The organism is Shewanella hanedai (genome assembly GCF_007197645.1).
Classification (GTDB): Bacteria; Pseudomonadota; Gammaproteobacteria; order Enterobacterales; family Shewanellaceae; genus Shewanella; species Shewanella hanedai.
Genome location: NZ_VKGK01000028.1, coordinates 1 through 57,671 on the forward strand (window position 1 = coordinate 1; position 57,671 = coordinate 57,671).

Annotated in this window: 45 protein-coding genes and 1 riboswitch (1 of these 46 running past the window's edge); of the genes, 20 read left to right on the forward strand and 25 right to left on the reverse strand. The window is 41.5% G+C overall.

Features of this window, described 5'->3' with window-relative positions; translation table 11 throughout:
• Positions 1 to 447 precede the first annotated feature (447 nt).
• A riboswitch (purine riboswitch) is annotated at positions 448 to 549 on the forward strand.
• 94 nt (positions 550 to 643) lie between these two features.
• The gene (locus FN961_RS19135) at positions 644 to 1,969 is read left to right on the forward strand and encodes an NCS2 family permease (RefSeq protein ID WP_144041782.1); all 1,326 of its coding nucleotides are present in this window, start codon (positions 644 to 646) and stop codon (positions 1,967 to 1,969) included.
• Between the two features lie 14 nt (positions 1,970 to 1,983).
• Positions 1,984 to 2,547 (forward strand): xanthine phosphoribosyltransferase, encoded by a 564-nt coding sequence (locus FN961_RS19140; protein WP_144041783.1) that lies wholly within the window; start codon positions 1,984 to 1,986, stop codon positions 2,545 to 2,547.
• A 130-nt stretch (positions 2,548 to 2,677) separates the two neighbouring features.
• Here the strand turns inward: FN961_RS19140 and FN961_RS19145 are convergent, their stop codons facing one another.
• The 5 genes from FN961_RS19145 to FN961_RS19165 form a co-directional block, all read right to left on the reverse strand.
• On the reverse strand, positions 2,678 to 6,463 hold the full coding sequence (locus FN961_RS19145) for a sensor histidine kinase (RefSeq protein WP_185972841.1): 3,786 nt from the start codon (positions 6,461 to 6,463) through the stop codon (positions 2,678 to 2,680).
• A gap of 17 nt (positions 6,464 to 6,480) precedes the next feature.
• Entirely contained in the window at positions 6,481 to 8,466 is a 1,986-nt protein-coding gene (locus FN961_RS19150; protein WP_144041785.1) for an EAL domain-containing protein, read from the reverse strand.
• 60 nt (positions 8,467 to 8,526) lie between these two features.
• Positions 8,527 to 8,715, reverse strand: coding sequence for a hypothetical protein (locus tag FN961_RS19155; RefSeq protein ID WP_144041786.1), 189 nt, complete (start codon positions 8,713 to 8,715; stop codon positions 8,527 to 8,529).
• Positions 8,716 to 9,190: 475 nt separating this feature from the next.
• On the reverse strand, positions 9,191 to 10,168 hold the full coding sequence (locus FN961_RS19160) for a DMT family transporter (RefSeq protein ID WP_144041787.1): 978 nt from the start codon (positions 10,166 to 10,168) through the stop codon (positions 9,191 to 9,193).
• A 423-nt stretch (positions 10,169 to 10,591) separates the two neighbouring features.
• The gene (locus FN961_RS19165) at positions 10,592 to 12,175 is read right to left on the reverse strand and encodes an isocitrate lyase (protein WP_144041788.1); all 1,584 of its coding nucleotides are present in this window, start codon (positions 12,173 to 12,175) and stop codon (positions 10,592 to 10,594) included.
• 112 nt (positions 12,176 to 12,287) lie between these two features.
• Between FN961_RS19165 and FN961_RS19170 the strand changes: the two genes are divergently transcribed.
• Both FN961_RS19170 and FN961_RS19175 read left to right on the forward strand, forming a co-directional pair.
• Positions 12,288 to 13,232 carry a LysR family transcriptional regulator gene (locus FN961_RS19170; RefSeq protein ID WP_144041789.1) on the forward strand — a complete coding sequence of 315 codons (945 nt, stop codon included), beginning with the start codon at positions 12,288 to 12,290 and terminating at the stop codon, positions 13,230 to 13,232.
• Between the two features lie 305 nt (positions 13,233 to 13,537).
• A complete protein-coding gene (locus tag FN961_RS19175) occupies positions 13,538 to 15,715 on the forward strand; it encodes a malate synthase G (RefSeq protein ID WP_144041790.1) in 2,178 nt (725 codons plus the stop codon).
• Between the two features lie 162 nt (positions 15,716 to 15,877).
• Here the strand turns inward: FN961_RS19175 and FN961_RS19180 are convergent, their stop codons facing one another.
• On the reverse strand, positions 15,878 to 16,321 hold the full coding sequence (locus tag FN961_RS19180) for a hypothetical protein (protein WP_144041791.1): 444 nt from the start codon (positions 16,319 to 16,321) through the stop codon (positions 15,878 to 15,880).
• A 350-nt stretch (positions 16,322 to 16,671) separates the two neighbouring features.
• Here FN961_RS19180 and FN961_RS19185 point away from each other — a divergent pair, with 350 nt between their 5' ends.
• The 6 genes from FN961_RS19185 to FN961_RS19205 all read left to right on the forward strand — a co-directional run bounded on the left by FN961_RS19185 (position 16,672) and on the right by FN961_RS19205 (position 19,601).
• Positions 16,672 to 16,977 (forward strand): TM2 domain-containing protein, encoded by a 306-nt coding sequence (locus FN961_RS19185; protein ID WP_144041792.1) that lies wholly within the window; start codon positions 16,672 to 16,674, stop codon positions 16,975 to 16,977.
• Positions 16,978 to 16,990: 13 nt separating this feature from the next.
• Positions 16,991 to 17,161: a hypothetical protein gene (locus FN961_RS25870; RefSeq protein WP_185972842.1), complete on the forward strand. Its 171-nt coding sequence runs from the start codon at positions 16,991 to 16,993 to the stop codon at positions 17,159 to 17,161.
• Positions 17,162 to 17,487: 326 nt separating this feature from the next.
• The gene (locus FN961_RS19190) at positions 17,488 to 17,721 is read left to right on the forward strand and encodes a hypothetical protein (protein WP_144041793.1); all 234 of its coding nucleotides are present in this window, start codon (positions 17,488 to 17,490) and stop codon (positions 17,719 to 17,721) included.
• A gap of 132 nt (positions 17,722 to 17,853) precedes the next feature.
• Positions 17,854 to 18,750: a helix-turn-helix domain-containing protein gene (locus FN961_RS19195; protein WP_144041794.1), complete on the forward strand. Its 897-nt coding sequence runs from the start codon at positions 17,854 to 17,856 to the stop codon at positions 18,748 to 18,750.
• Between the two features lie 86 nt (positions 18,751 to 18,836).
• Positions 18,837 to 19,127, forward strand: coding sequence for an antibiotic biosynthesis monooxygenase (locus FN961_RS19200; protein ID WP_144041795.1), 291 nt, complete (start codon positions 18,837 to 18,839; stop codon positions 19,125 to 19,127).
• A gap of 108 nt (positions 19,128 to 19,235) precedes the next feature.
• Positions 19,236 to 19,601: an MmcQ/YjbR family DNA-binding protein gene (locus FN961_RS19205; RefSeq protein WP_144041796.1), complete on the forward strand. Its 366-nt coding sequence runs from the start codon at positions 19,236 to 19,238 to the stop codon at positions 19,599 to 19,601.
• A gap of 95 nt (positions 19,602 to 19,696) precedes the next feature.
• On the opposite strand, the gene adhE is transcribed toward FN961_RS19205, so the two are convergent.
• Entirely contained in the window at positions 19,697 to 22,297 is a 2,601-nt protein-coding gene (gene adhE, locus FN961_RS19210) for a bifunctional acetaldehyde-CoA/alcohol dehydrogenase (protein ID WP_144041797.1), read from the reverse strand.
• 459 nt (positions 22,298 to 22,756) lie between these two features.
• Here adhE and FN961_RS19215 point away from each other — a divergent pair, with 459 nt between their 5' ends.
• The 4 genes from FN961_RS19215 to FN961_RS19230 all read left to right on the forward strand — a co-directional run bounded on the left by FN961_RS19215 (position 22,757) and on the right by FN961_RS19230 (position 27,228).
• Entirely contained in the window at positions 22,757 to 23,389 is a 633-nt protein-coding gene (locus FN961_RS19215; RefSeq protein WP_144041798.1) for a YchE family NAAT transporter, read from the forward strand.
• Between the two features lie 244 nt (positions 23,390 to 23,633).
• Positions 23,634 to 24,989: a DUF3422 family protein gene (locus FN961_RS19220; protein WP_229814745.1), complete on the forward strand. Its 1,356-nt coding sequence runs from the start codon at positions 23,634 to 23,636 to the stop codon at positions 24,987 to 24,989.
• Between the two features lie 238 nt (positions 24,990 to 25,227).
• Positions 25,228 to 26,388 (forward strand): porin, encoded by a 1,161-nt coding sequence (locus FN961_RS19225; RefSeq protein ID WP_185972843.1) that lies wholly within the window; start codon positions 25,228 to 25,230, stop codon positions 26,386 to 26,388.
• Between the two features lie 183 nt (positions 26,389 to 26,571).
• Positions 26,572 to 27,228, forward strand: coding sequence for a response regulator (locus FN961_RS19230; RefSeq protein WP_144041799.1), 657 nt, complete (start codon positions 26,572 to 26,574; stop codon positions 27,226 to 27,228).
• Between the two features lie 39 nt (positions 27,229 to 27,267).
• On the opposite strand, the gene FN961_RS19235 is transcribed toward FN961_RS19230, so the two are convergent.
• The 13 genes from FN961_RS19235 to pedF form a co-directional block, all read right to left on the reverse strand.
• Entirely contained in the window at positions 27,268 to 29,832 is a 2,565-nt protein-coding gene (locus FN961_RS19235; RefSeq protein ID WP_144041800.1) for a PAS domain-containing hybrid sensor histidine kinase/response regulator, read from the reverse strand.
• A complete protein-coding gene (nosP, locus tag FN961_RS19240; RefSeq protein WP_144041801.1) occupies positions 29,825 to 30,973 on the reverse strand; it encodes a nitric oxide-sensing protein NosP in 1,149 nt (382 codons plus the stop codon). Before nosP ends, FN961_RS19235 begins: the two co-directional genes overlap by 8 nt.
• A gap of 78 nt (positions 30,974 to 31,051) precedes the next feature.
• Complete coding sequence (locus FN961_RS19245) at positions 31,052 to 33,223, reverse strand: insulinase family protein (protein ID WP_144041802.1); 2,172 nt, start codon at positions 33,221 to 33,223, stop codon at positions 31,052 to 31,054.
• Entirely contained in the window at positions 33,220 to 34,335 is a 1,116-nt protein-coding gene (pqqE, locus tag FN961_RS19250; RefSeq protein WP_144041803.1) for a pyrroloquinoline quinone biosynthesis protein PqqE, read from the reverse strand. Before pqqE ends, FN961_RS19245 begins: the two co-directional genes overlap by 4 nt.
• Complete coding sequence (pqqD, locus tag FN961_RS19255; protein WP_144041804.1) at positions 34,328 to 34,600, reverse strand: pyrroloquinoline quinone biosynthesis peptide chaperone PqqD; 273 nt, start codon at positions 34,598 to 34,600, stop codon at positions 34,328 to 34,330. Before pqqD ends, pqqE begins: the two co-directional genes overlap by 8 nt.
• The gene (gene pqqC / locus FN961_RS19260) at positions 34,600 to 35,349 is read right to left on the reverse strand and encodes a pyrroloquinoline-quinone synthase PqqC (protein WP_144041805.1); all 750 of its coding nucleotides are present in this window, start codon (positions 35,347 to 35,349) and stop codon (positions 34,600 to 34,602) included. Before pqqC ends, pqqD begins: the two co-directional genes overlap by 1 nt.
• A gap of 8 nt (positions 35,350 to 35,357) precedes the next feature.
• Positions 35,358 to 36,275: a pyrroloquinoline quinone biosynthesis protein PqqB gene (pqqB, locus tag FN961_RS19265; protein ID WP_144041806.1), complete on the reverse strand. Its 918-nt coding sequence runs from the start codon at positions 36,273 to 36,275 to the stop codon at positions 35,358 to 35,360.
• Between the two features lie 83 nt (positions 36,276 to 36,358).
• Positions 36,359 to 36,430: a pyrroloquinoline quinone precursor peptide PqqA gene (gene pqqA / locus FN961_RS19270; RefSeq protein ID WP_082930703.1), complete on the reverse strand. Its 72-nt coding sequence runs from the start codon at positions 36,428 to 36,430 to the stop codon at positions 36,359 to 36,361.
• Positions 36,431 to 36,534: 104 nt separating this feature from the next.
• Positions 36,535 to 38,679: a 4Fe-4S binding protein gene (locus tag FN961_RS19275; RefSeq protein WP_373293446.1), complete on the reverse strand. Its 2,145-nt coding sequence runs from the start codon at positions 38,677 to 38,679 to the stop codon at positions 36,535 to 36,537.
• A 77-nt stretch (positions 38,680 to 38,756) separates the two neighbouring features.
• Positions 38,757 to 40,277 carry an acetaldehyde dehydrogenase ExaC gene (gene exaC, locus FN961_RS19280; protein WP_144041807.1) on the reverse strand — a complete coding sequence of 507 codons (1,521 nt, stop codon included), beginning with the start codon at positions 40,275 to 40,277 and terminating at the stop codon, positions 38,757 to 38,759.
• A gap of 365 nt (positions 40,278 to 40,642) precedes the next feature.
• Positions 40,643 to 42,415, reverse strand: a complete 1,773-nt coding sequence (locus FN961_RS19285) for a PQQ-dependent methanol/ethanol family dehydrogenase (protein ID WP_144041808.1) — start codon at positions 42,413 to 42,415, stop codon at positions 40,643 to 40,645.
• Between the two features lie 236 nt (positions 42,416 to 42,651).
• Positions 42,652 to 43,551: a substrate-binding periplasmic protein gene (locus FN961_RS19290; protein WP_144041809.1), complete on the reverse strand. Its 900-nt coding sequence runs from the start codon at positions 43,549 to 43,551 to the stop codon at positions 42,652 to 42,654.
• Entirely contained in the window at positions 43,538 to 43,981 is a 444-nt protein-coding gene (gene pedF, locus FN961_RS19295; protein WP_144041810.1) for a cytochrome c-550 PedF, read from the reverse strand. The genes FN961_RS19290 and pedF overlap by 14 nt, the downstream gene beginning before the upstream one ends.
• A gap of 277 nt (positions 43,982 to 44,258) precedes the next feature.
• Here pedF and FN961_RS19300 point away from each other — a divergent pair, with 277 nt between their 5' ends.
• The 5 genes from FN961_RS19300 to pip are packed head-to-tail and all read left to right on the forward strand — an operon-like array spanning position 44,259 to position 48,927.
• Positions 44,259 to 45,464, forward strand: coding sequence for an ABC transporter substrate-binding protein (locus FN961_RS19300; protein WP_229814744.1), 1,206 nt, complete (start codon positions 44,259 to 44,261; stop codon positions 45,462 to 45,464).
• Positions 45,461 to 46,444, forward strand: a complete 984-nt coding sequence (locus FN961_RS19305) for a YVTN family beta-propeller repeat protein (protein ID WP_144041812.1) — start codon at positions 45,461 to 45,463, stop codon at positions 46,442 to 46,444. Before FN961_RS19300 ends, FN961_RS19305 begins: the two co-directional genes overlap by 4 nt.
• Entirely contained in the window at positions 46,441 to 47,169 is a 729-nt protein-coding gene (locus tag FN961_RS19310; RefSeq protein WP_144041813.1) for an ABC transporter ATP-binding protein, read from the forward strand. Before FN961_RS19305 ends, FN961_RS19310 begins: the two co-directional genes overlap by 4 nt.
• A gap of 2 nt (positions 47,170 to 47,171) precedes the next feature.
• Positions 47,172 to 47,954 (forward strand): ABC transporter permease, encoded by a 783-nt coding sequence (locus FN961_RS19315; protein ID WP_373293447.1) that lies wholly within the window; start codon positions 47,172 to 47,174, stop codon positions 47,952 to 47,954.
• Between the two features lies 1 nt (position 47,955).
• Positions 47,956 to 48,927: a prolyl aminopeptidase gene (gene pip / locus FN961_RS19320; protein WP_144041815.1), complete on the forward strand. Its 972-nt coding sequence runs from the start codon at positions 47,956 to 47,958 to the stop codon at positions 48,925 to 48,927.
• Between the two features lie 118 nt (positions 48,928 to 49,045).
• On the opposite strand, the gene FN961_RS19325 is transcribed toward pip, so the two are convergent.
• From FN961_RS19325 to yfbR, 3 genes are all read right to left on the reverse strand, one after another.
• On the reverse strand, positions 49,046 to 52,117 hold the full coding sequence (locus FN961_RS19325) for a TonB-dependent receptor domain-containing protein (protein ID WP_144041816.1): 3,072 nt from the start codon (positions 52,115 to 52,117) through the stop codon (positions 49,046 to 49,048).
• Positions 52,118 to 52,621: 504 nt separating this feature from the next.
• On the reverse strand, positions 52,622 to 53,956 hold the full coding sequence (locus tag FN961_RS19330) for an anti-phage deoxyguanosine triphosphatase (RefSeq protein ID WP_144041817.1): 1,335 nt from the start codon (positions 53,954 to 53,956) through the stop codon (positions 52,622 to 52,624).
• Positions 53,957 to 53,988: 32 nt separating this feature from the next.
• Positions 53,989 to 54,576: a 5'-deoxynucleotidase gene (gene yfbR / locus FN961_RS19335; RefSeq protein WP_144041818.1), complete on the reverse strand. Its 588-nt coding sequence runs from the start codon at positions 54,574 to 54,576 to the stop codon at positions 53,989 to 53,991.
• Positions 54,577 to 54,846: 270 nt separating this feature from the next.
• On the opposite strand from yfbR, the gene FN961_RS19340 reads away from it, so the two are divergent.
• The gene (locus FN961_RS19340; RefSeq protein ID WP_144041819.1) at positions 54,847 to 55,554 is read left to right on the forward strand and encodes a flagellar brake protein; all 708 of its coding nucleotides are present in this window, start codon (positions 54,847 to 54,849) and stop codon (positions 55,552 to 55,554) included.
• Positions 55,555 to 55,624: 70 nt separating this feature from the next.
• Here the strand turns inward: FN961_RS19340 and FN961_RS19345 are convergent, their stop codons facing one another.
• Both FN961_RS19345 and efp read right to left on the reverse strand, forming a co-directional pair.
• Complete coding sequence (locus FN961_RS19345; RefSeq protein ID WP_144041820.1) at positions 55,625 to 56,839, reverse strand: pyridoxal phosphate-dependent aminotransferase; 1,215 nt, start codon at positions 56,837 to 56,839, stop codon at positions 55,625 to 55,627.
• 311 nt (positions 56,840 to 57,150) lie between these two features.
• A protein-coding gene (gene efp / locus FN961_RS19350; protein ID WP_144041821.1) for an elongation factor P crosses the window boundary here: on the reverse strand, positions 57,151 to 57,671 show its 3' portion. It continues 40 nt past the right edge of the window; 521 of the gene's 561 nt are visible here — the last part of the coding sequence; its start codon lies off the right edge, out of view; its stop codon occupies positions 57,151 to 57,153.

The following is a 57,671-nucleotide window of genomic DNA, read 5'->3' on the forward strand; positions in this document are numbered from 1 at the left end:
TCTTCACTCGTTGCAAGCCACATGGATGTGGTGAATGTCATTAATGCAGGAGCAATTAATGACCTTGCCTCAGGACCGCTAAACTCTCGCTGAGCGATCAAATCTTTATACTGATTGGTATAATACTAATAAAATGAGGGATACTGTTCTGGTACTCAAAATTAAATTCCTTTTACTGTAGATAACATAATGAGGATTAATTTGGCTCATATTTAGACGAATTTTGTTGAGCAATCTGTTACTGAATTTAGCTTTTGTTCTTAGCTTAGCCAACCACTGTCTTAAGCCTTAATTAGGCACTAAGGTCTTTCTTTGTGACTGACTTGAGTGTAATGCTGTTCTACCATAACATTTCCATCCTATCGATTAACATAGTTACCGTGAAACATCATTTAATTCAATGCTTACTGAAATACAAATTGACAATATCGCCTACATCATTATGATGCCCCGCAAGCAATGTAACCTTGTATAATCTTGGCAATATGGGCCATAAGTTTCTACTTCGAAACCGTAAATTTCGAAACTACAAAGAAGCAGGGTAACAGCACCTTTTTATATCAGGCGTGTGCCCCTTTCCAAGTTTTATACTTCGTCATATTGTCATTTTAAATCAACCATATTAAGTCGTAATGGATATTTAATGGACAAGTATTTTCTCCTTTCTGAACGTGGCGCCACCGTAAAAAACGAAATATACGCAGGTATCATTACCTTTCTTGCCATGAGTTATATCTTGGCGGTGAACCCAGCTATTTTGGGCAGTATTGATGGCATAGATAAAGGGGCTATATTTACTGCAACTGCATTGTCTTCGGCGATCGCAACGTTCATCATGGGCGCGTTTTCTAAATATCCCATCATGCTGGCGCCTGGTATGTCGATGAATGGTTTCTTTAAAGCCATACTACTCGGCGGCGGATTATCCTTGCTGTGGAATGAAGCACTACTGGCCATTTTCCTCTCCGGTTGTATCTATCTTGTTTTGAGCTTAACCCCTGCGCGAAAAGTGATGATAGAAGCGATCCCTGAGGATCTAAAGCTTGGGATAGCAGTGGGGCTAGGGTTGTTCGTCTCCTTCCTTGGTTTTAAAAATGCCGGCATCATTGTCAGCAATCCCATTATTCTTGTCAGCCTAGGGGACGTGTATAACCCGCAAGTCTTTATTGCCTTGTGCAGTATATTTATCGCCATCGCATGTCTGGTCAGAGACATGAAACTGGCAACGGTTATCGCATTTATCTCCTCGATTATTTTAAGCCTATTAAGCGATCATTTTCTCGGTAGTGACTTAATCAGCTTACCAACAGCAATATTCTCAGCGCCGCCAAGCCTAGCCCCCACCTTCGGTGCGATCTTCGACTTGTCGCAGTTCAGCTTACCTAAGTTGAGTGACTTGCTGTTCTTGGTCATCATTTTCTTCATTGTCGATTTCTTCGATGGGTTAAGCACCATTATTGGGGTAGGGCGTGATGCAGGGATTATTGGCAAAGATGGCAAGGTCCCCAATGCAAAGTCGGCGCTGGTGGCCGATGCTGGAGGAACCATGATCGGTGCAGTATTGGGCACAACCTCGATTACGGCTTATTCAGAGTCTGCTGTGGCATCTTCAATCGGCGCAAAGACGGGCTTGAGCGCCATTACGGTTGCAGTGTTATTTCTTATTGCGATGTTCCTGTTCCCTGTTTTCTCTATCTTTACCGTGGCAATCGTGTCTCCGGCACTGGTGATTATCGGGATCTATATGATGAAAAATTTAGCGGGAATACAGTGGCATAAGAAAGAGTCAGCGATTCCTGTATTTTTTATCATGGTCTTTAGCTTATTAACTTTCTCTCCTGCCAATGGTATGGCGATGGGGTTCATCAGTTACTGCTTCGTGATGCTTGTACAGGGTGATGGCAAAAAGGTTCATCCAATTATTTACGCACTAGCACTGCTTTTTATTACTTACTTAGCACTTTCATAACTCTGGGGACTAACATGAACTTATTAGAAAAAACGATTCTTGAGCGCGGAAAATCAGTTAACAATATAGCCCTAGATGCGAGCAGTTTTTTGACGAAACAGATCGATATCCAACTATTAGATTGGTGTGCGACTCAGTTCGCTGACTATTTTAAACGTGCCAACATTGATCGCATTTTAACCATAGAGAGTGGTGGGATTGCCATTTCGACATTAGTGGCGCTTAAACTTAATGTCCCTCTGGTGGTGATGAAGAAGAAGCGCAGTATGCTTGATCCTGAAAATATGCTCACCACACAAGTTCATAGTTTTACCAAGAATGTTACTTATGAGTTGAACTGCAACGCTGATCATATTAATGAAAATGATCGTGTTTTGTTTATTGATGATGTATTAGCACACGGCAATGCTGTTGAGGGCACGCTGGATATTATTACTCAGGTAAACGCTACCCTGGTTGGTGTTGGGATCTTATTTGAAAAGTCGTTCCAAATTGGTGCTGCTATCTTAGCTGAGAAAGGGATCGATACCTTGTCACTGGCAAAAATTAAATCACTTGAAAATGGCATCCATTTCTAGGGTTCTGTTCTGAATTATGTAGCTGTAGGGGGATATCCATCTTCTCCTACGTGCTGTATTTCTTGAAAACCTTCTCTTTTTTTTCACAAGCCTTGTCGGCTTAATCAAACAGACAAGAATTGATATTTACCTATAACTCATCACATTCAATAATAAAACTAACTCCTTCATTAGGCCTGCTTGTGCAGTCAATGGTTCCCTTCAATTTTTGAGTGACTAGGTTATAAACAATATGCATGCCTAACCCGGTTCCTCCTTGTCCGCGTTTTGTCGTGTAAAAAGGCTCAAATACCCTTGTACTGACCTCTTCAGGCATTCCTGCGCCATTATCTGTGTATATGAGTTCAATGTGTTTATTACGCTCTACTTCAATCGTGATCTCAGCTTCTCGACTGATATCAGTAAAAGCATGGGCAATAGAGTTATCGATTAAGTTGGTGACGATTTGAGCCCAGGCTCCTGGGTAAGTTTTAAATTTAAGATTATCAGGGATAATAAGGTTAACGCGTATTTTGGCTTGTTTGATTTTAGGCGAGTTACTACTGATGACCATTTCAATGTAGTCTTTCATGTCGATGTTCGTAACAACTCCATGTGATTGATCAACGGCAACCTGCTTAAAGCTTTTGATCAAAGTTGCCGCTCTATTGGTATTTCGTTGTGCAACAAGTAACTGCTCATCTGATTTGTTCATGTAAACTTCAATATCTTCAGCTGTGAGTTCACCAGTTGAATACTGTTCTTTCAAGTTTTTCAAAGTATCGAGTTGCAAACTTAAAATGGTGACGCATATTCCTAATGGTGTGTTCACTTCATGAGCAAATCCTGCGACTAAATCTCCCAAAGCTGCCATTTTCTCTGACTGAACTAGCTTTTGTTGTGTATCTTTGAGTACATCAATTGATTCCTGTAGCTCTTTTGTTCTCTGTTCGACTTTGTCTTCTAAATTTTGATTAAGTAATTTGAGTTGAGATTGGGTTTCATAGAGTTCGTGTACATTGATTAGCACACCTGCCATTCGCAATGTTTTGCCATTGTTATCACGCGATACTACTCGGCCTTTATTCATTACCCAAATCCATTGCTGGTTAATGTTTTTGAGTCTATATGCGAACTCGAAAATATCAGTTTTTCCATCCACACTGTTTTTTATCAGTGCTAACAGAGCGGCTTGATCATCCTGATGAACATTATCGACGAGTTCATTAATGTTCTCCAAAGTAATGTGCTCAGGAGTGGCGAAACCATCCAGTACATTGATTCTATTAACCTCACCACTGGCAATATTCAAATCCCAAAATTGGTCACCACTCCCCCATAACGCCATAGACAAACGCTCTTCACTTATCTTTATTTTTTCTGCAATTTTCAATTTAAAAAGATAATGCTGGTATCTTCGGTAAAAAAAGATGCCAAGAATGGATCCGATCACAATAATATAAAGTAGAAAAGCCCACCAGGTGAACCAAGGTGCAGGTAATATTTTAATATTGATAACAGATGAACTGTCACTCCAAATATTGTCCTTATTACTGCCTTTTACCCGAAAAATGTAGTCTCCTGAAGGTAAGTTGGTATAAGTGGCATGACGCAGTTTAGCATTAGATTTAATCCAATTATTATCAAACCCTTCTAATTGATACATATATTGATTTTGCATTGGATCGCCAAAATGTATTGCAGCAAAATCAATGGAAAAAACATAATCTAAATGGGTTAATGTTATGTCCTTGGTGGCTTCAATTGTATTGGTTAATGGTGATTGTTTTTCTGCGGTTGATATAGAAACACTTTCATTAAATAGAGAGAAGTCAGTGATGACTATATCGGGTTTTATTTTGTGTTCTAATAACTGATCAGGGAAAAAGGCATTGAAACCATTTATACCACCAAAATAAAGTTCACCATTCTTGGTTTTATGGCTAGAAGACAAGTTGAATTCATTGCTTTGCAGACCATCATCAACATCAAAATTTTCAAATTGATTGCTGGTTACATCTAACCGTGATAACCCTTTGTTTGTACTTACCCAGATATTTTTATCATCATCCAGTAAAATACTATAGATATTGTTATTCGGTAGTCCATTATGAATGTTGTAATGTGAAAACCTCTTTGTTTTAGTATCAAAGTGATCTAAACCTTCAGTCGTGGCTATCCATAAATGATCGTTTGCAGCCGGAATTATTGCTATAACGATATCAGAAGATAAACTATTCATGTCATTGTCATCATGATGATATTGAGTGAATGAACCATCTTTCTTATTGACATGAAAAAAACCTTCATTGTATGTCGAAACCCAAAGGCGTTCCTCACCATCATTTACAATCGAAAATGTATAATTTGCTTTCTCTCCTATAGGGAAGTGATTGAATCTTTTTGTTTCAGTGTTGAACTGCCATAAACCCGTTTCGGTGCCTAACCACAATACGACATCATCAACTTCATTTTTATATTCATGTATGGAGACGACGGTTTTGAAGGTTAAACCATCATTTAATTTTTCATCTGGTCGATAATAATTGAACTGACCGCTTTCTCTATCCATGTGGCTGAGGCCACTGAAGAAACTGCCCATCCATAGTTGGTTATTGGGATCTTCATGAATAGCATAAATTCTTCCTTTTCCCAGACTTGTTTTAATTAGCGGATTGTGTTTGTAATTAATATATTGAGACGTTTCTCGATTTAGCCCTGTTAGTTCACCATCGCCACTAAGCCACAATGTACCTGCATTATCTTCGTAGATAGAGACGGTGTACTTTTGACTAAGATTATTATCATTTCCAACACTTTGGTAGCCTGCAAATGCTTGGGGTACGCGGTCGAATATATTTGCTCCGCCGCCTGCAGTGCCTATCCATAAAAAACCATATTTATCTTCATAAATAGATAAGATAATGTTATTAGACAGTGATTTAACATTGGTTGGATCATGGTAAAAACGTGTAAAAGTATTTGTGTTAGGTTCAAATTTACTTAATCCATGGCCAGTTCCGACCCACAATACGCCAAGTGAATCTTCAAATAGACAATAATTCATATTCGCACTTAAACTCGTTGTATCATTAGGATCATGAATAAAACGTACAAATGAATCATGTTCATCATCATATTTATTTAAGCCATCATTTGTCGCAATCCAAATCTCATGCTGGCTTGTTTCATAAATACTATTGATGTTATTAGCACTGATACCGGCTCGGTTGTCGGACTCATGCTGATAATGGGCCAGTTGTTTTTTATCTGTAGAAAAACGGTATACGCCGTGTTTATTTGTACCAATCCATAATCGCCCTTTGTCATCTTCGATAACTGAGGTGATATAGGCAGACGCTAGTTTTTCAGCTTCTGGAAGAGGATTTTGATACCTATCAAATGTTTTATGGTCTCTATTTTGACGAAAAAGACCTTTGTTCGTTCCAATCCATAAATGATGTTCACTATCCTCATAGATGACTTTTACCATGTGTTCAGATCCATTAAAATTGATTTTTTCAAAGGTTCCGTCTAATGGGTTAAATAAATCCAGACCTTTGTCAGTGCCTAACCAAAGATGACCGCTGGAATCAATATATGAGGATTTTATTCTATTAGATGAGAGTAAGTTTGGTGTCTCTTTTGAATTTGAATACACTTTTGACGTATAGCCATCATAACGATTTAAACCATAATCAGTCGACAGCCAAATAAAACCTTGTTTATCTTGAACAATATCAATCACATCGCTATGTGATAGCCCATCGTTTACCGAGAAGTGCTTAAAGTTCATTATTTTTTCAATTGGAATGTCTTTCGCTATTAATGGTTTCGATTGGATTAAAACTGTGATCAATAACAAGGTTAACAAAGGTAGCAAATCAATGTTTTTACGTCTATTTACCTTCCTAGTTCCATAGTGTGGAATGTCCATATTGGTGTATCCATTTATCATTTTGAAAAAATGCTAACTTGATTCTTAAGCATTAATGCTAGCGCGTCACCCGGAATTGGTTTTTCGTATAAATAGCCTTGTGCTTCATCACAACCTAACTCAATCAATACCTTCTGTTGGAGGTTCGTTTCAACACACTCTGCAATCACCTCTAAATTGAGTTTGTGCCCCATATTGATGATCATTTCTGCAATACAAGCATCCTCTTCACTTGTATCGATATTGCGTATAAAGGAACCGTCTATTTTCAATCGATCGACTGGCAATTTTTGTAAGTAACTAAGCGAGGAGTAACCCGTACCAAAATCATCAATCGCAATCTGAACTCCGGCGTGACGTAACAGTGTTAATTTCTTGATTAATTCATCGGTATTTTTTACAGCTGTTGTTTCTGTGATTTCAAGTTCTAACTCTTTGGGGGTCATTCCCAATTCTTTGATAACACCTATGGCTTTATCAACAAAATCTTCTTCCGACATTTGTCTTGGAGAGACATTGACCGCCATTCTGATGTTATAACCTTCAGATTTCCATTGGAGGCTTTGAGCTATTGCCGTTTTTAATATCCACAAACCAATTGGAACAATTAAACCTGAATCTTCAGCGGCTTCTATAAAATCTAAAGGATAAACCAAAGTACCATCATTTTTCTGCCAGCGCACAAGCGCTTCAACACCAATTACTTGCAGTGTTTTGTAGTCGACTTGAGGTTGGTATAGCAAGAACAGCTCATTCCTATCCAGTGCTGTATGGAGTTCATTAATTGTCTTTAAGCGTGCTGTTAATTGAGCGTTCATCTCTTCACAGAACAAGCAAAAGCGTCCTCTATAACTCTCTTTCGCTCTCTTTAATGCAATACTAGTATTACTAAAAAACAGTTCAGCATCTTTATCTTGCTGGTTGAATACATTGACTCCTCCAGATAGCGATACAAGGATGTTGTTATTATCTATGCTCACTTTTGGTTTTAGTACATGCTGTACTTCAAGTAAGGTTCTACTGATTTGTTGATTATCTTTTAGCCCAAAAATCAAGCCAAATGTTCCTTTACCTAAACAAGCAATATACTTATTTTCGATTTCAATAGAGGACAATAGTGTAGAAATTAAAACAATGACTCTGTCACCTATTGTCGAGCCTAAACCGTCATTGATAACATTGAAGTCATCGATGTCGATAATGACAAGGAAAAAAGGGTTCTCCTTCTCTAACATTCTTTCAGATAAATGTTTCATTAATGAAATACGATTAGGTAAATTTGTGAGTTTGTCGGTGTATGCTAAGTCTTCAATATGTTCAAACATGCTAGCGTTGTTAAAGCCTACCGCGATATTGATACCGAAAACTTTAACTAACTGCTGGTCTAAAGCACTGACAGTATTAGAGCTTTCAATAATCACAATAATTTCATTGCTGGCTGTGGTTGGGATGTAGATAAAACTAAACCCTTGAATGAAAATGCTCTTTTTCTGTAAAATTACATTCTCTATATTCTTTTCAATATGTGGTTTACCTATGGTGGTGATAGGCTGATTGAATAAATGAGAATAATGCCCTGCAGCGGCTAAAATTGTAACTTCTTTACCTAACTCCGTTTCCTTTGAGTTTGCGCAAATAATCCCTTCAGGCTTTATGTGCAATAAAGCGCAAATATGCGTTAATATTCCAATGGAAAACTGTTTAATGCCTCGAATTGTGAGTAAAGCAGAGGAGGCATCAACCACCATCTCAAGTCCTTTTCGACTCGACTCTATCGTTTTGATTTGTTGGTAGGAACGTAATGCAGTGGTTAAACAGCTAAAAATAACATTACTGGTTAAGTCAGACTTCTCTCTATAGTCATTGATATCATATTGTTTTATTACCGACATTTCTGGAGCATAACCAGGTTGACCTGTTCTCAAAATGATCCGTACATTCATGTTATTTAACTCTTCACGAACAAACTGTACAAGTAAAAGGCCAGCATCATGACTTTCCATTACAACATCTAAAAAAATACATCCAATATCTGGGTTTTCCCTTAGTATCTGTTTAGCTGATTAACCGCTATAAGCGTGTAAGAGTTTCAGTGGATTGTCGGAGAAGGTAAAGCTATCAAGTGCCATTTTAGTCATGATATGAATATCTTCTTCATCATCGACAATTAGCACAAGCCAGGGAGTTACAACACTAGTTTCTTTTTTGCTGACGACCTCTTTAAAAACAAACTTGTTTAGTGCTTTATCCATGGAAAACTCCATTTTACTTCAATGATATATCGACAGCTTTAGGTAAAGCAGCATAATTAATCCATTTATTAATAATCCGTAATATATAGAGTATGTGAATGCTTATCAACGTTCTATGCGTTGGTAAATAGCGGCGTTACACATATGATATGAATGAAAAAACCAAGGGGAGTTTAATTTAACCTTTAAATCAAATGGTTGTGCGTGGTAGTGGTTATTGTGCATTCATGTGCCCACCATTTTGCGTGTAATATTAATGCATTTTTTTTGAATAACATATAATAATATATATTAATTAGCGAGCGATACGGAGAATGGTTTTTATAAATATAATCAGTTGATAAAGGCTATAGAATTTTTTGGATTATCAATACCTATTTTCCATGGGAAATAGAACTTATATATTAAATGATGTTTGCTAATTACATTCCCAGTATATGGAAATGTAATTAGTCTTTTAATAGGGATAATTAACTTAGTTGTCTCTGTTCAATAAGCTTTGTTTACGGCTGGTTTTTAAACGGGCTAAATATTTATCCCCAAATTGATAAAGGCTTAAACCGAATAGCACGCAGATAGCCCCTAAAATTAGTGCTGAGGTAATCACTTCATTGTTCAGGGTCGCACCTAACATCATGGCAAAAACAGGTGTGATTAATGTGACTAAAGCGACGGTACTCGCCTTAAGATTTTGCAAAATATAGAAATAGGCGATAAAACCGATGAGTGAACCAAACACACCAAGGTAGAGAATGGCATAGAGAGATCTACTATCCCAGCTATCAATGGGGAGAGTGCCGTCAAATAGTACCCAAGCTAATGCAAAAATGGGGGTGGAGAAGATCAGTGCGCCGACTGTGCTGGCAATTGGATGAATGTTTATCTTCACCGTTTTGATGAGCACACCACTTAAACTAAATAGAGAGACAGCGGTTAATATCAAAATTAGGCCAATCCAGCTATCTGACGTTAACGATACTTTGGATGAGCAAACAATCCCGAGTCCGATAAATGCAACCACAAGAGACAATGACCGCATTGGGCCGAACTTTGGCTCATTAAGGATTTTTTGTGCTAATAGGCCTGATATTAACGGAGAGAGACCGAAGATCAGTGACATGGTCCCTGAAGCCAAGTATCTGGCAGATAAATAGCTCAATAGCATACCGCCAACGATACCAATGGAGGAAACGGCATAGAGCGTTAATGCAGGCTTAGATAGTGGGAGCCGAATTCGGGTGATGAGTAACACCAAACACCCTAATATAAGGGCAATTAGCATGCGCAGTAATACCGCCATCGTTGGATGAACAGATTCGCTGCTCCACACAATTCCCAGTGGCGTAGTCGACCAAATAAGTACCACAGCTAGAAAGGCAATAGGCACCATCTTTGATAAACCAGAATGGTTAACGCTGTTGTCTGCGCTCTGTTTTGGTGCGTTTTCTGCCATGATATTTTGCTCCTCGCTCATCACTTATGATCAATAGATATAAGTGGCGTAATATATTTGAGGGCGATGTGAGAAGTTGATAGACAACCGCATTGCTGACTCATGCGGTTTAAAATGGTGGAGATTACAGTGTTACTTATTCCATTTTATCCGCTGCAGGTTTAGCCATACTAGAGTGACGAGTAATCGTTCCGTATGGTTTTGCAGTAGATAATGTTGTGTAAAAATGGAATTCATTTGTTTGACGTAACCGTTTAATAACTGAACTTCTTATAATCTAGAGATGCACAGCTTGTGTCAATGAATAAATCTCATCTTTGTTTCATTATTCATTAAACCAAAAAAACCAGAATATTGCTATTCTGGTTTTTAAATTTAGTTGCAGTGACTTAGTCTATTACATCGTAAACTAGCGGTTGCAGACTAGCTGAACTGATTCATCGTGTTGTCTTTTCCTGAAGCTTTTAGTGCTTGATCACCAGAGAAATACTCTTTGTGATCATCACCCATGTCAGAACCTGACATGTTTTGATGTTTAACACAGGCGATACCTTGACGGATCTCCTTACGTTGAACACCCGCAACATATCCCAACATACCTTGGTCACCGAAGTACTCTTTAGCCAAGTTATCAGTAGACAATGCAGCTGTGTGGTAAGTCGGCAATGTGATTAAGTGATGGAAAATACCTGCTTCACGTGCTGCATCTGCTTGGAAAGTACGGATCTTCTCATCTGCATCGATAGCAAGCTGAGTTTCATCGTAATCAATGCTCATTAAATCAGCACGGTTGTAAGATGATACATCTTGGCCGGCTTCTTTCATTGCATCGAACATCTGCTGACGGAAGTTAAGCGTCCAGTTAAATGATGGTGAGTTGTTGTATACCAGTTTGGCATTCGGAACCACTTCACGGATAGCGTTAACCATTGCGCCGATTTGTGCCACATGTGGCTTCTCTGTTTCAATCCAAAGTAGATCAGCGCCATTTTGTAAGCTAGTGATACAGTCGAGAACACAACGCTCTTCACCTGTACCTGCTCTGAACTTAAATAGACCGTTAGGTAGGCGTGCAGGCTTAACGAGTTTGTCGCCGCGCTTGAATACTACGTCACCGTTATTCAGGTTACTGGTTGATACTTCCTCAACTTCAAGGAAAGAGTTGTATTGGTCGCCTAAATCACCTGGCTCTGCAGTCACAGCGATTTTTTGAGTTAGACCAGCACCTAAAGAATCGGTACGTGCCACAATGACACCATCATCGATACCTAGCTCCAAGAAGGCGTAACGAACGGCGTTAATTTTGGCAAGAAACTCGATATGAGGCACGGTGACTTTACCATCTTGGTGTCCACACTGTTTAACATCTGACACCTGATTTTCAAGCTGAATACAACATGCGCCAGCTTCAATCATCTGCTTAGCCATTAGGTATGTGGCTTCTTCATTACCAAAACCTGCATCGATATCAGCGATAATAGGCACTACATGTGTTTCAAAGTTATCAATTTTTGCTTGTACTGCATCTTTCTCGGCGCCCTGTGCATTATCAAGTTCACGGAAAAGGCCACCAAGCTCACGGGCATCGGCTTGACGTAAAAAGGTATATAGCTCTTTAATTAAGCTCGCAACTGACGTTTTTTCATGCATTGATTGATCAGGCAGTGGCCCAAATTCGCTACGAAGCGCAGCAACCATCCAACCTGATAGGTAAAGGTAACGACGTTTAGTCGTTAACAAGTGCTTTTTAATGGCTATCATCTTTTGTTGGCCGATAAAACCATGCCAGCAACCTAATGATTGAGTGTACTGTGAACTATCTGCATCGTAATTTGCCATGTCTTCACGCATTATTTTAGCAGTGTACTTAGCTATGTCTAAACCAGTCTGAAATTGGTTCTGAGCACGCATACGAGCCACTGACTCAGGATTAATTGCATTCCATGCGCTACCTTCACTCTCTAGTAGAGTTGTAGCACTGTCGATATCTGCTCTGTAATTTGACATGGTAAGTCCCTTCTTACTAAAAATGATTAACAACGTTTGCTTCCGTTAAAAATAATAGTAATACTGGGCATCATTAGTCTAATTTATAGTTATTATCTTCGGTATTTGTTTTATGAATATATCTAGAGTCGACCTAAACCTGCTGGTGTATTTTGATGTACTGTTAAGAGAGTTGAATGTCACTCGTGCAGCGGATCAACTGGGGATCAGCCAACCGGCCATGAGTAATGGCCTTAAAAGATTACGGGTACTTTTTGATGACCCGCTGTTAATTAGAACCAGTAAAGGCATGACGCCCACCGAGCGAGCAACTGAGCTAAAACCGGTGATCCGCGAATTACTGGTGGGTTTAGAGAAGGCCGTAGAGCCAAAAGCCAAGTTTAATCCTTTTGAGAGTGAGCAAGTGTTTCGCATGATGGCATCAGATTATGCCGAAGCGACACTGATCCCGCTGTTAATCGCGCGATTACGTAATGAAGCCCCCAAAGTTATCTTAGATATCATGACTCCCAGTGATGTGAACTTTCCCGATGTAGAACAGGGGCGAGTCGACATGGTGATTAACCGTTTCGACAGTATTCCACAATCTTTTCACCAAAAAGTGCTCTGGAAAGACACCTTTAGTTGCTTAATTAATCGAAACCATGATGTGTTGAAGCACTTTAATCTTGAAAGCTACCTTGAAGCCCATCATGTGTGGGTCAGTAAAACCGGTATGGGCGTTGGTGTCGGCATGGATCCTGAAGATGTACAGCGGCTGGGTTGGGTGGATGAGGCGTTAGCTAGAATAGGTGCTAAGCGCAGGATCACAGTATTTACACGTCACTACCAAGCGGCAAGCTCATTGGCTGAAAGACAAGATCTTATTGCTACAGTTCCGAGTAAAATGGCGAGATTACAACAAGATAACAACAGGGTATCGATAGTGCCTCCTCCTTTCGATATTCCGTCCATTGAGCTAACCATGGCCTGGAGCCCGCTGCTACAACATAATCCTGCCCACAAATGGATGCGTGAGTTAATCACAGAGACAGCTCGTATTATCGACAGGTTTTAAGTGATGTTGATCGTTATGCTGTTGTAGCACTCTCTATAACAGAAGCCAGCCCACAAATGGATGTGGAATTGATGGGGGAATTACCAGAATTATTGATTTTGTTATCGTTTAGCCCCTTAGGATAAACCATTATAGTTTTCATGAATGATAATCATAAATACGATAAATTATAGAAATAGCAATTTGGTGAGATAGACTCAGATAAGCCTCTTTGTTTTGGGCCTTGTACTGTGAGCTAAATATTAGCTCTGGTTATTCATTCGATAAGGTAAAACAAAGACTATTTCATAGACAGGAGAGCAGTTATGACATCACGAGTTCAGGTTGGCAGTTTACAGGTAGCACAAGTGCTATTTGATCTGGTCAATGACAAGATCCTTCCAGGAACGGAAATCACATCAGCGCGCTTTTGGAGTAAGTTAGAAGCGATAGTGGATGATCTTAGCCCTAAAAACAGGGCGTTACTCGAAAAACGTGATGAACTGCAAGCTAAGATAGATCAATGGCACTTAAGCCAAAACTCAGTTCAAAACAAACATGATCCCATCGCTTATAAGCAATTTTTAACCGAGATAGGTTACCTAGTTGAAGAGGGGCCTGATTTCACAATCGAAACAGAGAATGTCGATAAAGAGATTGCGGAACAAGCTGGTCCTCAATTAGTGGTGCCTGTTAAAAATGCCCGATTTGCACTTAATGCTGCCAATGCGCGTTGGGGGAGTCTGTATGATGCCCTTTATGGCACCGATGCCATTAGTGATGAGGGAGGAGCTGAGAGTGGTTCGGGTTATAACCCAGCCCGAGGTGATAAAGTTATAGCATTTGCTAAGCAACATCTGGATCAATTGGCGCCTTTAGCTGTCGGTAGCCACAGTGAAGTTAGCCATTATCAGGTCGCTGATAATCAATTGTTGATCACGTTACAGGATGGCTGTGATACAGGACTTGCCAGCCCTGAAAAGTTCGTTGGTTTTGTTGGGCCGGCCAATTCACCTACCGCAATTTTGTTGAAAAATAATGGTTTGCATGTAGAGATCCAGATCGATAAAGAGCACTTCATTGGTAAAACAGACAGGGCGAGTGTGAAAGACTTGCTGGTTGAAGCCGCTGTTACAACCATTATGGACTGTGAAGATTCCGTCGCAGCAGTCGATGCCGAAGATAAGTGTGAAGTGTATGAGAACTGGCTTGGATTAATGCAGGGGAATCTCAGCGCTGAGCTGACAAAGGGCGGTAAAACGATTACTCGTGAACTTAATCAAGACAGAGAGTATCAAACCCCAGCTGGTGGTAAGTTAACCCTACCGGGTCGAAGCCTGCTGTTTATTCGTAACGTAGGTCATCTGATGACCAACAATGCCATATTAGATAGAAATGGAGATGAGATCCCTGAGGGGATCCTTGATGGTATGGTCACCGTGCTTGCTGCAATGCATGATCTTCAAGGTGATAACAACGGCCGATCAAACAGCCGCGCAGGTTCAATTAATATTGTGAAACCTAAAATGCACGGTCCTGAAGAGGTGGCTTTTACCTGTGAGCTGTTTACTTGTATCGAAGATGCACTTAAGTTGTCGAGAGACACCATTAAGCTTGGAATTATGGATGAGGAGCGCCGCACAACCGTTAACCTCAAAGAGTGTATCCGTGTTGCCAAAGAGAGAGTGGTTTTTATTAATACAGGCTTTCTTGATAGAACCGGTGATGAAATACACACGTCCATGCTAGCTGGCCCGTTTGTGCCAAAATCTATGATGAAGCAGCAAGCGTGGATTTACGCCTACGAAGATTGGAATGTCGATATTGGCCTAGCTTGTGGCCTCCCTGGCCGTGCTCAAATTGGTAAAGGGATGTGGGCCATGCCTGATGAGATGGCCAAAATGCTTGAGCAGAAGGTCGGTCATCCTAATGCAGGCGCCAATACAGCTTGGGTTCCGTCACCGAATGGCGCAAGTTTACACTCTATTCATTATCACAGAGTTAATGTGCTTGATAGGCAAAAAGAGTTAGCGACAAGGCAGCGTGCGAGTTTAGATGATATTTTAACGATCCCTTTACTTGAAAATCCAGCTGTATTGACCCGTGAAGAAATTGAGCGTGAATTAGATAACAATGTCCAAGGTATTTTAGGTTATGTGGTGCGTTGGATAGATCACGGGGTAGGTTGTTCTAAAGTGCCGGATATCAATGATGTTGGCTTAATGGAAGACAGAGCTACGCTGCGGATATCTTCGCAATATATCGCTAATTGGTTAGAACATAACATTTGTACCAAAGAGCAAGTAATCGCATCACTCAAGCGAATGGCCGTTGTAGTGGATAAACAAAACAGTGGTGATAGCGAGTATCAGAACATGGCACCGAGTTTTGATGGTATTGCGTTTAAAGCAGCCAGCGATCTTATATTTGAAGGAAAGGAGCAGCCATCGGGTTATACCGAACCATTGCTTCATGCTTATCGAATTCGAGCCAAAGCGAGATAATATTTAATTTTATTGCTAAACAGATTGGTTTGATTTCTGACTAACCTATAAAAGGGAGTGGTGTCTAAAAGACACCGCTCTCTTTTTTACATCTAACGGGAAGTTGTTAGCATTAATCACATATAGAAAGGCTAACTGATTTTTCGGGCTTCCTGTGTGTCACTAATAATTATTTGTATTTTGGCGTGCCTCACTTATCGCATTATTAAGCTCTATGCTTAATTGCTGCACGTTGTAAGCCTCCATGATTGTCTTGAGTTTTTGTACGTGTGCTACACGCTCCACATCACTTAAGATTGGAAAAATAGGATCGATATGTAAGCTATACAATTCGTTTGCTAGTCCAATTTCATTCTCATAAATGTAGGTACATCCGGCATGGGCAGCATCAGGGATATAGCCATCACTTCCACTCCATGCGCTAGTTCTGTGCTCATTACATGTTTGTAGTGTACTGAAAGCTCCTTTTAAAAATGTAGTTCCACTTACTGTCCATTTTGCCGAATAAAAATAGCCTTCATCTGAAATAGCAGCATTAGCAGTACTGCAACACGTTAGTATTGAGATAGCTGCGATCGAATTAAATATCTTGCGTGATATCTTCATTATCTTTTATCTCCAGTTATTGACTGACATCTTCTTGTTAACACATTTCAAATTAGATGAGATATTGACTCAATAACAGCAAAAACACGGGTGAAACTAGGACAAAACGGGTAGGAATAGGGTGTTAGTCAGTAATATTATCTGAGCTAAAAGAGTCATGCATGGATGAGAACGGTTAAGTCATTTCGCGCAAAAAGAGGTAGCTATGAGCGAGTTAAGGGAAAATCACACTTATTGTATGGTGTAGAGTTTCGGAAAGGTGATTTATATGGTAAATATTGGTCTTATTGACGTTATGCACTGCCAGTTGTTTGGGGTTGGCAGGTTAGATATTGAATGATGGGAATAATATGGAAGTTAAAAACAAGAGTCGTTTGATCGCTTTATTACTGACTTTTCCACCTTTTGGTTTGTTAGGTCTTGATAGGTTCTATCTTGGCTTTATTGGGTTAGGCATACTTAAGGCTATTACACTTGGTGGACTCGGTATATGGTGGTTTTTTGATGGAGCTATTTTGTTGTTTGATGCCTTTGCCTACAGCTTAGGTAAAGATACAGGGTTTAGAAAGGATGGAAGTGGCAATGAGCTAAAACATGGTCTCTCTATGTTTCGCAGAAAAAACGGCGAATGGGTAAAAGATTGGGGCGCTAAATAAACAGGGAGCCCACATGAAACTAAAATGGACCATTAAAAAGCGGCTAGAGGTGGTTTACACTGGCACGCTCAAGGTGATGAAACCCTTTACAGCTAGAGCAATACTCAAAGAGAGCGATGGCTCGATTTACGGTGAATCAATAACATATCATCATAATGGTGTTCATAGTGATGCCTTGAGTTAGGTCAAATATAGCTATTGATAGTATGAAATAGACCGACGGAAAAATCAGATATAAACATTATTGCTTCTTAAGCTATTAATAACATGAATAAATATATATTCATCATGTGCCGTCTCTATAATTCATTCTAGGGTAAAATTTTATTATCAACTTTTAAATTGCTACCTATTATTTAATTTATTATTAAGCCATTGTTATTCATGTGTATGTTTATGCTGTTGAGTTGCTTTGTAACAATGTGTAAGGGGCATGTTGATTTAAAAAAAGGTCATGTTAATAATAAACTCGGTTAACATTAGCCATAAATTATATAAGGAATTATATTTATGAATAAAATAATAGTAACGATATTGTTCTCACTTAGTTTATACGCTGCTTCGGCATTCGCATTTCCTCCCGTAGCGACTTTACATACATATTATAATGCGAGTGGTACTGAAATTGGTTGGCGATTTCTAGGATGCTCAGGTGGTAGCTCTTCAGGACAAACCAGCGGTTATGCATCAGTTGAAGTGGAAGTTATCGCTACGTGTGGTGGAAGAGGTGGCGCTGGTCGTTAAGTTAGCGATGAAGATGAACTAGACTCAAAAAGGTGGTGAATTGCTAAGCCACCATCTTTTATTAAGCTTGCCTAGGTTTACTTAGTTCGGCATCAAATGCTTTTAATCCTCCCAACAATGTTTAGGTAAAAAATGGAAACGGTTGCTCAATACAGTCAAAACAAGATATTAGTCATTCCCCAGTCCCTTTATGCGATGAGTGATATTAACGTGTTATTTCATCACGGAAACTCTGGTATTTTTTATAAAGACCTAGCACATGATTTAGTTGATGTTGAGTTCTACACCAATATTCCATGTGTTATTTATATTGAAAGCGGGCAAGAAACGATTGTTACCCCGGATAATAAAACTTACGTACTCGTTGAACAAACTGCCATTTTCTTACCTCAAGGTATTAATCTCCATTCTGATTATGTTAAATCGACGGATAACTTAAAAGCCTATTTAGTTTTCTTTGCTGATGACATCATTACTGATTTTGTGAGCTCCGTGAGAATTAAATATATTAATGAAACTGATAAAGATGAACTACTAAAAATAGATTGTGGTAGCTTAATAAAAATGTATTTCAACACAATTCAATTATTAAATAAGCAAGGTAGTCAGTCACCAGAGCTTATTAGAATTAAATTACTTGAACTTCTGCATCTGCTTTATGTATACGACCGAGGTATTTTTCAAGCCGTGCTTCACTCAAAACAAGTTTCTAGTTCACCAAAACGAAACCTTACTCGATTACTCAATAATAGCGATATATTCAAATTGACTGTCGATGAGTTAGCACATTTATCAGGGAGAAGTGTTTCAACATTCACTCGTGACTTCAAAGTCGTGTATGAAACAACACCTAAAAAATGGTTGCAAAACAAAAGATTAACTCGTGCGAATGAATTGTTGAGAGATACTGAATTGACTGTAACCCATGTGGCGGCTGACTTGGGCTATGAAAATACTTCTCATTTTATCAAGTCCTTTAAAGATAAGTATCAAGTGACTCCGAAGCAGTTTAAAAAAACAATTGATTGAAAAACGATACTTTTATGGGGTTATGAGTAGTTTGTTTTTCCTCTAGTGATTAAATATCAAATGTGAACCAATCAATGGAGATAAAAATGAACACAAGAGTTACCCTTAATTGCCAAGTTAAGCCTGATGGGCATGAAGCACTATTGCCTTTTTTAGAAAAGAATTTACCTAATGTTAGAGGTTTTGATGGCTGCATAAGTGTGAATGTATATTTTGATGAAGAGGGGGGAGAAATGCTTCTTGAGGAAGAATGGCTTTGTATTGAACAACATAAAGCCTACATCAATCATATTGAAAATAATGGGGTGTTGGGTGAACTAGCAGTATTTCTTGCCTGTGCGCCCGACATTAAATACTTTCAGAACCAAGGTATTTAGTCGATATACACGCAAAAAAACTGACAGTTGAGTAGTCCTAGTAAACGAGATATGTTGTGGGTAATGAATAGTTAGTATAGAGACAATGATGAGCAAAGGTGAAAGGTCATGAATTACAATGAATTTAATCAGTTTTGTGGTTCATTACCTGCCACGACGTATGTTGTGCAGTGGGGCAATTCACATGTATGGAAAGTCGGTGGTAAAGTGTTTGCCATTGGTGGCTGGGCAGAAGACAAACAGCCCGCGTTTACGTTTAAAACCTCAGAGGTAAATTTTGGTTTTTTAAGTGAGGTAGACGGCTATAAACCTGCTCCTTATTTTGCTAATCGCGGGATGAAATGGATACAGCAATTTAATTCTACTCAAGAAAAAGATGAGGAACTGCGGTATTACCTTACCGAATCATATCGTTTAGTGTCACTTGGCCTAACGAAAGCAAAACAGAAAGCGCTTAATTTGAATCAGGATTGATGTTGTAGACCATTTTTGTAATAGAAATAAAAACCGCCGCTCTGTCATGACAGCGCGGCGGTGTTGTTTAACTAGCTAAGCAGTCGTTTTCCTACCTACTTGTCGCTGTATTTATTGCCGTAGAAACTATCCAGTAGAACCTGTTTTAGTTCTGCTATAAGAGGGTATCTAGGATTGGCTCCAGTACACTGATCGTCAAAGGCATCTTCGGCTAACTCGTCGAGTTTAGCGAGGAAGTCGGCTTCGTTGACGCCAGCTTCTTGGATTGAAGCAGGAATGCCAATCGTCGCCTTGAGTTGTGCGATTGCTTCAAGTAATGATTCGACTTTTTCTTCATCAGTATTTCCTGCCAAGTGTAAATGTTCAGCAATTTTTGCGTAGCGACACAGTGCCTTAGGTCGATCATATTGGCTGAATGCAGCCTGTTTAGTTGGCATGTCTGTGGCATTAAAGCGGATAACATTATCAATTAACAGGGCATTAGCTAGACCGTGTGCTAGATGGAACTCAGCACCCAGTTTGTGCGCCATTGAGTGACAAATACCTAAGAAGGCATTAGCAAAAGCGATACCAGCGATAGTCGCACCGTTGTGGACTTTCTCTCTTGCAACAGGCGCGGCAGCGCCAAAGTTATATGCGTCTGGCAGGTGTTTAAACAGTAAGTCTAACGCTTGGAGTGCTTGACCGTCACTGAACTCATTGGCCATGACACTGACATAGGCTTCTAATGCGTGAGTCACTGCATCAATACCCCCAAAGGCAGTAAGTGACTTCGGCATATCCATGACCAAGTTAGGATCGACAATGGCGATGTTTGGGGTAAGTTGATAATCCGCAATCGGGTACTTCTTACCGGTTTTCTCATCGGTGACGACTGCAAATGGAGTCACTTCTGATCCTGTTCCTGAAGTTGTTGGAATCGCCACCATCTGAGCTTTAATACCCAATTTAGGAAATTTGTAGATACGCTTACGAATATCCATAAAACGCAGTGCCAAATCAGCAAAATCAACATCAGGATGTTCGTAAAGTACCCAAATAATCTTTGCAGCATCCATTGGTGAACCACCACCTAGGGCGATGATCACATCAGGTTGAAAGCTATGTGCCACTTTTGCACCTTGCTGCACAATCGCTAAAGTCGGATCGGCTTCTACTTCATAAAACACTTCAGTTTCTAAGCCCTGAGCTTTAAGGATCTTGAGTGTTTCATCACAATAGCCGTTATTGAACAGGTATTTATCTGTCACAATAAGCGCACGTTTTTTATCACTGAGCTCCTCTAGTGCAATAGGCAAGCTGCCGCGACGGAAATAGATAGATGAAGGAAGTTTGTGCCACAACATGTTTTCAGCCCTCTTAGCGACCATTTTCTTATTAATAAGGTGACTAGGTCCTACGTTTTCTGAGATGGAATTTCCGCCCCATGAACCACAACCTAAGGTCAATGATGGTGCGAGCTTGAAGTTGTACAGATCGCCAATGCCACCTTGTGAAGCTGGGGTATTAATCAGAATTCGTGCTGTCTTCATGCGGAAACCAAAGGCCATGACACGTTCAGTTTGGGTATCTTGATCTGTGTACAAACCTGATGTGTGACCGATACCGCCAAGTGTGACTAAGGCTTCAGCCTTATCAAGGGCATCTTCAAAATCAGTGGCTCGGTACATGGCTAATAGTGGTGACAGTTTTTCATGGGCGAAGGCTTCTGCATCTGAAATATCTTCTGCTTCACCAATCAAGACTTTAGTCCATTTAGGTACAGTGATACCGGCCATCTCTGCAATTTTTACAGCACTCTGTCCAACGATATCTGCGTTTAATCCACCATTTTTTAAGATCACGCCTTGCATGGCTGCAGTTTCATCTTTATTCAAGATATAACCGCCGTGGCTTGCAAAACGCTCTTTAACTGTGTCGTAAATTTCATCAACGACAATAACCGCTTGCTCTGAGGCACAGACTACGCCGTTATCGAATGTCTTTGACATTAGAATAGAGCTGACAGCACGTTTAATATCGGCGGTTTCATCAACAACTATCGGTGTGTTACCAGCACCAACCCCGATAGCAGGTTTACCTGAAGAGTAGGCGGCTTTAACCATGCCAGGGCCACCAGTAGCCAAAATCAGGTTAATTTTTTCGTGAGTCATTAACTGGTTTGATAGTGCAACACTTGGTTGGTCTATCCATCCAATGATGTCTTTAGGGGCGCCAGCTTCAACTGCTGCATCCAATACTATTCTGGCTGCGGTTGTTGTTGATTCTTTGGCTCTTGGATGTGGAGAGAAGATAATGCCGTTACGGGTTTTAAGACTGATAAGTGCTTTAAAGATGGCGGTGGATGTTGGATTGGTGGTGGGGACGATGCCGCAGATGATACCCACTGGCTCAGCGATAGTAATAGTGCCGAAGGTGTGATCTTCGCTTAAAACTCCACAGGTTTTTTCATCTTTATACTTGTTGTAAATATACTCAGAGGCGAAGTGATTCTTGATAACTTTATCTTCAATCACGCCCATACCAGTTTCATTGGCGGCCATCTTCGCTAACGAAATTCGCGCATCGGCTGCTGCTAATGCCGCGGCTCTGAAAATCTTATCAACCTGTTCTTGACTGAAGTTAGCAAATTCTGCCTGAGCATCAGCAACGCGTTGTACAAGAAGGTTTAATTCATGTTCGTTTGTAACAGTCATAATGAATTCCTTGAAAAAAATTTAGCTAAATTGTATTTAGTTAAACATTCTCCATGAGGTAAAATTACACACAAATAGCGTCTTTGACCGTGATCTCAAGCACAATTTTACCTGTAAATGTAATTAAATAACGATGTTAACGTCTTGTTTGCATATTGAGTGAGCAATCGTTAGTTTGGTTGATACATTTAGATACTTAATTTGGCCTATTGATTATTGATTGGGCTTAGATGTGAACTGACAGAAAACATTGTTCCAAGTGACTCCTTTATTGCTCTAAATCGAGCTTGTCGAGATGATTTGTGTACAGATTAAAATAATTTATCCGAAACTGTGAAATAGAGTAAAAAATCTCATTTTTACCATGAGCAATCATGGGGTAAAGTAGCGGCTTGTGCAGTGATAAGAGCATTAACGTCTTTTAGAGGCTGCTTAGCGTATTATTTTGAGGATAGGGACTTGGATTTAACACTGTATGTTAAATTTTTTCTGGGATTAGTGGCCATTATTAATCCGGTTGGACTGTTGCCGGTTTTTGTCAGCTTAACCAGTCATCAGACGTTAGCTGAACGAAATCAAACCGGAAAAGTGGCTAACTTTGCGGTGGTAGTGATCCTGCTCGTGACGATATTTGCTGGGCAGCATATTTTGAATATGTTCAGTATCTCATTGTCCGCTTTCCGTATTGCTGGCGGCTCTTTGATCGCCATGATTGCCATGTCAATGCTGCAGGGTAAGCTAGGTGAAGTAAAGCGTAACCAAGAGGAAGACAGAGAAGCGTCAGGGATGGAGTCTGTAGCGGTTGTACCATTAGCTTTGCCTTTAATGGCAGGCCCTGGTGCGATCAGTTCTGTGATCGTCTCGGCAGCAGAAAATAACACCTTGATTAACCATATCGGCATGTCTATTACCGTGATCTTATTTGGCTTAGTCAGTTTTGCCTTGTTTAGAATGGCGCCAGTGATATTTAAAATATTGGGTAAAACGGGTATCAACGTGATCACACGTTTAATGGGCTTGTTGATGCTCTCGATTGGTATCGAAGTGATTGCAGCGGGCTTTAAAGGACTTTTCCCCAGCTTAATGGGTTAGTATCATCATGCTAGATTGCCGCACAGTATCAGTCTGTGCGGTTTCCCCCTCGAATATCTCTCATCTTGATTTGCTCAATGTGACTAATAACGCTTCTCTATTTTTAATTCAACTTACCTCAGCAGTGCCGTAAAGAATGAGAAAAGCCTAACTAAAGAAGGAAAGAAGCAGAGTTTAAGCCCGAATACACTAGCCTAAGACAATTCACTGCGCATAAGCGTAAGAAGATAAATTGGAGAGTGACGTGGAACAAGCTGAAGTAAAGTCGAGTAATAAACTTGATCAAATATTGATGAATGAGCCTCCAGTATTGGTTGATCAAAGATCCATTCCAGTTTCCTCATTACGCCAAGCACTCTCTTTGGAGCTGCATAATCGACCCTCGCCTAAAGTGAGTAATCCAACGTCTGTCAGTCATGTGGCTATTCGGGTTAATTTAGAAGATCGACAAAAAGAGTATCAACATCTTAGTTCACTTTGTCATCGGTATGGCGTTAATCCTCCCTGCATTGAAGCCAGCTGTTTCTTTGAAGATTTTGGTGGGTTTGAACTGCGCTGGGAGAAACATCTTGAGTTCTCTACATACAGTTTCATCCGTAAAGGACAGGGGCAGCAACTGTTCGATGGTTATAGTATTGAGAGAGTTCCTCAACAATGGTTTGATGATTTGGTTGGGGAGCTTATCTGCGCCATTAATCTGGTATTCACTTGCGATGCGCTTTCTGAACAGAATATCTATCAGGGATTTGAGGGGCAACAGGTGATTGGAAGCCTAGTCGCTGACGGGCGTGCCCGTGTGTATTCCTCCTTTAGACTGCACAGTGATGGCTTTAGCCGAGCGATTATTCACAGTGAACAGCTTAACTCTTATCAAGCGGGAAGGCTTATTCAACGAACGCTAGAGATAGAAACCTATCAGATGCTAGCACTGCTGAGTTTACCTATAGCTCGAGAACTGTCGCCGAAAGTATCGGAGATGGAGCATGAATTGGTATTAGTTAACAAAAAAATGGCGCATTTATCACTGCATGATGACAGTGAGATGCTCGATAAACTTTCAAATTTAGCAGGCCAAACAGAGCAGCTCATTGCTGATATTAGCTATCGTTTTAGTGCCACAAATGCCTATTACGACCTTGTTTGTTCACGGTTAGCGCAACTTAACGAGCAAGATCTTGTTGGTCTGGAAAGGATCAATGAGTTTGTGACTCGGCGGTTAACGCCTGGAATTAGGACGTGTCAGGCCCTGAGTCAACGATTAGACGATCTTACCCATCGAATAGCCAGAGCGAGCAGTTTACTTAGAACACGAGTCGATTTGAGTATTGAGCAACAAAACCAACAGCTATTACATGCAATCAATCAGCGGGGAAAGGTGCAATTAAGGTTACAACAGATGGTTGAAGGAGTCTCTGTTACCGCCATGGCGTATTATTTAATGGGCTTATTGGAGTATATTTTAAATGCGTTTAACGCCTATGGTTTCCAATTTAATAAATTGATTTTAAAAGGGATCGCTGTACCTTTTTTTCTCTTCTTTGCATGGTGGCTGCTTAGGTTTGCTATGGGATACATCAAAAAAGAGCCTGAGCAGTCGTAATGAGCTCGATTAGCACTGAAAAATGACCTTAAGTGGTCATTTTTTATGTCCTTATTTATACCTACATCCTTTGGTTATCCTCCTCGATACTCATCCCTTTATCGATATTATCCTCCTTTAGCGTTACGCCTTTCGATTGCGACTAAATATGAATAATTTCGAGCAATTGGACAATGTTAGTCATTGCTAAATTACCCAATGATAGCTGCACTAATAATGAAGAATAAGGTGTGAGAAGATGAATACACAAGTTAAATTGAGTGTGATGAGCGTCGCTATCTGCATGACGGCGTTTAATGCAAATGCCGCGCTAGAAATATATGAAAATGATGGCATGTCTTTTAGCGCTGATGGGCTCGTGAACGCCTTCTATGCAAATAGCTCGATAGAGAAGACTGACGCGGCAGGGGTTAAATCTGATCGGGATCAGTCTCGTGTCAGAACGGGTTTTTTGCCGAACAATATCGGATTTAATTTTGCTAACCAGCTTTCAGATATGAAGATAGGCATGCGTTCATCATTCTGGGTATCAATCAGTGATGCAGATAATCACCGTGACGCCACCCCTGATGATTTGGGTACTGGGTCATTGATCGATATTCGTCAATTTTACGGTACCGTCAGTGGTGACTGGGGGGAGTTGCTGGTCGGTAAGGATTTTGGTTTGCTTAACCGCGCGAATATCTTAGGCGATGAGCTGCTATTGGGCTTTGGACAGACGTCGGACTTTTTCGGTCTTGTTGATGGTGGTAACGTGTCGTTTGGTAACATCAGTACCGGTTATACTTATCCATTTCCTAAATCTCAAATCACTTATCGCTCACCTGATCTCAACGGATTTAAACTGGCGGTTGGATTAATGGATCCGAATAAAATTGCCAAGAACTCTTCAGAAGAGTTACCAAGGGCTGAGGCTGAATTGGTTTACACAACAGATCTTGATAACCTTGGCCTTAAAGCTTGGGTAAGCGGGGCGGTCCAATCAAGTGAAATTGAGGATAAGAAACAAAATCAATCTGGTGTCGGCTACGGCGCGAATGTGAAATTTTCGGGATTCTCGTTAACGGCCTCTGGTTTTCAAACAAAAGGGTTAGGGCACATCGCTGGACTTGATCATCTAGTGGGCGATGATTCGATAAAAACAGATGGCTACTTAGTACAAGCGGCATATACATTAGACAGTAACCGATTTGTACTGACTTATGGTGAAACCAATGTTGAAAACACCAACAGCATTTTAGATGCAACTCATTCAAATGCTGGTATTGCCTATTTTAGAACAATACGACCTGGACTGACTGCGGTGGCTGAATACAATCAGACTAAAGCTGACGTATCTAACTCTTTGGTTGGTGAAGAGAATAACACCATATCTATCGGTGCAGTATTCACTTTCTAATCTTGAATGATCTTTAAATGGAGAGCCATCAAGGCTTTCCATTCATGATTTCACTTAGAGTTTAGGCTGGTACACAGCACTAAATAGGCCGCTTCCTACTACTAATGGATGAAGCTTTGCTATTGTATTAAGCGCTCAGTAGGATAAGTTGTGATATAGCAAAAATAATAGAGAGGCAGTGTCATGTACAAGGTCTTGATCGCAGATGATCATCCACTATTTCGAGATGCCATTGTGCACATTTTTGGGAGTAAATTTCCCGACAGCACAACTTATGAAACAGAAGATATCGCATCCACTTTAGAATTCGCAAAAAGCCATGACGATATTGACCTTATTTTACTCGATCTTAATATGCCGGGTATGTCTGGGCTGAATGGCTTGCTTGATTTAAGTAATGAGTGTCCGACCACACCCGTTGTGGTGGTGTCTGCGGAAAATAAGAAACAAGTGATCCTACAGACTATCGCGTATGGTGCAGTGGGATTTATCGCAAAATCCTCTTCTAAAGAGACAATTGCAGAAGCGATTGCGACTGTGTTTGAGGGCAACATTTACCTACCCGCTGACATTATTCGAAACCAATCTAGCCCTAACTCGAAAAAAGAGTATCAACTGCTACCTGAGATGCTCTCATCATTAACTCGTCGTCAATTGATGGTGTTGAAATGCATGACGAAAGGTGAGGCTAACAAGCAGATAGCCTATAACTTGAATGTATCTGAAACGACGGTGAAATCTCATGTCTCTTCTATATTGAAGAAACTTGGGGTGTCGAATCGAGTTCAAGCAGTGGTAGGTTGCAGCGATATCGACTTTAACCAATATTTAAAACGCTAACAGAAACCGTTAACGTCTTAACAAACCTCCATGTCGTATTTACTTTAATAAGTACAACATGGAGGTTTTTAGTTTCATTGGTTTAACTGGCTTATTGAGCAGTAAAATCCCTCTCTGTTTAGCCTTCGATTTTAACTCTTCGCTGTAATTGGCTGTGATCATCAATATGGGAAGTGCGATATCACGGCTTTCATTTATCTCAATAGCGACATCAAGTCCGTTTATGTCATCATCTAAGTGATAATCAACGATGAGAATATCAGCTTGTTCTGTTTTGATATCCACCTTTCTCACCAAGGCTTCAAGGCTCGTTGCCGTGGTGACATGGCATTGCCAACCGTTCAGGAGCTGCGACATCGCAAGACAGATGCTGGCATCGTTATCGATTAACCACACATTACGATTAGCCAAGTCAGTATTGGCCAAAGCACGACTCAGGTTGTCGTTCCTCTGTTGCATCTTGTCAATCTTCCCCAGCGGCACGCTGACCGAAAACACTGAGCCTTTGCCCTCTATCGAATTAACTTCAATAGGGTGGGCTAATACCTTAGAGAGCTTATCAACGATGGCTAGGCCTAACCCTAAACCGTTACTAAAGGCTTTTTGGGATGACTTAAGTCGCTTAAACTCTTTAAATATCTCTTTAATTTGATCTTTAGCAATACCTGCGCCATTGTCCCAAACCTGAATCGAAATTGAATCACCTTGACGTCGACAACCCAGTAAAACTTTGCCTTTATCTGTGTATCTAAAGGCATTGGATAGAAAGTTTCGTAAAATACGAGCCAATAACACACTGTCGGTATGCACAATGGCATTTAATGGGACATGGTGCAGTTCAACATCAAACTGTTCAGTGATTTGCTGATATTCATTGGCGAGGTTAGTGAGTAATTCCCCCAGATTAAAGGTGCTTTTATCTGCCTTAACCACACCAGCATCTAGCTTAGAGATATCAACTAAGGTACTGATGAGGTTCTCCAGATCATCCAATGAACTGGATATTGACCCTAATAATGAAGATGCGCTTTTGTGTGAGAGCTGCTCTGATAACGAGCTGGTAAACAGTTGAGCGGCATTAAGCGGTTGTAATAGGTCGTGACTCACAGCGGCAAGAAACTTTGTTTTCGATATGTTCGCCATTTCTGCTTCATTAATCGCAGCGGTTAAATTGGATTCCGCTAGACGACGTTCCTCAACTTCCACCTGAAGTATATCGTTCAGACTTTGCAGTTGTGAGGTTCGCTCTTTGACTCGAATATCTAACAGATCATGGGCTTTTTGCAGTGCCAATGCATTGTTTCTTCTTAAGGTAATATCACGAACCAGTACGAAAAACCCGAGTACTGTGCCAGTTGAGTCGCGATTAGGGACGTAGGATTTCAGAAGGTGGGCGGGTGCTCCAGAACTGTTTAACTCTTCAATTTCAAAGCTAACACTCTCACCTTTTAACGCACGATCCACAAAGGGTTGAAGTTGAATAAAATCACCATTGATTCGACTTTGCTCAAGCTCAAGTCCGTAGAGTTCCCCCTTTGCCCAGCCATACCAATCCACATAGACTTGGTTGGTAAATTGGAATTTCAGATCTGAGCCGACATAGGCGATCATTGCTGGTACGTTGTCAGTGATAAGCCTTAACCAGCTTTCACTTTTCTTTAAAGATTCAGCGTAGCGATGACGGGTGGTGATGTCGGTAAATGTCTTGATGAGTTTACCGTTGTTTAAACGATGATCTCTGATCTCAAGTACCGTTCCATTTGAGAGGCTTTGCACATAGTAATCATCTTCATTATTGGATTTAGGCTCAAGATCAAGTTCGGTAGAATTTTTCAGATTGGAGAAGTAGGGCATTGAGCGCAACATGTGGGGAGAGAGCTTACTCATCTCTACAAAGCGTTTGTTCCACACTTCGACTTGATCATGGCTACTGATCAATATGACCCCTTGGGAGAGGTTATCGACCAGATTTTGGAGTAATTTGGATTTTTGCGCCATGGCTTTTTCATAACGCTCACTCTCCGCGACCTTCAAAGCAGTGATGTCCGTATAGAGCATAACCCAGCCGCCTTCACGGGTGCGTCTTTCATTGAGCTGGAACCAGCGATTATCAGAGAGTTTATACACTGGACTATTGTCAGCATCGCCTGGATAAGCTTGAGAGATAACCCCACGCGTTTTTGCTAAATCTTTAAAGTCGTTTAGGTTGATACCTTCTTCGACCCGCAGGCCTGATTTTTTCCAAAAATTCACGAAATGACTGTTTTGCAGAATAATCCGTCCATCACTATCGAGTAGCACGAATGCATCTGAGATACTCTCTATTGCATCGATAAAACGCTGCCTGAAAATATTGGCTTGTTCATTGGCTAGCTTTAAGGCTCGGTTACTTCTTTCAAGTTGCGCTAAGGTTTCATTTAACGCTTGGGTTTTCTCTTTGACTTGCTCAGCGAGATGCACAGAGTGCTCAAAGGCAGCATAGGGCTCATTTTGATTACCACCCCCTTCTTCAACTCGCTTCATTAGGACTTGATTGATTTTTGCTAACTTGCTGTTCTGAAGTTTAAGCTCTGTGATCTCATCAATTAATGCTTGTTCACTCATTGAGCTCTCCAGAAATGTATACTCCGGTGAAGGTTTGATTCAGGTGCATACCGTTGATGTGTTCACCATAGGTATTAAAGCCGAAAATCCGATACTCTTGCTGCAAAGCTTTAATCTCTTCAATTAGATTTTTTTGCTCAATCTCCAGCCGCCTTAAAAAACAATCGCACGCGAGCACCAATTCAGGCTTTTTTAGCTTTTGTTCAAGCTTGGCCAGCTTGGCAGACAGAGATTCAATGATATCGTTCATCTCAACGGCACTGAGCACGATACCAGTGTCTATAGCGCAGCAGAAGGTGAGGCTAAAATCGTGTTTGTTCACCTTCTGAATTGATCGAATATAGTAGTTCTCGCCAATTTTGACCGCCAATGGGTGAAGCGAAAATACTTTGGGATTCAGATCGTCAATATCTAAACCTAAAAATCGGGCATATTCGAGCGCGGCGGGTTCTGAATTGAGTTCATAGACTGTGCGGCTTTGTGCATCGGCTTGTGTGACCACCAGCTTTTCGATTGAAGACTTAATATGGTCACAATTAAACACTTCAAACTGGCAGAGTGTGTTTACCATAATGGTTATTGCGGCTTGTTGATAAAACTGGCCTTGGTGGTAGACATGGGTATAGGCCAGATTAATATCATCACCGGCTGAACCACCAAAGTGGGGGATACCGTTTGCCGCTGAGTTTAAAATGCTGAGAAATTGCTCCTCTTTGGTCGATAAACCATCGATGAGCGTTAATAGAAACGTGTTGTTTTCTATTGGGGTTAATGCTTTATCGCTGCACTTTTCAATTAACTGATTCACTTTTGTCTGTGCGCTGATCAGATCGAAGGTTTCAATGGAATTAATGAGCTCAGTGCTAATGGCAAAAAAATCAGGTGAGAACCAAGTTGCCACAATAGAATGCTGCTCATAGCTTTCGCTAGTGAGCTCGCCAGCGGTGGTACATCCAGCGAGTTCAATATTGATAAATAGCGTATTCATTGCACTGGCAAGCGCGTCAAGAGGATAAACGACAGAGCAATAAAACAGCACGAAACCCGTTTGAGGGCGGTCCAGTTGTTCATAGATATCTTGGCTTGCGAGTAACGGTTCTTGTACTCTACTGACAGCGTATTTTGTTTTTATTTTTGTCATGTTCAAACCCTGTTGCTGACTGGCAATGATGCTAATGACTCACGTTAAATCGACCATGCTTGGGAGTCAATTAAGTGCTCAATCAAGTAGATGTTTTATAAAGTGCGCTAAGGTCTTGCTTGAGATGTTATTCAATAAAGATTCAATCCCTCGTTTGTCTCGGGTATGGCCATGTATACCTTGGGTTAACTGGCTCAATTTTTTGAGTACTTCATTGTCAAACTTTCCGTGTTTCTCTTGATAAATCTGGCGTAGCTTGTACTTGGCAAGTGATAGCGTCTCGTTTAAAAAATTAATGTCTTCAGCGATAAAACGCAACGACTCTGATAGAGTTACTAGACGCTGCTCTACATCAATATCAAAGGCGCTGTAGAAGCTCAGTACTTTACTCGTATCGCAATAAACAGAGGCAATGCTGTAACAGGTGCCTGATAACCTCGGTTGTAAAAAGTGCGAAGATGCGCCGATAACGTAGCTGGCAAGCCAAGCGGTCACTCTATTTTCATTTTTTATCGGAATATGGCACAGCCAATTCTGTTCATCCGAAGCCTGCATCCATCTTGTTACATTAACGTTAAATGCAGGGCGGTGCTCGCTTTCTTTTAACTGATCAGATGTCATTAACTTAAAACTGGATTCAACGAGCCTTTTTGGATTGTTAACGGCATCTAACTGACGATAAAGCTGATGAAAAACTTGCGGTAGATTTGGGAGGTAACAACGCTGATTTTCCGTAATGATTGCAGATAAGTCGGACAGGGTGTTGAGGGGGAGCAGTTGATCAGAATTGTTGATCAATACCAGGTTTGCTAATGACATTGTCTCGAGTTGATACTGCCTTTTGAGTATGTAGGCTAAGATGCCTGTGTTAATGCTCTGATGACATTCAACAATGAGGAATGTTGACCAAACCGTTGTGGATTCGAGAGTATATTTTGAGCTGCTAGATGCTGCTAATAACTGTTTAATCATCAAACATTCATGCTGCGGCTGCATATTCAAATGCTTACTTTGCAAGGAACCTTGAGTATCGCTGTCCATTCCCAATCCTTGCCTATCAATTTTTTGCTCAATTTCTGCCAAGTGACTGCTTAATGGTTTTACGTTGAGTTGTTCTAGTAAATTGCCATTCTCTATGTTTATTTTTGGCTGAGTATAGAGAGAGTAAAATTGGATTATTTGATTGATCTGCTCTGGATATTTGTTGTTTGAACTGTCTGGAATACTGCGCGTTGGCGTGTGAGAAGACAGATGAGCAATAATAAGGGCTTGTATCTGACCTATGTGCTGCGGGTAACAGATAACTCTTATGGCAAATTGATGCCGTGAATTGGTATCACATGAAACGGGTACCATTTTACCGTCAGCTTGGGTGACTAAATCTGACAAATCGTGAGCAATGGCATTGATATGCTTGTAGTAGCCGATATTAACCCACCAGGTATATACGGTGTGCTGAGTATTGGCGGCAAACTTGGTCGTTTGGATATTATTATCTTGAGTTGGCTCATGGTTGTTTTGTTGTCTTGTCTCGTTTTCAGCGCTGCTATCAGTGCAATGATCACCAATGGATTGCGTCAACAACATCTGCAGGGCATTGATGTCTGACGTCATGGTGATTAATTGAACATTTTCCGTTTGATAATACTTTTGGTGGTAGTGGATTATCGTATCTAACGTTAGTTGAGGTAGGCAGTCGGTGACACCACCGTGACAGTAGACTTTATGTTTTGAAGTGTCGCCCTTGAGTATTTGAATATGCTCAAGGTAGTCAGGGTTAAGCTGATAACCAAGCAGTTCACGATAAACAACTCCTGACTCGTCACCGTCAAATATCTCCTGTGTTAACTCCTCTTCAGTGATAACCGGTGATAATATCCCTGCAATAAGATAGTTTACCGCCAGCTCAAAGCTTGCTTTATCTGGGCTAGTGCAATGAAAGCAGGTCAAATCATCCAGTGTCGACGCGTTAATCCTTGCATTACTGAGAGAGGTTAATTGAAACAAGCTACTGGCTTGAGGGTAAGCTTTACTGCGTCTAAAGATTAAATGCTCAACCACATGAGCAAGTCCAGAATCATCATGACTTGGAGTTTTGATAAAAAACACCGCGCTGAATTGCTCGCTTTCAATGAGATATTCGTTATTCGGTTTGATATTAAAATGAAGAAACCCTGAAGAGTGTCGGTATTTATTGACCGACACATTAGGGATAAGCGGACTTTCTTGCTGCTGAAATTCGTTCTTCATAATTTCATCAAAGCGATATCAGCAACCCTTTTTCGATGCTTCAGTGGCGCCGTTGGGTTTTTAGCTTGTTCGATAGCCTCAGTTATCAAGTGGTGGTCGTCTGATTTACTGCAAACAGGATCCGTTCGATTCATATCACCAGTAAGCATGAAAGCTTGGCAACGGCACCCGCCAAAGTCTTTCTCTTTTTCATCACAACTTTGGCAGGGCTGAGGCATCCAACTTTCTCCCCTGAAATGGTTAAAAGAGAAGTCCTTGTGCCAGATATCTGCGATTGTTTTTTCGGTCACATTTGGGAAATCCAACGGAAGAATTTTAGCACTGTGACAAGGCAATGCACTGCCATCTGGGGTGATGGTTAAAAACGTGCTTGCCCAACCATTCATGCAGGCTTTTGGGCGATCTTCATAATAATCGGGGGTGACAAAGATAAATTGCGGCCCAGCATTGTCTTGCTGATCACGAAAACCGTTGACGGTCGCTTCTGCATGTCTGAGTTGTTGCTGAGTTGGAAGTAGGTGATCGCGATTATCAAACGCCCAGCCGTAATACTGTGCTGTAGCCAGTTCGACATAATCCGCGTTGAGTTGACAGCTTAATTCGAGGATCTGTGGGATCTGTTCAATGTTTTGTCTGGATATCACAAAATTGAGCACCATTGGATAGCCTTCTGACTTGACTATTTCAGCCATCTTTAGTTTTTGGTCGAAGGCTTTCCCTCTGCCGGCAATGGCATCATTAAGTTCAGGGTCGGCTGCTTGGAAACTGATCTGAATGTGATCTAATCCTGCCGCCTTTAGTTGTTTAATTCGTTTCTCTGTTAAGCCAATGCCAGAGGTGATCAAATTCGTATAAAAACCCGATTGACGACCATGTTCAACTAAGGTCTCCAGATCTTTTCTGAGTAACGGTTCTCCGCCTGAAAACCCAAGTTGCACTGAACCAAGTTCTCTTGCCTGAGTGAGTACATCTAGCCATGCCTCAGTGGTTAACTCATCTTCTCTTTTGCCTAAATCGGTGGGATTTGAGCAGTAAGCACAATGAAGAGGGCATTCATAAGTGAGCTCAGCTAATAACCATAATGGTGGACCTACATGAGCGTCTTTAGACATAACTTATCCATCTTTTAGCTTGAGCTGTTGCCAGAAACTCCTCAATATCGTCTCTAATGTCGCCAGCTTGAGGAAATTTTTGCTGTAATTGATGCTGGATTTCATCGACAGAGGTTAGCCCATCAATCTGCTGTAGTATTTCAGCGGCGCTGTCATTGAGTTTTACCATGCCTTCGGGATAAAGCAGCACGAAACACCCTTGTGCTTTTTCAAACTGTAAGCGAAAAAGCGTATTCATCTTTGGCACGTTTGGGGCGTGTGTCATTAAAAGATCCCTTTGTGATAAATCGGTGTATCGGCAAGTTGAGAATAGGGCGCCCGATCATATTGATAGGCTAAAGTCATTGCATCTAACATTGACCATAAGATATCGAGTTTAAACTGCAGGATATTAAGGGCATGTTCCTGCTGCTCTCTTGTAGTGAAATGCGCTAATGTGATGGCCAAGCCATGATTTACATCTCGCCGAGCTTGGGAAAGCCTCATTTGAAAATAGGTTAAGCCTTCTGATTTTATCCAAGGGTAATGCTCAGGCCATGAATTTAATCGGCTTTGGTGAATTTCAGGCGCAAACATCTCTGTTAAGGATGAACACGCGGCTTCTTGCCAAGAGGCGCGTCTAGCGAAGTTGACGTAGGCATCCACGGCAAATCGGACGCCGGGTAAGATGTATTTTTCATCTAGCATATCTTGGCTAGTCAGCCCGACAGCCTCGCCCAATGTTAGCCAAGCTTCAATGCCACCTAAGGTGTTGTCCTCAATCGAACCATCATGATCGACGATTCTCTGGATCCACATTCTGCGGGTCTTAATGTCGCGGCAATTGGCCAGTATGGCCGCGTCTTTAACGGGAATATTTATCTGGTAATAAAAGCGATTAGCCACCCACCCACGGATTTGCTCAACGCTGCATTCGCCATAGTGCATCATCTTATGGTACGGATGATGGATATGATAAAATGCACCTTTATCTTTTAGTTTTTGTTCGAATTCTTGTTGGGTCCAGGCTTGCATTATTACCTCTATATGAATATTTCCATGCCATCGGTCGCGATTTCAACTCCGTTATCAATCACGTAACGGTGTTCTGCTGACTCTTCGTTCAAGATAGGGTTGGTATTGTTAATGTGAATGAGCACTTTTCGTTTGATATCAAACTTCTTGAGTAGTGCCACAGTACCAAACTCTCCGTTAACGGGCATGTGTCCCATGTCGGAACCTAATTTATTGCTAAATCCTTTGGCGATCATCTCATCATCTAACCACAGCGTGCCATCGATTAGCGCGCACTGCGCCTCTGCAAGTATAGATTCAACAAGTGGGTTTGATTTGACGATACCGGGGGCGTAAAACAGATATTTACCTGTGTTGCTGTCGACAATTTTTAAGCCGATGTTATTTCCTGGCACAATATGATCACGATACCGAGAATAGGGAGGAGCATTAGATTCCAATGGAACAGGATAAAACTCAAGCCCTGATACCTGTTCTATGTTAAAAGCCACTTGATGATCGGTACCGATTGAATGGTGGGTGAGTCCACCGTGCCAATGGGATAGCACGTTAAAAAGTGGATAGGCACTTGAGAGGTCTTCAAAAACAACATCAGTACAATAGACAGGTAAAGGGAGGCCCTCTCTCAGTGTTAATAAGCCCGTGGTGTGATCTATTTGGCTGTCCGTCAGCAGTGCAGCTCTTATTTTTGTGCCTCTTTGACCTTCATTAGGCCATAGCTGTGGTGATTGATTGATTTGCTGGCGAATATCGGGGGAGGCGTTAATTAATACCCAGTTCTTTCCATCTGGGCTAACAGCAATAGAGGATTGAGTTCTGGCTTGAGCCTTAATTAGGCCACTGCGAACACCTTCACAATTACTACAGTGACAATTCCACTGTGGAAAACCGCCACCGGCTGCAGAGCCCAATATGAGTATTTGCATTGACTGAGTGTCCTAATTGAATTGAAAGATAGGAAAGCGTGTTAAAAAAATCCTCACTATCTTAGATTGTGAGGATTTCATGTTTAACGGTTACTGATATAAAGGGTAACTTCAAAACCTAGACGCATATCTTCAAATTTTGGTTTGGTCCACATAGCTTGTTCCTCCATTGTTATTTTATGTATTGCTAGTTCCAATATAAAAGCTGGTCAAGAATTAAAACATTATACTTTGGGTGGAAAAAAGGACGAGAAAGGCTCTACACCTTACTCAATATAATGACAGCATCGCTGTTTAACGATTTTGTTTTCTTTGGTTTATTAGTCTTGTGTCCGTATCGATTAACCACACACAGTTTTGGGCTTTCAATGGTAACGAGGCATTCTAGGCACTGGACACACTCGCTGTAATCAATGGAACCATCGTGATTTATCGCATCAATACCACACTTCTTGTTTCGACAAAGCTGACAAGGACTCCCACACTCTTTGCGCCTCTTTAACCACTTAAACAGTGGATAACGCCCAAGTAACGCGAGCCCAGCTCCGAGTGGGCAGAGATAACGGCAATAAAACTTATGGATCTTCATACTGAGCAGAAGCAGTAATACTGCATAGAGGGTAAAAGGCCAGTAGCGGACAAAATTGAGGGTGATACTGGTTTTAAAAGGTTCAACTTCAGCCATCTGTTCAGCCAAGTTAAGCGAATAAAAGGCGGTGCCGACGAGTGTAAATAGGATGAGGTACTTTAACTTGCGAGCAAGTTTGTCAGTTTTGGGGTTTAGATGTATCTGTTTGATTTTTAACTTTCCGGCCACTATTCCGATAATTTCTTGTAGTGCGCCGAAAGGGCAGAGCCAACCACAAAACAGACCTCTTCCCCAGAGGAATAAGGTAATAAAGACAAACACCCAGAGGATAAAGATAATGGGATCGAGCAGAAATACTTCTAATTGAAATCCATTCGCTGCAGAGAGTAGCAGAGTGTAAATGTTGACGACAGACAGTTGACCTTGACTATAAAATCCAAGATAGAGAAGCACGAACAGCAAAGAAAGAGCGCGAATGTTGTGAGTGAGTCGAGCATTGGCTGCTAGGGATTGCTGCTTAATAAAAACGATGATTAATAGGGTTAAATAGAGTGAGACGATGGCTATTTCTACTCGTCGACCTTTCCATATCGTGAGCCACAATGGAGTTCTTTCATTTGATACTTGCGTCTGTTTCTCAAATAACTCAGTTGGGAGTTGAATACTGGATTCAAATACATGCTGTTTCTGACTGAGAAAAGACTGATTGTAGAAGACGGATAAACCTAAAGTAAATTGCTTGTGTAGCTCGAAACCTGATTGTGACTTTATTCTAAAGACTTTCAAGTCAGTAAACTCTGGAATTAGCATGTTAAAAAATGGGTCATTAAAACTGTAAAAATCGATGTCTCGTAGATCAACTGGAAAGCTATCTTGGTTGGCACTTAAACGGTTTGAGACCGTCTGCGGTATAAATTGGTCACTGATAAATGAATATTGACCACGATTTAACAGCAGCAATGCATGCTCTCCGGGCTTTAAACTGTCCATTAGACGCTGATACTCACGATCGCCGAGTAGGTTTTTACCTATTATGGGGATATTGATGAAACCAAAATAGAGATCGATAAATCGGTCGTCAGCTTGGTTCGCATTAGCTTGAGACTGGACGTTGATCTCATTAACGAGTCCGCTTGGTAAGTTACTTAAGAGCTCAGGAGAAGATCGCCAGTGTTGCAGATAACCCCGTGCGACTAATTCGTCAAACGTTAGTGGAGCGAAAAAGTTGGGTTTGATGATGTAAGGCGATGCAGCAATAAAGCCCTCCAGTTTGGCTCTGGCGACCTTAAGCGCTGATGCTAAAATGGTGTCGTTTATCACCATGACAGAGACCGTTGCGCGGGTGATCCCATCAAAATAGGTGGCTTGTTTAGAGGTTTTGTCTTGGCTATTAATGATAAAGCGTTCTTTGACTGAGTGGCCTTGGTATTGATCCACAAACTCAAACATAGGTTGCTCACCTAGGCCATGTAGAAAAATAGGCTCATGGTGCCCTTTGACATGTAAGCCGGTGATGGCTCCTTGAGTATCAAGGCCCATTAACAGGTTGATGGATTCACCGGAAAAGCCAATAAAATCGGTCAGATCGTCGGTTTCAAAGGCATAGCCTAACAACTGGTTGAGCTGATAGACGGGAGTCACTGGCAGGTTTTCGTCAGGTAAACCGATCCGAGTTGCACTGGGGAAAAGTTGGATGAGCTCAGGAGGAATGTCGGTCACATCATTATCGGCAAAACAAAGAAAAGGGAGCGTTAACATCAACAGGAGGCAGAAGCTGGGAAAATGATGTTGTTTTAGTCTCCTTATAAATAACATGCTATGCCCCAAAAGAGTATTAGATCATATTCGCTTCCAAACACAGTGTTGATGTTTGGAAGCGTGTCACTTAATGGTTAAAAGAATCCAAGCGGGCTAGTGCTGTAACTCACGAGTAGATTCTTGGTTTGCTGATAATGATCTAGCATCATCTTGTGAGTTTCACGTCCGATCCCAGACTTCTTATAACCACCGAATGCAGCATGGGCTGGGTAGAGGTGATAACAGTTGGTCCAAACACGTCCAGCTTGTAAGCCGCGTCCCATTCTGTAGGAAAGGTTGGCATCACGAGTCCACAGACCTGCACCTAATCCGTAGGCCGAGTCATTGGCGACTGCCAGCGCTTCAGCTTCATCTTTAAACGTAGTGACAGCGATAACAGGCCCGAAGATCTCTTCTTGGAAAATCCGCATAGAGTTATCACCTTGGAGAATGGTAGGCTGGATATAAAACCCATTTTCAAGCGAATCGCCTAGCCTTTCTTGATCGCCGCCAGTCAACACTTTCGCACCTTCTTGGCTGCCTATTTTTAAGTAGCCCATGATCTTATCAAACTGCTCTTGGGAAGCTTGAGCGCCGACCATGGTTGAGGTGTCGAGTGGATTACCTCGGATGATCTCTTTGGTTTTTTGAAGCACTTTTGTCATGAATTCATCGAAGATATCTTCCTGGATCAAGGCTCTCGATGGACAAGTACACACTTCTCCTTGGTTGAAGAAACCAAGCACAAAACCTTCAGCGCATTTATCGAGATAGTCATCTTCGAATTGAGTCACGTCACTAAAGTAGATGTTAGGGGACTTACCGCCCAACTCAACTGTTGAGGGGATTAAGTTCTCTGCCGCACATTTCAAGATATGTCCACCAACGGCGGTTGATCCTGTAAAGGCTATTTTTGCAATACGCGTGCTGGTGGCCAATGCTTCACCGGCTTCTTTACCGAAGCCATTCACCACGTTAAGGACACCACCTGGGAGTAGATCGCCAATGATCTCCATTAAGACCAAAATACTGGCAGGGGTTTGCTCGGCAGGTTTAAGCACAATACAGTTACCTGCGGCGAGGGCAGGCGCCAGTTTCCACGCAGCCATTAACAGCGGGAAGTTCCATGGAATGATCTGGCCAACAACACCGAGAGGTTCATGGAAGTGGTAGGCCACGGTGTCTTTGTCGATTTCTGATAGCGTGCCTTCTTGTGCACGAATACAACCCGCATAGTAACGGAAATGATCTGAGCATAAAGGAAGGTCAGCGGCTAAGGTTTCACGCACTGGTTTGCCGTTATCCCATGTTTCCGCCACTGCGAGTGCTTCTAAGTTCTCATCAATTCGGTCTGCTATTTTAAGCAGTATGTTTGAACGCGCCTGCACCGAAGTCTCTGCCCAGCCAACTTTAGCGCTGTGAGCTGCATCTAATGCGAGCTCGATATCCTGCGCACATGAGCGAGGTATTTTACAGATCTCTTCACCGGTGACAGGAGTTGTATTACTAAAATAAATACCTTTTACGGGTGGGACCCATTTTCCACCAATAAAGTTTTCATATTGCGCTTTAAAAGAAATAACTGAATTGTCGCTACCCGGATATGCATAAATCATGTTTCACCTCGAATCTAGACCTGACAGAGTGTGTCTCTTTTCCATGGTCTTGTTTTTGTTTGCTCTGGGTTAATCCAAAACATCTTGATGAATTCATATTATCCCTGCGCTTTAAGACAAAACATGATCCCTTGGCACAAAAAAACTCATACTTTAGAAGGAAGTTAGTCTTGTTTCTTGAGTAAGCGGTCTATTTTTTTACAATTAATTCCTCATCTTAAGTAGGGAATTAGTTGTTCGAGAGGTTGGAGTTATTGAAGCGTCACTGAACGGGGATTTCGTCTGTGCCGTTAATCTGAACTTAGGAATGGTAGATAAAAAAAGGACTGTAAATACAGTCCTTTTTAGAGTAATGAATAAACTGATTAGTTGTAATTCTTGGGTAGTTTGAAGGTCCAGACGGTTCCGCCTTGGTTCAGGTGCTTAATGCGTTTAGCCACATCCCCACCCCAAAGAGGCACTGCGCCGCCCCAACCAGAGAGCACTGACACATATTGCTCGCCGTCCATATCCCAAGTGACAGGCGATCCAACAATGCCGGAACCGGTATTAAACTTATACTTAATCTCACCGGTTTGAGCATTCATGGCTAATAGGTAACCTTCTGGGTTGCCCATAAAGACAAGGTTGCCTCCGGTGGTTAATATACCTCCCCACAGTGGAGAGTAGTTTTTGTAACGCCATACTTCCTTACCTGTTTTTGGATCTATTGCTTTTAAGACACCAATATATTCTTCATTGATTGCCTTAATGGTAAAGCCAGCGCCTAGGTACGCCGCCCCTTTTTTATAGGCCGTTGGTTCATTCCAGATATCCATCTCCCACTCATTAGAAGGGACATAGAAAAGCTCTGTATCTTGGCTATAAGCCATTGGCATCCAGTTTTTCCCACCTAAGAAAGAGGGCGCTGCAACCACGGTTTTGCCTTCTTTGCCATCTTTTGAATCCATGGGATTTCCTGGACGGCCTGCTTCAACAAAGATGGGACGGCCATTTGAGTCTAAACCCGATGCCCAAGTGATCTTATCTGAGAAGGGGAAACCGCGGATAAAGTCGCCGTTTTCACGGTTAAGGACATAGAAAAAGCCATTACGATCAGCGGTAGCAGCTGCCTTAATTGTTTTACCTTTGTCTGTGTAATCAAATGGAATGAGCTCATTTACACCATCATAATCCCAGCCGTCATGCGGGGTGGTTTGAAAATGCCACACAATTTTACCCGTATCAGGATCAATGGCTAAACGTGACGCTGAGAAGTAGTTATCCCCAGGTCTAAGATGAGAGTTCCAAGGCGCAGGGTTACCTGTGCCGAAGAAGAGTAGATCCACATCAGCATCATAAGTGCCACCTAGCCAAGGCGCAGCACCACCAGATTTCCACAGATCCCCTGGCCAAGTTTGCCCTGGTTTACCGCCAGATATGCCATTCTCAATTTTTTTGCCATCTTTCCAGATGTAACCCATATGGCCTTCAACGGTCGGGCGTTCCCACACGAGTTGACCATTTAAGGCATTGTAAGCTCTAACTTTGCCGACGATACCGAACTCACCACCTGAGACACCTGTGATGATGTTGCCTTTGACGACAATTGGCGCAGCTGTGATTGAGTAACCCGCTTTGTAATCTTCAACTTTTTTCTTCCAGACGACTTTGCCTGTGTCTTTATTAAGCGCGACCAGTTTTGCATCCAGTGTGCCAAAGATAACGAGATCGCCATAGAGAGCAACACCTCGGTTAATGACATCACAACAAGGCATGATCCCATCGGGAAGTCTAGCGTCGTATTGCCAAAGTTCATCACCCGTTCTCGCATCTATGGCATAAACTCTGGAGTAAGATCCGGTGATATACATAACACCATCTTTGATCATAGGTTGTGATTCTTGACCACGTTGTTTCTCCCCCCCGAGGGAGAAAGCCCAGACAGGTCGCATCTCTTTTACTGTGCTGGTATTGATCATACTAAGCGGGCTGTATCGCTGACCTTTCAGTCCCATTCCATAAGACACGACATCATGAGTTGTCACTTGATCGTTAGCTATATCTTTATCAGTTACATTAGCACTCGCGGCACCACAGAGCGCTAATGTAATACAAAGAGATAATGATAACTTATTATTTTTGCATGTTTTTATCATTGTGTTTCCTCGCTTGACCTTTATTCAGTTACCCTAAGTTGATCGTATTTATACAAATCAAACAAAATCCTAAAGATCGTGAATTAATAGCATTGGTATTTCTTATCCTTTGACTAGCGTTTTATCTCGACGAGTTTTATTCGTGAGTTTAAGTAGGATAAATTCAGATTAAAGTGAATCTGTTTTGCCGCCTATTGAACCCCAGTAGGGATTCGTATCATCACTTAGTAGGACAACTAAGGATGACTTTTTTCAGGAAGGTAAAGATCAGGTACTTGGTAGAGCGTATGGTAATGTGCAAATATTTTTTCCATGTGGCCTTGTTTGATCATGGCCTCCACAATGTCACCGACGGCATAACCGAGTTGTCTGTGTTGGGTTTTAACGGCCATGCCAATATCCCACTGCTGACGTCCCATCATGGGGAATGCATTTTCAGCCAAGGGGTACTGTTTGGAATCAAGCGAGTGTTGAAAATGACTGATTTGGCTTCGAAGCCCCATCGCGGCATCGACTTCGCCGTTGCTCATGGCATCAAGTGCGAGGGGAATGGATGAAAAATGTTTAGCACTCTCTCGCATTCTTCCGCCAAACGCGGAAGTGAGGTAAAACTGGGGGATGGAGTCAACCTCGACACCTATATTGTGATATTGGAAAACGGCAATGGTGGAAACCGTTTCAATCTGCTTTGCGTTGTATATGATCTGCCATGACTCGGTATGATAAGGGGCAAACATATGCACTTGCTCGTGCACTAGCTCACCGATATCATCACGCATTTGCGAGTAGGCTTTGTCATAGGGAACCCGCAACATAAGGTCGGCAACACTGCGTTTTAGAAAATGGCCTTTCCAGAGGTTATTTCTGAGATCATCTTCTACATTCTCATCTGCCGTCATCCATCTCAATTTCAGTTCAACATTTAACTGCTGCGCGATGTGTTGAGCAACATCAACGTCAATTCCTTGGGGAAGGCCATCTATTTGGTAGGAGAAAGGCGCAAAATCACGGTAGATTGCTACCGTGATCTCTTTACTGTCTATGATGTCATCATAGGAACGAGCAAAACCTGTAGAGCTGAATGCTAAACTACAGATCAAGCCATATCTCAGCCAACTGCGGTTAATTCTCTTCACTAACCGACTCTAGCCAGACTTTTATTGCCCAAAGAGCCTCTTGTGTTAGGTGCTCTGTCATCTTGGGCATATAGACTGCTCCATTTCTAACAGCGCCGTTTTGAACTCGATAACCGTACCATTCATCTCCATCAATATCAGGTGCAAGCAGGCGAAGGTCTGGTGCAATGCCGCCTGAAATTCCCTCTAACCCATGGCAACGTGCGCAATTTTGATTGTAAGCTGACGCACCAACGCGAATGATGCCTGCCTGAATATCTCCACTGTGCTCACGATATGGATTAGCTTCTATCCATTCATCACCGAGCTGTGGCAGGGCTGAAGTGTCAATAGATTGCGGCGTAACAGGGCCATGGGCGGAAACATTGAACGTGCCGGCAATTAACATCATTGCCAACATGTACTTTCCCTTTAAGCGGGTTTCTCTCATCTCAATTCAACCTTCATCATTGTTATATTCTGAACTCATGGATAAATACTAACCAGCAAATGTGCTATGTCGAATTACACTTTGGCCGCAATCGTTATCCTCCTTTAGTAGGAGGTATAAAGGTTTATTAGCAATGAAAGGATTTAATTTTGTTTATTAACAGTGGCTTGAGTGTTTAAGGATGAGTGTTGGGTAGGTTTTGAACTTCGAGGTTTATTCTATATGCTGGGTTGAATGTTAAAAACTTGCCATGGTAACTATGTTGAAGAGCGTGAGTGTGGAAAATGTAACGACCTTGCTAAGAAGCTTATGTTTCTACTCGCTCCTGTATATGAATCCCATCCAAGCAGCGCCTGATAAATCAGCTTTAATTGAAATACACATTAGCTATTTAAAGTTGAATGTGTCACAAGCACCTGCACTGTCGAATGTGATTGAGCAAGCCGAAGACAGTGGTTTGCAAGGGGCACAACTGGCAATTAATGACTCAAATACGACTGGTAATTTTTTAAAGCAAGCGTTTGTGTTGCATTACAAAGATTTCAATTTAAAACAAGAATTGATGGCTCAGATAGCATTAGATGTGAAGGACGGTCAGCAGCTTTTCATTGTTGATGCGCCGATGGATACCTTGATAGAGATAAACCGTTGGGCTGAAGGCAGGCAAGTGTTGATTTTTAATGTCAATGAGTCTTCAGATCTGCTCAGGTATCAAGTGTGTTTAGCGTCTGTACTGCATACCACGCCCAGTGATGCAATGAAGTCCGATGCGATTGCTCAGTGGTTGCTTAATCGAAGGTTTAATCAAGTGTTATTACTGAGCGGAAAACGTGGTGAAGATATCGCGTTAACGGACTCATTTAAGCGTTCAGCTAAACGTTTTGGTTTAAAAATCGTGGCTGAAAAGAGTTGGAGCTTTGATACTGATCTTAGGCGAAGTGCGCAGCAGGAAGTCCCCTTGTTTACACAAACCAGAGATGACTACGATGTTGTTTACGTTGCAGATAAGTCGAAAGATTTTGCCGAATACCTACCGTTTAATACTTTTTTACCTCGCCCCATTGCCGGATCTGCTGGGCTAGAAGCTCTATCCTGGCACTTTGTGATTGAGCAGTGGGGCGCAGCGCAGCTACAAAACAGGTTTAGAGCCTTGGCAGCACGTAATATGAATGAACTGGATTTCAGTGCCTACCTCGCGGTTAGAAGTGTTGCACAAGCAGTGCATCAACAAAAAACGGCTCATTACCCTGCATTAATCACCTATATTAAGTCCAATGATTTTGAACTGGCGGCCTACAAAGGCAGAAAGCTGAGCTACCGTCATTGGAGCGGTCAATTGAGAATGCCGATGGCGTTAGTGCAACCACACGGCTTAGTATCACTTTCACCACAAACCGGTGTGCTGCATCCGAACACTGAACTGGATACGTTAGGTTTTGATATTCAAGAATCTCAATGTGATCCACAAAAGAGGTCATTATGAAGCCACCACATCTTATATTTATACTCATTGGTTTGGGGATTAATCTTATCTCTCTGACGGTCAATAGCTCGGAATACGCCTATGTGACTAACGAGAAGGATGATGATATCTCTGTGATTGATATGTCTAGTTTGAAGGTGATTAAACAGATCCCTGTCGGTCAAAGACCTCGGGGGATTATCTTTAATCATGATCAAAGCTTGGCTTACATCTGTGCGAGTGATTCAGATACGATTCAAATCTTAGACTTAGCGACAGAAGAGATTATCGGTGAGCTACCGTCAGGAGAAGATCCTGAAACAATTGCGCTCCACCCTGACGGGAAAACCATTTATACCTCCAATGAAGATGATGCACTGCTTACAGTGATCGATATAGAATCGCGCACAGTCAAAACCCAGATTGATGTCGGCGTAGAACCTGAAGGTTTAGCGGTCAGTCCAGATGGAAAAATTGTCGTAGTGACGTCGGAAACAACCAACATGGTTCATTGGATTAACACTGAAACTTATGAGAATTTTGATAATACTCTGGTTGCAGCCAGACCAAGGTCGGCGATTTTCTCAAAAGATAATAAGCAGCTTTGGGTGAGTTCAGAAATTGGTGGCGAAGTGGTTGTCATTGATGTTAATACGCGAAAAATAATCAAGACATTTACATTTGAGATCAATGGGATCCACAATGACAGAGTACAACCTGTTGGCGTTGAGTTGAGCGAAGATGGCAAGTTTGCTTTTGTCGCACTAGGGCCTGCGAATCATGTCGCCGTGATAGACAGAGAAACCTTAACCGTCGAAGATTATCTACTGGTGGGCCGTCGAGTTTGGCAGCTAGGATTTAATCATGACCAAAGCCTGTTGTTGACGACCAATGGTGTTAGTGGTGATGTCTCTGTGATTGATGTTAATAAGATGAAAGTCACTAAATCGATAAAGGTGGGCAGATATCCCTGGGGAGTAGCGATTAAGGATGTTCAATGAGTATTTTGGTTGAAAACCTCTCCTATTCTTATGGGCGTAAGCAAGTGCTTAAGGAGCTAAACTTCTCGTTAACAGCAGGGTTTAACGTGCTACTGGGACCAAACGGTGCAGGCAAGAGTACGTTGTTTTCATTGCTTACTGGTTTATTTGAAACAGGGTATGGTGAGATTAAGATCTGTAATGTTGATCTGATTGAACAAAAAAGATCGGCGCTCAGGCTTATGGGGGTGGTGTTCCAACAAAGTACCTTAGATTTGGATCTATCCGTTAAGCAAAACCTGCTCTATCACGCCTCTTTGCATGGTATTTCACCTGTATCAGCACTTAAAAATATAGAACCTATTCTTGAACAATTACAATTGTCTGAACGGTTAAATGATCGCGTCAGGCAGCTCAGTGGCGGTCATCGTCGCCGACTTGAAATAGCCCGGGCTTTGATACATCAACCTAAGGTGATATTACTCGATGAGCCTACGGTCGGGTTAGATACTGACAGTCGAGGATTGATTATTGAGCACGTGAGAGGATTGGCCCATGAGCTGGGGATCTGCATTTTGTGGGCTACCCATTTGATGGATGAAGTGAGCGGTGATGATGAGCTTATTCTATTAGACAAAGGGCAGGTTAGGGCGCAAGGGCGCTGTGATCGCCTATGCGATGATAATGACACTAAAAATGTATTTGAGCTTTACCATAAGTTAACCAGCAGTGTGGAGTTGATGTGAATATTCAACAATACCAATATTGTTTCTTCGGCGTGGTAAAGCGAGAGTTTTTACGTTTCTTGCAACAGCGTACTCGATTATTGAGCGCTTTGATCAGACCTTTACTTTGGCTGGTGGTCTTTGCTGCTGGATTTCGTGCAGCGCTTGGCGTATCGATTATGGAGCCTTATGGCACCTATATTACTTATCAGCAATATATTACCCCGGGTTTGTGCTGCATGATTGTGTTGTTCAATGGCATGCAAAGCTCGCTTTCTATGGTGTATGATCGTGAAATGGGGAGCATGAAGCTGCTTTTGATGAGTCCTTTCCCTCGACCTTTTCTACTGATGTGTAAACTCATTGCCACTGCCATTCTGTCATTAATTCAGGTTTACATTTTCTTGATTATTGCTCAGTTTGTGGATGTTGAAACGCCACTTTTAGGTTATATCACCGCGGTTCCGGCCATCTTTCTGATCGCCTTCTTCTTAGGGGCTTTAGGCTTACTTTTGTCTAATCTGATAAAGCAGTTGGAGAATTTTGCCGGTGTGATGAACTTTGTAATTTTTCCGATGTTTTTTCTTTCTAGTGCGTTATATCCACTTTGGAAAATGAAAGAGGCAAGCCTCTGGTTATATTGGCTTTGTGATTATAATCCATTCAGTTATTGCGTGGAATTGTTAAGGTTTGCCTTGTATCAGCAGTTGAACCTCGAAGCGTTCATGGTGGTCTTTATTTCGACTATTTTTGTCTCTATATTGGCTATGTTTAGCTTTGCACCAAAACGTGAAAATAGGCGCTAATGTGAACACACTTTATCCTGATATTGAACCATACACTCATGATTACTTATCGATGCCTGCCAAAAAGGGATCGGTAGTACATGAACTTTTCGTCGAACAATGCGGCAACCCAAAGGGGCTGCCGGTTATTTTCCTGCATGGTGGTCCAGGTTCTGGTTGCCGAGCATCCCACCGCTGTTTTTTCAATCCTAAGTTATATCGAATCATTTTGTTTGATCAGCGGGGCTGTGGTCGTTCACGCCCTTATGGGGGCTTAGAGAGCAATACTACTGCTCATCTGGTCGATGATATAGAACAGATAAGAGAGACATTGGCGATAGATAGCTGGGTTTTGTTTGGTGGATCTTGGGGTTCAACTTTGGGGTTAGTCTATGCACAGCATCATCCAGAACGGGTGATGACGATGATCTTACGCGGTATTTTTCTCGCAAGGCAGCATGATATTGATTGGGTTTACGCAAGCTCTGGTGCAGCGAAGATGTTTCCTGAAGCTTGGCAACAGCTGATGTCGGTGCTAACCCCCACTGAGCAGCAAACACCACTGAAGAGTCTATATCAGCATCTCGTCGGGGATGATGAATATCGGCGCTTGCAAGCACAACAGGCTTTTAATCAGTGGGAGCAACAGATTGTCACGTTAAGAGATCATAATTATCAAATATCAGATTTAGTTGATGTTGGGCCAAACCGAGGTGCAGCCGCCATGCTTCAGCTGCATTATTGCCTTAATCTTTGCTTTATGGCGCACCATCCTATTTTAGCGAATATTGATGTTATTAGAAATGTGCCAACCCATATTGTCCATGGGCGCTATGACATGGTTTGCCCAGTTGAACAGGCTTGGGAACTTGCACAGCTTTGGCCCGAAGCAAGTCTCACTGTTTTACCTTTAGCGGGACATGCAGCAGGGGAGTTAACCATGATTGACACCTTAGTGGGCTTAACAAACAAGGTTGCTAGAGATCTCTGTTGACGTTAGTCGTACCGTTTACATAATCGTATTTGATAGACATAAAAAGCGCTACTCACATAATGAGTCGCGCTTTTTTGTTTGTAACAATTGAGGTTAACTTATCTCAATCATGTCCGGCTTAGAACTTGAATTCAGCTCCGGCATAGGCGAAACGACCTTTACCACCACCGTATTTACTACTGTAATTACCTTTACCACCGATAATAAAGTCACCTTGATTATCGAAGATGTTATTTAAACCACCAAAGAAACGAATTTCGCCACTTTTAGCTAAATCCATCGTATATGAAATGGATATGTCATGTCTGAAATATGCACTAATATTATAGAACTCTGGCGCTTCTGGATTATCAATACATGTATCTTCACCCTTAGCACAAGCAGCGTCATTCATTGGAAAATATCCACCTACACCATCTTCATCCAACGGGGCATAGTAATCCTTTTGTTCATCTAAACTAGAGATTAAACTACCTTTGAATTTAGTACTCCATCGTACACGCCAGCTATCGTCGTAATACCAGGTTACAGAAGCAGATGCTTTATCTTCAAAAATACCGTTATCTAAATCACCGCTGTACTCATTAACTTGTTGCCCGTCATTGGTTTCAAAAGTTTTTGAGTATTCATATACATGAGTGTAATCAGCTTTGAATTTTAAAGAACCGTATGAGTCTAAATCATAAGAATATACAGCAGCAATATCTAAACCACGAGTTCTTAATTCATCGACATTATACGAGCGCTGTAAAATTTCAATGATATCACCTTCGTCATTACGGGTTATATCATTACAGAAACTATTAGAAGCGCCCCATGCAGTTGATGAGTTATAACATTGATCAATGATATCGGCATTATCGATTTGAGCAATGGCGTCTGAAACTGCGATATCATAATAATCTACAGCAAGATTGAAGCCTTCTAAAAATGATGGAGACATTGTTACACCAAATGTGTAGGTATCCGCTGTTTCCTCCTTTAAGTCAGGGTTACCTGTGTTTGGAGAATAACTATTATTTCCATCTTCATATTCAAAATTAGGATCTTCTGCTATCAGTGCTGCAATAGAAGGCTCTAATCGACAGTTATCATGACCTGCTTTTGTAGAGGTGGCTGTAACACCATCACAGATATCATCAAAACTGTCATAATCACCGCGTGGAGGAGACTCTAAATCTGTAATAGTTGGAGCTCGTTGAGCTCTCGAGTAATTACCACGAATAAGATAGCCTTCAGCAGGTTCCCACATTAATCCTGTTTTGTAACTTTCCACTAGTCCAGTACCAGACCAGCTGTAATCCGCAACTCTGACCGATAGTTCAGCAGATAAACTTTTAGCCGCAGTTACATCCCTAAGAAGAGGAACTGATACTTCAGCAAATGCTTCCCAGACGTCTACTTCACCACTAAAGCTAGGCACAACGTTAAATGTTATTCCGCCATATTGTTGTTCTTCACTGGTTCGTAAATCTTGTGAATCTTTACGATATTCAACACCAAATACTGACGCAACATTTCCTGCAGGCATTTCGAATAGATCACCTGCCACGTATCCAACAAGATTTAACTGTTCAATATCTGTACTGATTGTTGGATTCGAGCGGATATAGTTTGCAGCTTCAGTCGTTATTGAACCTTCGCCGAATAAGTTTAAAGGTACGCAACCATCAGCACGAGCTTCTTCGCTTGCACATTGTATTGTCGTTCCATCTGCAGCATATTCCGCATCAAGCGCATTAGCTACTTTGATTGTATTTAGTTCGTTATACCGTGTTTGCTCTTGTGTTGATTTTCCGTAGCCAACTGATACATCCCAATCCCAGTCATCGTCGAACATAGTGCCTTGAAGCCCAGCCCACGAACGAAGAGTTGTTCTGGTATTATCTGTTGTCACGTTACCGACTTCTGCAAATCGTCTGTCCCAATAGATTCTATCTTTGTACAATCCACTGTTTGCAATTTCTTCTGGAACATAAGGGTTGTCAATCGGAATATATCCAGGTCGTACTCTTCCTGGTTCTCCGGTTTCAGGATCTAATGTCAATGCATAAGCACTTTCATATTCATCTTCTGGTGATTTATTGTTTATAGATCGGTTTTCACTGTACTGCACCTGAAAATAACTTTGAATATCATCATTCAAATCGAAATTAACTTTAATGGCTGTAGAGATTGCTTCGTCAGGTACTTTGAGCATGACAAATTGATCAGTATGTATTCCGTACTTCTCTTCGTTACCCTTCCAATCATTACGCAATGTTTGACCATCATACCAAAATTGAGTGTCGTTCCTGCTTGATTCTCCAAAAACACCACCATTAATACCATCACTTCTATCGCGCCAATCTGCTTCAGTGATATCACGCATACACTGATAACCTTGCTCTGTGAGCATTTGATTACACATTTCACCATCATCATAACGATATACATTTTCTTGCTGAGCTCTGTCACGATCCCAATAGCTTAATCCGTACTGTTTATCATAGGTTGTGCTGAAATACATATAGCCTCGGCCATCCGCAAAATCAGTACCGTAATCCAAGTCTAATGTAAACTCTTTGGCTCCACCTTCAGTACTTTCACCGCCACGGGCTTTAAATGACAGCCCTTCTTTACTGTCCTGAGTAATGATATTCACAACACCTGCAACAGCATCTGAGCCGTATGCAGCCGATGCACCACCAGTAATCACTTCAACTCTTTTTACCATCCCAGAAGGGATCGTGGAAAGGCTGACATAATTACCTGAATAACTATTAGAAACAGTTCTTCTGCCATCAATCAAGGTTAATGTTCTGTTCGTTCCAAGGTCTCGTAAATCAATCGTAGATAAACCAGTATTTTGAACACTGGATTGTGAATTACTGTTACTGCTGCCTTCAGAAATTTGTGGCAGCTCTTCAACTAGAATTTCTGATAGTGAGCCAAGACCAGTGTCTTCTATGGAATCTCGACCTAATATGGCTAATGGGGTGGCAACACTGAAGCTATCTCGACGAAGACGTGAACCCGTCACGGTGATTTTCTCTTGAATTTTCTGCTCATCTGCTGTCTCTGTCGCAGCGGCTTCTAGTGTCGGTTTCTCTATTTCTTTATCATCTGCGGCGTAGGATTGAGGGGCCAAACTTAATGCGCCCCCCATGATGGCAGTTTGTATTGCTATAGTGATCAGTTTTTTATTCATCTCTCCATCCTTTTATTTTTTGTTATATTTATGTCTGCCAACGTCGCCTCTACTAAATTCTTATGAAGATGCATATGGACGACTTAATAACTGTTGGGCAGTAATCCCCGGAATAAACAATCACTCAACTCTGTGTTTCTAAACAGATAAAGCGTGGCATACAAAGTTGAAATTAAAACTCAATATACAAACACTTATTGGGTGTAACAGCATGCTAACAATTGGGTGGGTGTAGTCAAATAAGTGTTGTTATCTAAGCTGTTGAAATTTAAAGTGTAGATATTAAATAGATGTAAAAATGAGGTAAAACCGAGCCTATGTATTAAGTCGTAAAATACGATATCGCTAAACAAATATTTAACTTTGTAAGTGGCGTGATGATTTGAGTGATTAGCTGGAGAGGATGGAAAGTTAAAATTCACTATCCCAGGTAAACAATAAACTTGGGATAGCTAGATGACTATAGCTGTGTTTTTAAGCGAACACATTGCATAAAAATATCACTTATAAGTCGTGATTAAACTCGATCATGGAACCTGATTTAGGACTGAAAAGTTGCTGATGCAATCTAGCCGCATATTCATCTGTCATGCCAGAGATATAATCAGCAATGACTCTATGACTGTTAAGTCCTTGTTCTTGACTTTCACGCCATCGCTCTTGAGTGTGAATAGGAAGTAATCTTTCAGGGTCTGATTCAAAAGCCTCAAATAACTCCATGACCGTTTGCTGGCCCTTGTATTCGAGCATCTGTATCTCAGGCTTTCTAATTACGAATTTATAGACGAATTGCTTCAATACTTCTAAAGCACAAGCAAAGTGCTCATCGAGTGCAGCATTAAATCGAAGCAAAGGTTCTGTAAAGTGCTCATCTTCTTTAAGGGTTATCGCGGTAACAAATCCGTTGACTAATGTGCCGATGGCATCTTTTCTGAGGTGGTGTTGGTGAGAGAACAGCTTATCGCCAATGGTGGAGAACTCTTCTCTAATCCAACTGTCTTCATTTTTTATTAAGATACTGGCTACATCAGATTGCCACTGGCTCGCAGTCACAATACCCATGACGATGGCATCTTCAAGATCATGAACCGCATAAGCGACATCATCTGCAAGTTCCATAATGGAGCAATCTAAAGATTTAAATCTTGTCCGCTTATGTTTACCCGCTTCAGGTTCATGGCTCTCAAGAAACCTTGCTCTGTCTGGGTTAGATAAAGGTTCAAGTACCCAATCTAAAATGGCCTTATCGTCATCAAAAATACCTTTAACAGGCGGCCAGTCAGAAGGCTTGAGTTGACGAATATTACTTATCTCAACTTGTTTGCCTTTATGATGCAATGAAGAGTAGAGGGCGGGGTATTTTAGTACGCCTAACAAAGTACGACGGCACAAGTTCATGCCGTAGTATTCTGTATAGGGTTCAAGTCCGGTGAGGATCCTGAATGTTTGGCCATTACCTTCAAATCCACCATGATCTCGCATCATGTAGTTCAGCGCGACTTCACCACCATGACCAAAAGGAGGGTGGCCGATGTCATGAGCAAGACAGAGTGACTCTATTAAGCTCATAGAGTCAAATAAGTGGAGATGATCTGGCTGTTTTAGTTTTAGCTGTGCACGTATACCGGTTCCTATTTGAGAGACTTCTAGTGAATGGGTGAGTCGAGTGCGATAGAAGTCATTCATGCCAACACCTAGCACTTGGGTTTTGGCTTGCAGCCTTCTAAATGCCGCCGAGTGCAATATTCTGGCACGATCTCTCTGATAGGGACTGCGATGATCATTACGTCTCTTTTTATCTTCCATGAGACGTCTGTCATGCCATAGGGATCCGGTCATGGTTATCCTTTTTATTCTTACACTCTAATAAGTTAGAGTAGCCTGTTAATATCATCCAAGCTTAGCTTGAAACTGGGGACATAGCAGTCGACAAAATACTTTACCGCGGGATCGGAATTCTTATCTAGCGATTCTATCAAGCGCTTTCTGGCAGTATTAAATTCAGTATTGCCGGCGCGAAGTTCTTCAAGGCATTTCAGAAAAGCACAGATAGTATCCGCGGATTTGACCAGTTGTTTATACTCTCTATCGGCATGTTCACTGGTGAGTAAAGGCTCATACTCTTGCTTAAAATCATCAGGCACCATTTCAAGCAGTCTGTGCTCTGCAATGGCTTCAATTTTCTTGTATTCAGCCTCAATCTCTTTATTAAAGTATTTCACTGGCGTAGGGAGATCACCAGTTAAAATTTCACTGGCATCATGAAAGATAGCGACCGTTGCAGCCTTGTCTGGGCTAAGTTCCGTTCCAAATTTTTGATTGCTAATAATGGCGAGTGCATGTGCAACCATCGCTACTTGTAGGGAATGTTCCTGAACATTTTCGCTTCGAACATTATACATGAGTGGCCAGCGTTGAATAAGTTTCATGCGAGCAAGGTGGGCAAAAAGATGACTCATAATTTTAGGCTCTATATTGTTTTTACAACATGAAGTTACATTAGCACAGGGGCTAGTTGAAAAGGCAGATAAATATTGCCAATAAAAGGGATAATAAAACATGCTTGAATATTAAATCAATAGGGTGTCGAATAATCAATAATGTTGACAGTACTTAAACTCCGTCAAAGTGGCATTGCTGCAGCTAACTGACTAGAATTTATGTGGAGTCATTAGAACAATAATGTGATTGATGGGTTTGTCTGCAGTGTAATGTCATAGGAGCATCCAGTGAACGATTCAAAGACATATCAACTCTCTTTTTTGGATCATATGTCCTGTAACACAGAGGTGAATATTCAGGTTCTTATACCGGATCAAGTTGTGCGACTCCGTTCTCGACTTATTGGGGTTGATCCTGGTGTGACCATCATTCTAGAACTTGGTGCCGATGAGTATTGGCACAAAGCGAAAGATTTCATGCTTAATGGTCAGGAACTTATCATTCGTATCGTTAAGAGTGATGGCGCTGATGCGAACCTATTGGCGTTTAAAAGCAAAATCCAGCGGATAGAGCATAACTCAGCCTCTTGGCTGTTAATTCATTACCCTGAAGAGTTACAGAAAGTGGCGCTTAGGCATCAGTATCGAATTCCGATTAATATTGGCGCTGAGATAACATTGGCTGATACCGACAATGAAGATGACGGTTCTGAAATCGAGGCAGTGACAGGAGTATTAAGGGATATCTCTATCAAAGGTGGCGCGTTCGTCAGCCCTTGGGTGGATACTATCGTGAGTGATACTGACTATTTATTGAAGGTGGTCATATTACCGGACATGGAAACCATTGTTATCCCCATTACGATTAGAAACATGGTCTCCATAAAGCATGATGAGAACCAATGTCAGTATGGTTTCTCCATCAATAGTTCTCAAGAGAAAGCTGAGATGATAGTGCAGAGACTACTGCTGTGTCATCTGTTAACCCTGGAATAAATCCATCTAATAGCTTGATCTACAGGCATAAAAAAACGACCGGAGAGGTCGTTTTAATCTAATATTGTAGTTATTGCCTGTATCCGTCCATAAAGTCACCGAACTCGGTTAAGGCTTTCTCAAGATCTTCCTTGTGAGGAAGGAAAACCACCCGCAAGTGATCTGGCTCTGGCCAATTAAAGGCAGTGCCATGAACGAGGAGGATTTTCTTCTCTTTCAATAGATCCAGCACTAAACGCTCATCATCTCTAATATTAAACTTCTTTTGATCTAATCTTGGAAAAGCATACATGGCGCCTTTGGGGCACTTAACACTTATCCCTGGGATAGAGTTTAATAGTTCGATACAGGTGTCACGCTGCACTTTTAAACGGCCTTCATTGGCGACCAGTTCATTGATGCTCTGATATCCACCGAGTGCGGTTTGAATAGCATGTTGATTAGGCACGTTGGCGCACAAACGCATTGATGCCAACATCTCTAAGCCTTCGATGTAACTTTTAGCCGCTTTGAGGTTACCCGACAGCATCATCCAACCGACACGGAAACCTGCAGCGCGATAAGATTTAGATAATCCGTTGAAGGTTACGGTTAAAATGTCATCCGATAAGCTTGCCGCTGGAATATGCTTTGCTTCGTCATAGAGAATTTTGTCATAAATTTCATCAGCAAATAAAATCAGGTGGTGTTGTCTGCATATCTCAACCGCTTCAAGTAGAAGCTCTTTCGAGTAAACAGCACCCGTAGGGTTATTTGGATTGATGAGGACTAAAGCCCGTGTTCTTGGGGTTATTTTTGCTCGAATGTCATCAAGATCAGGGAACCAATCGGCTTCTTCATCACAGCGATAATGTTGTGCTTTACCACCAGATAGGTTAACCGCCGCAGTCCATAGAGGATAATCTGGTGAAGGAATTAGCACTTCGTCATCAGTATTAAGCAAACCTTGCATCGCCATGACGATCAGTTCTGATACGCCGTTACCAATATAGATATCCTCAATATCGACACCGAAAATACCTTGCGACTGATAATGCTGCACAATGGCCTTACGGGCAGAGAATAATCCTTTTGACTCGCAGTAACCTTGAGCGCTGGGTAAATTGAGGATCACATCCCGAACGATCTCCTCTGGGGCTTCAAAACCAAAGGGGGCAGGGTTGCCAATATTGAGTTTTAATATGCGATGACCTTCATCTTCAAGGCGGCGAGCTTCTTTATGAACAGGTCCGCGGATGTCATAACAGACTGAATCTAATTTGTTTGATTTGATAATTGGACGCATCCACAACCTCTAAAATGCTAAGTCGGTATAAGGGCTTATTCTAGCCGTGCTTAGGTAAAACATAAGTAGTGGGACAATAACGAATAATGTACTGCTTGAGAAGTACTTTACGGTGTATTTTAATGATAGAACTGAAAAATATTTTAGATTATCACGCTAAAAGAGGGGTTTTGGCATTGCCTGTTCAGGCTTTAATACTGTTTAGTTGCCTTACTTTGGTGTTTTACACCTTTTTGTTGTTTTGTATAAATAATAAAGCCAGTGCTAAACACTGGCTTTATTAAGCTTTACGAGCAAAACACCGTTAGTGTTTAGACACGCTTTTTAAATTCATTTGTACGAGTGTCGATTTCGATCATGTCACCGGTTTTAACGAAATCTGCAACACTTAATGTCGCGCCGCCAGAGACAGTTGCTGGCTTCATCACTTTACCAGAAGTATCACCACGAGCTGAAGGCTCAGTGTAAGTCACTTCACGTGCGATAGTGATAGGCAGTTCAACTGAGATAGCCTTACCTTCGTAGAAAGTAACATGACAAACATCTTCCATGCCATCAACGATGTAAGCAGCTGCATCACCTAAGTTATCTGCTTCTACATCATACTGGTTGTATTCTGAATCCATAAATACAAACATAGGATCAGCAAAATACGAATAGGTGCATTCAAGACGTTCTAGGATGATATCCTCTAACTTATCTTCACCTTTGAAAGTAGATTCAGTACTTGAGTCGATAAGTACGTTTTTCAATTTCAATTTAACGATAGCAGCGTTACGGCCTGAACGAGTTGTTTCAGTTTTCTGAACAACCCATGGGCTGCCATTTAACA

Excerpts from the sequence above, each read along its gene's own strand:
- FN961_RS19135 (WP_144041782.1), top strand. The coding sequence starts at position 644 with ATGGACAAGTATTTTCTCCTTTCTGAACGTGGCGCCACCGTAAAAAAC.
- FN961_RS19140 (WP_144041783.1), top strand. The coding sequence starts at position 1,984 with ATGAACTTATTAGAAAAAACGATTCTTGAGCGCGGAAAATCAGTTAAC.
- FN961_RS19145 (WP_185972841.1), bottom strand. The coding sequence starts at position 6,463 with ATGGACATTCCACACTATGGAACTAGGAAGGTAAATAGACGTAAAAAC.
- FN961_RS19150 (WP_144041785.1), bottom strand. The coding sequence starts at position 8,466 with ATGGAAAGTCATGATGCTGGCCTTTTACTTGTACAGTTTGTTCGTGAA.
- FN961_RS19155 (WP_144041786.1), bottom strand. The coding sequence starts at position 8,715 with ATGGATAAAGCACTAAACAAGTTTGTTTTTAAAGAGGTCGTCAGCAAA.
- FN961_RS19160 (WP_144041787.1), bottom strand. The coding sequence starts at position 10,168 with ATGGCAGAAAACGCACCAAAACAGAGCGCAGACAACAGCGTTAACCAT.
- FN961_RS19165 (WP_144041788.1), bottom strand. The coding sequence starts at position 12,175 with ATGTCAAATTACAGAGCAGATATCGACAGTGCTACAACTCTACTAGAG.
- FN961_RS19170 (WP_144041789.1), top strand. The coding sequence starts at position 12,288 with ATGAATATATCTAGAGTCGACCTAAACCTGCTGGTGTATTTTGATGTA.
- FN961_RS19175 (WP_144041790.1), top strand. The coding sequence starts at position 13,538 with ATGACATCACGAGTTCAGGTTGGCAGTTTACAGGTAGCACAAGTGCTA.
- FN961_RS19180 (WP_144041791.1), bottom strand. The coding sequence starts at position 16,321 with ATGAAGATATCACGCAAGATATTTAATTCGATCGCAGCTATCTCAATA.
- FN961_RS19185 (WP_144041792.1), top strand. The coding sequence starts at position 16,672 with ATGGAAGTTAAAAACAAGAGTCGTTTGATCGCTTTATTACTGACTTTT.
- FN961_RS25870 (WP_185972842.1), top strand. The coding sequence starts at position 16,991 with ATGAAACTAAAATGGACCATTAAAAAGCGGCTAGAGGTGGTTTACACT.
- FN961_RS19190 (WP_144041793.1), top strand. The coding sequence starts at position 17,488 with ATGAATAAAATAATAGTAACGATATTGTTCTCACTTAGTTTATACGCT.
- FN961_RS19195 (WP_144041794.1), top strand. The coding sequence starts at position 17,854 with ATGGAAACGGTTGCTCAATACAGTCAAAACAAGATATTAGTCATTCCC.
- FN961_RS19200 (WP_144041795.1), top strand. The coding sequence starts at position 18,837 with ATGAACACAAGAGTTACCCTTAATTGCCAAGTTAAGCCTGATGGGCAT.
- FN961_RS19205 (WP_144041796.1), top strand. The coding sequence starts at position 19,236 with ATGAATTACAATGAATTTAATCAGTTTTGTGGTTCATTACCTGCCACG.
- adhE (WP_144041797.1), bottom strand. The coding sequence starts at position 22,297 with ATGACTGTTACAAACGAACATGAATTAAACCTTCTTGTACAACGCGTT.
- FN961_RS19225 (WP_185972843.1), top strand. The coding sequence starts at position 25,228 with ATGAATACACAAGTTAAATTGAGTGTGATGAGCGTCGCTATCTGCATG.
- FN961_RS19230 (WP_144041799.1), top strand. The coding sequence starts at position 26,572 with ATGTACAAGGTCTTGATCGCAGATGATCATCCACTATTTCGAGATGCC.
- FN961_RS19235 (WP_144041800.1), bottom strand. The coding sequence starts at position 29,832 with ATGAGTGAACAAGCATTAATTGATGAGATCACAGAGCTTAAACTTCAG.
- nosP (WP_144041801.1), bottom strand. The coding sequence starts at position 30,973 with ATGACAAAAATAAAAACAAAATACGCTGTCAGTAGAGTACAAGAACCG.
- FN961_RS19245 (WP_144041802.1), bottom strand. The coding sequence starts at position 33,223 with ATGAAGAACGAATTTCAGCAGCAAGAAAGTCCGCTTATCCCTAATGTG.
- pqqE (WP_144041803.1), bottom strand. The coding sequence starts at position 34,335 with ATGTCTAAAGACGCTCATGTAGGTCCACCATTATGGTTATTAGCTGAG.
- pqqD (WP_144041804.1), bottom strand. The coding sequence starts at position 34,600 with ATGACACACGCCCCAAACGTGCCAAAGATGAATACGCTTTTTCGCTTA.
- pqqC (WP_144041805.1), bottom strand. The coding sequence starts at position 35,349 with ATGCAAGCCTGGACCCAACAAGAATTCGAACAAAAACTAAAAGATAAA.
- pqqB (WP_144041806.1), bottom strand. The coding sequence starts at position 36,275 with ATGCAAATACTCATATTGGGCTCTGCAGCCGGTGGCGGTTTTCCACAG.
- FN961_RS19275 (WP_373293446.1), bottom strand. The coding sequence starts at position 38,679 with ATGTTATTTATAAGGAGACTAAAACAACATCATTTTCCCAGCTTCTGC.
- exaC (WP_144041807.1), bottom strand. The coding sequence starts at position 40,277 with ATGATTTATGCATATCCGGGTAGCGACAATTCAGTTATTTCTTTTAAA.
- FN961_RS19285 (WP_144041808.1), bottom strand. The coding sequence starts at position 42,415 with ATGATAAAAACATGCAAAAATAATAAGTTATCATTATCTCTTTGTATT.
- pedF (WP_144041810.1), bottom strand. The coding sequence starts at position 43,981 with ATGAGAGAAACCCGCTTAAAGGGAAAGTACATGTTGGCAATGATGTTA.
- FN961_RS19305 (WP_144041812.1), top strand. The coding sequence starts at position 45,461 with ATGAAGCCACCACATCTTATATTTATACTCATTGGTTTGGGGATTAAT.
- FN961_RS19310 (WP_144041813.1), top strand. The coding sequence starts at position 46,441 with ATGAGTATTTTGGTTGAAAACCTCTCCTATTCTTATGGGCGTAAGCAA.
- FN961_RS19325 (WP_144041816.1), bottom strand. The coding sequence starts at position 52,117 with ATGAATAAAAAACTGATCACTATAGCAATACAAACTGCCATCATGGGG.
- FN961_RS19330 (WP_144041817.1), bottom strand. The coding sequence starts at position 53,956 with ATGACCGGATCCCTATGGCATGACAGACGTCTCATGGAAGATAAAAAG.
- yfbR (WP_144041818.1), bottom strand. The coding sequence starts at position 54,576 with ATGAGTCATCTTTTTGCCCACCTTGCTCGCATGAAACTTATTCAACGC.
- FN961_RS19345 (WP_144041820.1), bottom strand. The coding sequence starts at position 56,839 with ATGCGTCCAATTATCAAATCAAACAAATTAGATTCAGTCTGTTATGAC.